Below are 53877 nucleotides of genomic sequence, written 5' to 3'. Positions count from 1 at the left end.
AGAGACTCGATGAGGTCGTGCTTGGCGAGGTTGACGAAGAATCTATCACGGCAGGTCGGTGGGACCACTTGGTAAAACACCAAATTGGATTACTCACGACAGGCACGGGCACGCACGGATACTTAGGCGTCGTCGGCGACGGTGAAACAGTTGAATTTGAAGCACCTGATAACTCGTGGGTGTGGGAAGCGTGCGAGTACGAACGAGTGCGTGTGGAGACTACTGACACAAGCGATATCGAAATCACAAGTGGAGACGACAGTATCCCTGTATTCAGGATGGATGCCGCCCACTTGTCTACGGCACACAGTCGATAAAGGACAGAAAGCACATGCTCGCTTCGGAGTGGTAGAGAAGCCTTCTACGCCGTGTTTTCAAGTAGTACGAAGTTAGTACTGTCTGTATTCGGGCGGTAGAGCGTCTAACAATCGAACGGGCACGGCGACATGTTCGCCAGAGTCTTAACCAACAGATGTTGCTCTAAGCGTTCGAGTGTTGGTTAATAATTGAACGAGAAAAGAATCAGTCTGCAGGCTGTGCTTGTTGTGTTTGCATCAGCGAGGTGAAGTCCATCAGGTCAGCGTGCGTTCCATAATCGCAGATAACTGTATCTCTGTAGTTCGCAGAACTGCGCCCCTGTACCCAAGGTGGGTTGAACGGCTCGCTCACCTTCTCCACTGTCGCCGCATCCCACAAGCCGATAAATTCTAACGCTTCAATCGTGCGCTCGTGTCGGTCGAGGTCTTCGTAGTCGTCTTCAGCGTATACGCATCGGAGTAACACATAGAAATCGTGGAAGCCGTCGGCGAGGTCAGCGGGAACAATCAAGTCTCGCTCCTCATCATCAATCACCGTTCTCGTTTTCACATCAACTGAGTGTCCTTCAATTAGAAAGTCGCACTCTGTCTTTCCACCAAGATGCTCATAGTCAAAATTCGTCTTCTCTTCTAGAATTCGTTTGAACGCCAGTTCGCCGAGGTCTCCGACATACTTGTCGAAGTCTCGTTCTTTCTTCGTTCGGTCGTAATCTTCTGAGGAAGAGATGCCGTCAGTCTGTGCTTGTTTCCGCAGGTCTTCTGTCACCGCAAGAGAAATCATACTACATATCAATATTCTTATATACTACCCTAAAGCCGCTGCCCGACGGCGAACAGTATTGCGTTCTCAGATATATAACTTACACAACATATTTGGGGATTGACTACAATATTTCAATTGATTGTCTTATGAATCAAAATACTCTTGACGAACTTTTTGATGGAGTTGAATCGAATACTGCGAAACTAATTCTGATGTACCTGCGAAAGGTCGGAAACGCTCCTGTCGATACGATTCGGGAGCGACTCGAACTCTCGCTATCAGAGACTCTCTCAGTACTTTCTGCACTGGAAGAGAAGGGCAAAGTAGTTCAATTAGAACATTCGGCGGGCGACCGATACCAACTCGCTCACATCACTATGTGATAGATTTAACATGCACAGTCAAGGACACAAAGGAATCGCCCTCTTGCTCTACTCGCCCGTCACCTACATCCTGTTAGAAGCAGGGCAACCAGTCTTAACCATCGGCGGACTCGTGATAGTGCTGTTTCTCTCGATGCTTCCAGACAAAGATATGGTCATCGCCCTGCTCCCGCATCGTGGCCCGACTCACACAATTTGGTTTGCAGTCTTAGTTGGTCTTGGACTCGCAGGTCTCGGTATCGGGATTCAGTTCGGACTTGATGAGATTGGAATCGTCGCCGTTGCCGTTCCTGTGGCGTTCCTGTTCTTCATCGGGTTTTGCTCCGTGATGTTCCATATCATCGGCGATGCGTTGAACCCGTCAGGCGTGCGCCCGTACAAACCAGTCTCATCTCACAAGCACGCACTCGGAGTCACGAAATCAGGGAGTTTCATCGGTAACTGGGCGTTCTATATTCTCGGTCTCGTGGCGAACGGAGTTGCAGTTTTCGTCGCTCTCCAACAGCACCTGATGGTGTAACCCCACACCCCACCCTGTCGGCACATAGGCTCAAATCTCTGCACACAGACGACAATATATTGTCGTGTGTGAACAGAGTCAGGAAGAAACTCAGGTAGGCGTGACGGCGATTATCTCGTTGCACTTGTAGCAGGAGTGATAGCAATATCCAGAGATTTCTTTTCGGTTGAACTTGACTGGCTTAACATCTTTACTGCAAGACGGGCAGGATGGGTACGCCATATCGCAGCTGCAAGCTACACAGGGTACATATAGCCTGGGTAGAGATTCAACACATCTTCTTAAGCGTCGAAAGCAACCTACGAGTATGAGTCAATACGATATCGGGTCTCTCGTTTTCGATGCTGGTGATGACGGAATCACAGCAGATGCGATAATCCGCAAAACTGGACTTGTCGAAAGCACTTGCCGAACGAGCCTCATCAAGCTCGAACAGAAAAACATCGTTGAGAGAGACGGCAGCAGGTACTACCCACACCCTGAAGCAACTGAAGAAGACCTCGAACGAATCCGCCCTCGAACTATCTCCGAACTCAAAGACGATTCGTGAGCGGATTAATTACCGTGCGAACTTGTAGACGACTTCGTTCCCGTCCTTGTTCTCAGCTACATCGATTCCTTTGAACCCGTGACCAGCGATTGAATCGGGTAGCGGACGCCTCGCACGATAGGCGTACACGATATCGGGCAGACAGCATACATCAACACCTGTCTCCTCCATCGCTCGTTCAAGGTCATCCCGAGTGAAGGTCAGTTCACGGTTGATACCGTTCGCTTCCGCTTCATCCTCGAACACCTGTTTGATGATGGTGTCGTACTTTCCCATCGTGATTCACTCCGATTCGAAGTCGTACTTCCAGACTCTATCCGTCTCCACCTTGTCCTCTCCTTCGCTGTCCTGGAACACCTCGAACTCGAACAGGTAGAAGTACCCGTCCTCGTCCAGCTTCACAGCGAGCGTCCGCACTGAATCAGGGTAGTTACTCTTCTCCTCGATGCCCCGAGTGTTGCGGATGAGTTGGTTCCGATTCAGCGTCTCACCTTCTCCCTTCGCTTCGACAGCGAGAGCGATGTGGTTGCCGTCGTCATCGACGCCGACATACAGGTCGTCCAGCTCGGCCTCACGCCCACGCACACGCATCCGCAGGTGCGACTGCAGGTGGTATGTGTCGAGTCCTGTGAAGTCGTCCAGCAGTCCAGCGTACCGAACTTGCGTCAGCGCACCCTGTTCGTCCTTCCCGATGTATTTGCGGACAGGCTCGGGCAGAGCGTTCGTACTCGTTTGGTGCGTCTCGTCCACGACTTCGGGAACAGGAATCAGCTGCTCCGTCTTCGTGAACATGTAAGTCGGGTCTTCACCCTCTCGCTTGTCATCGATGACGACCGCTGTGTACCCGTACTGAGAGATTTCGTCAGGGAGCGGGCGACGACTCCGATACGCATACGGAATATCAGGTACATTGCCGACACTGATATCCAGGTCTTCCATCGCCATCTCGATGTGGTCTCGGTGGAACGGAATCTCTTCTTCTGTTCCGTACTCCTCGGCTTGGTGGTCGAACACCCACTTGATGATTGGTTCGTATTTTGCCATCGGCAGGTTCGAATTGCAGTGGGTGGAAGCTAAAAGTATCGCAGAGTTGACATAACTTCGAATATAATCGCTTCTAGTCTTCGCAGATACTCGGTTCTCGTGCGAAAAAAGAGAGTTAGAACGGCGATGCTACATCCGACTCGCCGAGGTAGAAGTTGTAGTCATCAGGAACAACATCGAGCTGCACCATCACACCGTTTTCATCGTATGCGAGAACGAACTCGTCCCGAGGACGGTTTCCTGGTCCTCGCTCCCGTGATGACTTGACTAAACCCGCTTCCTCTAACTGATTTAGATTCTTCTTGATGCTCTCTTTCGTAACCTCGAAGTCATCGTCCAGTTCGGGCGCAGATACGGGTTGCCGCTCACTCACTTCTTTTAACAGTTTCAACCGCACTTCCGACTGTAACGCCTTGAACACCTTCGCTTGCTGTTTGAAATCCTCTGCTCCAATATCGTCGCTCATAGCCCAGACTCCAGACGCTGTATATAAAATATCTCGTGAGAACCCGAGCAAACAATTAGCTATAACACGACTGTCTTCGAAGATGCTCTTGTCTTGGCCCGACTAATTGCGAAGATACTACCAGCCAGCCAATCACATAACCTTAAAAGAGAACGATGACTACCACTCCAAACAACGAGGCACTCAGCTTGAAACACCAGTCAAATATCGGTCGCCTGGACGATGTGGATATCCACGATTGGTACAGGTTCGTCTACGCATACTCTGACCGCATCATCACAGGTTTAGTTGATGAGTTTGGCATCACGGAAGATGACCTGCTCATCGACCCGTTCAACGGGACAGGCACGACCACGCTCGCCGCCAAGAAACTCGGCATCGATAGCATCGGCACGGACACTTCGCCCGCATCCGTCCTCTCCGCTCGATGCAAGACGAACTGGGATGTAGACCTCGACGAGTTCCGTCGTCGCCGCTCCAAGCTCCTGAACACGATTCAACCTATCTTCAAAGAAATTTCCTCGCAGGGCAACACCACGCTTGACTCGTTCGGCGATTCGGACGGCGAAGATATCGACTTAAGCAAGTACGACTTCGAGGAACCGAAGAAGACGCCGAAAGGATGGCTCTCTGAGAAGCCGCTCAAGAAGATGAAGGTGCTGAAGTACCACATCGAGGAGTTGCCCGACGACGAAGTTACAGACCTCCTCAAACTGGCGATGATTGCGATTCTTCCTGAGGATGTTGGCAATGTACGCTTCGGTCCTGAAGCAACCCGTGACCGCAAGCAAGAGGGTGACAAGGATGTATTCCTCTTCTTCAAGAACAAACTCGCCGAAATCGAAGAAGACCTTGAGAGTGTCCAGGCGGCTGTTGAATCAGGTGAAGTTGAACCAGGTGACACCGAAGTAATTCGTGCGGACGCTCGCCAACTTGCAGACACACTTCGTGACGAGTCAGAACTCCTGAAGACGGACAAGCACGACGGCGAAGTGGACTACCTCATCACTTCACCACCATACCCCGCCGAACACGACTACACGAGAAACCAGCGGCTCGAACTCATCTGGCTCAACGCCGCTGACGATAACAAAGACCTGCAGAAAATCAAGAAGGCGAACATCCGCTCACACACCAAGAACATCTATGTCGCCGACGATGAGGGCGAGCAGGTCAACATCAGAGAGAACGACCGAGTGGACTCCATCGTGAGTGAGATGGAGCAAATCATCGTTGACGAAGATATCTCCCACGGCTTCGGGAAGTACTACCCACGAGTTATCGAGGAGTACTTTGCGGGGATGCAACACCACTTCGAGCAGGTCTACGATTTGCTTGCTCCTGGTGGAAAGGCGGCATATGTCGTCGGTGACTCAGGGAGTTACTGGCAGGTCGAAGTAGAGACGGCAGAGATTCTTGGCGAGCTTGCTGAGAACCGAGTTGGATTTGAAGAACCTGAGATACGACTCTGGCGGAATATGGCTGCGACGACGGCTGACTACGACGATGTTGAAGAAAACATCTTGATTCTGACGAAGCCTGAAGAGTGACCTGACCACTTCAGAGAGATTATTTTTATTTTTCCACTGACTCGTGAAGAGAGAGTTAAGACAAAACAACGGAGAATTGAAGAAGGTAGTTAGAGCGGCTGACGCCGCCAAATTGAAACTGACCCCGCTCCTGTGAGACAGTAAGAGAAGTTCGCTTCTACACTACTATTACTATACTATATCTTATGTACTATTTACTGTATTAGTTATAGTATACTATGGTTCTAACTTCACTCATCAAGTCCACTTAGACAGAAGGTTAATAGGGTAGTATTTCTTATATGTTTGTATGAAGGTAAGTTCTACTCTTTCCCGACAAGACGCAACGACAGAGAGAAAGCTCACACTCCCTAATTTCGTGTATTTCGGGCTTCGTGATACCGCCCGTTCGCAGAACAAGGAGTTTTCGCAAGGTAAGGTACTGTATGAGATTCTCCACTTTGACCGAGAGAAACCGTGTACGGACGATATCTCGGAGATTGAGGAGTTTGTAGACCGACGGCTCGCTCAAGTTCTTGGAGAGAGCGTTCCACAGCTCGTAGAAAAAATAAAAATAACCGATGTGGACGGTCGAGAGACGCTTTCAAACGAAGTTCCCGACGCCCTCGAACCGACCGAGAATTCTAATACACAAGTTCGTGTCCGATTACCTGATTCAACCTGGGAACAGATTCACTCAGAGAAGCAGCGGTATATCGGCGAGTGGATTATTCCATCAGTAGTTTCGTTTCAGGAGTCAGCGTTCAACTCACGCACTGAACGCATCAACTGCAAACGAGAACTCGTGGATTATCTTCAAGATGAAGTTGATGTTGAGGAGATAGATTCAGAGGTTGCGTATGCGTGCGTGACGGGCGATTCTGACCGCTTCGATGGTGTGGTTGAAGTACACGATATAATCCAACGAGAGACGGCGACAGAGTGGTCTCAGGATATTACAGTTGAGCAGTTGCGGGCGATGAGTCAGGAAGGTCTGAAAGGTATTGGTCTTGGCCAGAAATCTGGAGATGAGAACACATCCGCCCGTGAAGAAAGAGTGCGGGCGTTGGAAACAGCGATTGAGAACTCTGGTTTGGAGCCATCTGAAGAAGATATGCGAGAGCTGATTGAGGAAGTCTACGATATTCGGACAGATGCAACTGTGGACAAGTATATGGAGTTTGTAGATATGAGTTGGCGAGGTGACGCTGAGTTGACTGGCGTTGCTGATGCGATGAGTGAAGCGTTTGAGACGGTCTTAGACGACCTCGACTTATCTGAAGAGTGGGAGGAGAAAGCCCGAGAACACTCTCTTGAGGAAGTCTTCCGAGTTGACCTTAACGGAGTTGAAGGATTCCACGAAGACCCAGAGGCGGCATATGAGGCGCTTGTTGAGGAATTCAGCGAACCAGAAAGTGATGAGGTTGTCCTGAAGAAGAAAGAAAAGAAAGGCATCGATGTGAGGAAACTCGATAAAAACTTATCAAGTCGAGTCCGCTCCGAGTTCTCTGATTATGTGGATAGACTCAAGAGAGAGGTTAACTGGATGGAAGATTTGAACGAGGTTTCGACGCCTTCAGGATTGCGTATCATCCGACACAGTTCTTGAGCGTTGATGGCTTCTCAAGACTCTTTTTCCGTTTCTTCGCTCTCTACTTCGTCTTCAGAATCATCTTCCTCTCGGGGGTCAGGGTGGCGAATTGCCGAATCATCATCCTCGAATACTTTGAGGCCGTGTCCGCTCGGCGTGAAGAACTTGATTGGAATTGTATCTACTACTTCAGCCCCTTCGAGACGGGTGAGTAACATCTCGATGGTGACTGTATATCCTCGGAGCGTGTCGATGGCGATTGGGCTGTGTTTGTAGTCGTGCCGAACATCGTAGATATTGAATTGTTCCTCATCCGTTTCTTCGTCATATGAAACAAGTTCCACAGAGGCAGCTGTATCAGGTGAATTATTGAGCACGAGAAGATAGTGACTGCCGTTCGTGAACTTCTGCAAGCGGTCGTTTGAGAGTTGGTTCTGTAGTTGTTTGTGTATCTCGTATGGGAGTGGCTTCGAGCGGAGATTGTAGAGTGTTCGCCGTACTCTTTCGATGGCGTCTTTCACTCTCGTAGCGGTCGTGTTGAGAAGTCGTTGTGGGAGCGATTGTCGCTCTACCTCAAGTAGCTCCTTCAGTCGGTCAGCTTCTTCCTCGATATACAACGCCCGCATCGAGTAGTAATTCGTGAACGGAGCAGAGGCGATGAGGTCTCGACAGTCACGCCAATCAGAGATGATTTCACTCATAGCGTCTTTCATCTCTTCGGTGGCGTTCTGGTGGTTCCTGTACTTCTCTAACTCCTCAACACGCTCTTCCATCTTCTCGACGGTTCTCTTTCGGTCATCAGAATCTGGGTGATTGTCTGCGTACTCCCAAGCGTTCTGAACGCCGTTCGCAGTCCGCTCTACCTTATTCAGCCAGTCTTTCTTATCCTGTGATGGAAACCACTCCTCTCGAAGTGCAACTCTTGACACGAGGAGGAGGAGAACGACGACGCCTCCGATTCGCATCCACCCGAGTACTGAGTTGACGACGAGCTGCTCAGCAAATCCTGCCAAGAGAGGTGGATAAAAATCGGCGGCACTCGGGATACCGATAAGGAGTACCGTTGCGAGAACAGAGATTTTTGTCCACTTATCCGCCATCGTTAGTGGAAGCAGTTTGTGCTAACTTGCTCGTCGTCCACGACCTCGGCGTACTCTTCCCAAATTCGCTGAGGAGTTACTTTTTCGTCTTCCCCGATGCGGTCAAGGAGATTTTTAAGTGAGTAATCTTCACCAGTACTCTCCACTATCCGTCCGATATGCCGTTCGAACAAGTTCTCCGCTTCGTCGTGTTGTCCTGAATCTCGTGTGGCCGTGTGTCCACACTCATCGGTGGGACACTCCCACACTCTTCTTGTCGTTGTTGAACTGGCGTAACTGGGTTTTCGTCTCCGCCCTCCGCTTGGCATATCATACGACTCTTTTTTCATCGGAGTCTGGCACTTCGGGCATATCTGCTTATACTCAACATCAGTATTCACAACCTTGCCTCTGGAGAGTGCAGCTGTCCCTTTCCAAGCAATATCGTCTGTCTGGATGCAACCTTCGATGGCGTCAACTCGTTCAGCGTCTGTTGTTTCTGACTCTCCTCGGAGATACCATCCGAGCGTGAATCCGAGGAATAGTATTCCAGCTCGCCCCATCCAAGTGAAGATGAGTGTGAGTGGGAGCCAACCAAGAAAATCTGTGAATAGTGGGAGATAGAAGTTTCCAATCGCAGGAATTCCGACGAATAGAATCGTGAGTATAATCGAGATTTTCGTGCCTCTATTCATCAAGTGGAGACAATCAGTCTGGTTTAAAGTAACTACTGGACGGGCTGACCGCCACGCCTCTAACCCTTCCACTCGTATCTTGATGTACAGATGAATTCTCAAGACTACTTGACGAAAGCACAGATGATGCTCGAACAGCCACGCAACTACAGCCTCGATGAATTTGTTGATGTAATCACCGAGGTTGGTATTCAGGGCGAAGACCAGCTCGCCGACGACCTCGAAGAAGTGTATGTTGAACAGATGCAGAAGCGAGACCAAGACCCAGATGAAGCGTTTGAGGTTGATGACGAGTTCAAGCAATTCGCCTGAGAGCACAGGCTCGCTACTGACTCTTTCTTAGCCGCTCTACTGCTTGTTTTCGGAGAGTACTAACTCCGTTCTGTTTGAATTCGGGCGTTAGAAGCGTTCTCTGTTGCCCCGTCGCCAGCCTGTGCTCTCAGAAGCCCGAGCTATGAATTTTGATTCGGAGTCCGACCGCCGCAAGTGCGAGACCGCCGTAAATCAGAATATCAAGTGTACTCAGTAGACCCGCTTCGAGGAAGATTGGGATGGCGAGATAGATGCCGATGACAACGCCTGCAAGATATCCCCACGACCAGTATCGAGACGCATCCACCGTCATCACCGCAGAGACGATAGAGACGGGAATAACCCACCAGAAGATACCTGCAGGAAAGATTCCTTGTTCGACCAGCAGCGGGACGAGTTCGCTAATCAGGAGAGCAACGATGACGGTCTCGACAATCATCCCAAACCCACGCTCAAGACCGTGGTCCATCCCAGGCATATATCAACTACTCATCAATCTAATTACGAGAGTGTTTCGCCGAGGCGAGCTTGTCTTCTCTAAGAAATCAGAAGCGGTTGAACAGACAAAAAAGAGTTGCGCCGACGGCCACTCCCACGAAGAACACAACGCCCACAAGAAGCCCACCAGCGTAGGCTTCCGCATCCCGAGTCGCCGAGGAAGAATATTCGTTAGTCATCGAAACCACTCGCACCCTGGCGAGATACTTTCTGAGCGAGACTCTGAATCGGCATCTGCTTAGTCGCATACATCTCACCACCACAGTCTGGACACTCGAAATCGAATTTAGGGCCAGCGTCTATCATCCACCGACCACCACAGTCGGTGCAGACAAAGACTGTGAGTGGAGCGACGAGAAGAAGACTAATCAACAGCACGACGAGAAATCCAATTCCGCTCATGAGGCATCACCCGCTTCCGTGCGAGTAAAGTCTAAATATTGAGTTCGAGATTCTAAGTCGAACTCGTGGTATTCATCAGGTGCTTCACCACCTCGAATTACTGGTAGTGGGAACGCTCCTATCCAGTACTCTTTCACACCACCATCGATGAGGATTTTGAGCGTTGTATTCCAGTTCTCGTCTATCTCGATGAAACAGTCTGCAGACCACTTTTTAAACTCGTATGGTTCCCATGCAAAGTTTCCGAGACTGATTCGCTTCTCGCTACCCAAATCACGGTATCCAATTTGTTCGTAGTCTTTGAGGAGGAGTGCGGCTTGTCGCTCCTGTTCTTCTGTTGCGGCATCAATTTTAACGAATACCTCGTCTCCATCGGTTGCTCTATTTAGCGAGTCGATGATACTGACAGGTTTGGAGCGAGCGTGATGTTTTATGCCAGCGATAGGAATCATCAGAGTTCCGAGACCCATCCATCGAGTCCTGTTGATATAGTAGCGGAATTTCTCTAACATGAGGTATCCCCCGCAGATGCGAGGCTCATCTGAACGATAGTCTCAGTTGACCCACGGTCGAGGTCGTTGTCTACTGCAATCTTGGCGAGGTCGCACTTCGCCGACCAGTCTAACTCAGAGAACCCATCCACTTCAACGAAGTTGAAGTCGAGTTCACTCTCAAGATTATCGAGGTAGAATTGTGGTGGGAGCCGCTCGTCTGGTTGGAAGAGGTCGTCATCATCAGCGAAGTCGATGATTCGACTAACTGTTTTAGATTCGGTCGGCGTGTAGCTTTCTTCGTAGGTGGAGAGGTCTCGGTCGGGATTTAAAACGAAAGTATATTCGTTCCCTTTTTCGAGATTACTAATCCAAGTCTTCTCACTTCCCTGGAGTTTAACCGTCTCCACGGTTTCACCATCGTCTTCGATTTCGAGGATTCCGTGTGTGACTGGCTTCCCGTCGAGTTTGTGTGTGAGTTCTAAATCGACCTTCTCTTCTTCAACCTCACCAGCGGCAAACTGTTCGGCGGCGTTTCGGGCGGCATCCGCTTCTTCCTGAGTCAATCCAAAGAATTCAGCAAAAGATGGCTCGTCATCTTCAAACTCAGCCCGTGGGTATTCCTCAGGGGAATCTTCTACATCATCTTCTTCAGCGTATTCATCGAGAACAAGAACTACTTCTTCGTCTTCTTCAATTTGCGTTAGGATTTCGTTCGCTTCAGCTGGTGAGTCTACTCTGTCAATATCTGATGATTCTACTCGCTCGAAGAAATTCAGAATCCGTTGGAATCCTGATGGTGAGTCATCTTCATCTTCAAACTCAGCTTGTGGATACGCTTCAGGAGGTTTGCTGAAATCAAAGCAGGTGATGAACTCTTGTGCATCGAACGAGCGGCTTGCTGGTCTGAAATATGAGTTGAAGAAACCAGTAGTCGTGTTTAAGACCGTTTTTCCTCCAGATAAGCGATATTCGTCGTCAGCAATTTCCTTCATCCATGTGTGGAAATCCCATCCTGTAGTTTTAACCAAGATAGTGTGATGACCTCGCTTTCGCATCTCGGTCACAAACTGATATGCGTCATCTACACACCCTGCGTACTCGTCAATCAGAATCGTGAATTCTTGTTCTGGGTGTTCTTCGAGAATTGCTTCTACTCCTCTCCAAGATACTGCGTGGAACGCATCTTCTAGTGATTCAAGATTAGAGATGAGTGGATTATCATCTTCCTCAGCTAGTTTGACTCCGTAAGTAGTCTTACCTGCTCCTTTCTCTCCTGTAATCAGAGATAGCCACTTATTGACTGTCTCTTCTTCTCGTTCTTCCTGTAGTTCTCTAATCCTACTCTCTAATCTCCCTATCTGCTGTTCGTGGAACTCTATCGCTATTCGTAACTGTTCTACTTCTCGTTCTGTGTTGAAATCAAAATCAGAACTCATACTATATATTACATATTCTATACCTATTAAATTTGTGTCACTTAGTGGCGTTGAGAGCCTTAACTACATCTTGAGTGTGGTGCTGTTATTGTTGGTTAACGCAGGGTGTGTCTTGTCTAATTATGTCGCTATCGTCGGTTTTGCTTCTGAGAGTGTCTGAAGAGCGCCTGAATATCTTGAGCCGTTACCAAGGTTCTCTGGGGTTGGAGAACAGTATCTTAGATTGATATGAATATCAGAATCGAAGAGAAACTCATCCTCGAATCGCTCTATGAGAACAACCGTCCACTCTCCACGACCGAACTCAAGTCCTCGACTGGAATCGGAACAGATGCAATCGGATACTCTGTCAGGGAGAAGCTCGAACCTGAGGGAATCATCGAGTTTTGGTATGAGGAGCGGCAGGGAACAGAAACGAGAGTCCACGAGTTAACGGACTATGGGGTTGCAGAGATTGAGCGTGGGTTAATTGGAGATATCTTCACAGACGATAGCGCAGACCCTGAGCGAGTTGCACTTGAAGCGAGAATCGATGAACTCGAAGAGCAACTCGAACAGGTGCAAAACAAGGCCGAGGCGAACAAGCAGTTGTTAGATGAAGTACGAAGTCGAGTTGAGCAGGTTGCTGATGTAGTGAAGGAGAATCGTGTACGAGTGAACGGAATCAGGTGGGCGCTTGAAGAGACAGGAATTAAAGTCGTCCAATATGTGAAGCGAGTGAAGAACAGCGAGAATTAGAAATCGTCAAGCGTCGGTTGCTTGGCTTCATGGAGCCGTTCTTCTGCTAGTTCAATATACTCTTCTAACATCTCGATGCCGATACAATCTCGGTCGTTATTGACACAAGAGACAGCAGTTGTGCCGCTTCCACTGAACGGGTCAAGAACAGTATCTCCTTCTTCCGAGTACTCGTCAAGCACTCGGTCAGCGAGCTCAACGGGGAACGGCGCAGGATGTTCGGATTCCTGTGGCGACAGACAGCGAATCGACCAGAGATTGTCCTCGACCCAATCGTCAGAGTCTCCTTCTCCTTTCTTGAAGACGAGAACGAATTCAGTCACATCGTCAGGATAGTAGTAGCCTGGATACGGGTTTTGAATCAATACTCCTGACCGATGGCCTGTCGCTATCACCTTGTCCCAGACGATATCCATCACAAACTCCCAGCCAATCTTCTCCATCAAGTGGGTCAAATCCCCTGGCAAGTTCAAGCGGCGACCGTCTTCTCTGATGAACGAGATATTGATAGCACAGTACCCGCCGTCACAGGTCTGCTCGTAGACAGCCTCGAAGCAATCTTCCATCAGAGCCATCCAGTCCTCGTAGTCTTCGTCGGTTGTCGTCCAGTAGTCTACACTCTCATCTACATCGCCCTCATAGTCGATAGCGTTGTAGTACGGAGGGGAGGTGAAGGTGAGGTCTATCTCTTCATCCAGCTCGGGGATGACTTCTGTACAGTCGCCTTGGATGATGGTGGCCGTCATAACTCATCAGGAGCGGCCACTCCGTTAACAGAGAGTATATCTACGACAATCCAGCCTTGATGGTTTTTGCCGAGTTCGTACTCGATTTCGTCGCCCACCTGCAGGTCGAGGTCTCGGCCAATAATCGTCTCGTTAAGAATTGGTTCGATATCGTTTGGGATATGTTCAGGATTAGAGACGAGTCCGAAACCGTCCTGTTCGTCCCAGAGCGTGATTGTGCCGCTGGCAATCATGCGGCATCTGGAGCATCACCTCCGTTGAGTCGTGGGCGGTCGTAGTTGTAGAACGGGAAGTCGAACTTGAATTGAACTCGAATCGTGTCGCCGTCGGAATCTACTCGATGCCACCGCACATCTACATCGACTACTTCATCAGCGTCGATTTCAGGAAGCAACTGTTGTGCCTCCTCGCTTGGGAGTGTGTCGAACTCTAATTCACCATCAATTTCAGATGGGTCGTAGTAAGCCTCGAATTCGCCTGTGTCCGTGTCTGCTTCAATTGAGTCTCGGATGAGGGCACTGTTGTAGCAGACGGTCATCATCTGAGCGTAACGGTCACAGGAGCGACGGCCCTGCTCGTCTCGGTCGTACTCTCGTTCAGTTGGTTTGCTTGCTGTACTTCCGTCGGATGTTGTTGTGTTTCCGTTCATAGTTTGATTCTCCTTCTTTGTAGAGCGGCAGAGTTTCTCGGTGGTGTGTAAGGGGCGATAGCGGAATCGAACCGCTTGGATAGCACCAGCACGCTTAGATTGTGTATGCGGAGTTTCCGTGACGGAGCCGTTCAACTCCTTTCTGGAAAAATTCGAGTGCAGATTCAAAGTCTTCGTTGAATATTTTCTTTCGAGTTTCGTCGCCATCTTGGAGTTTAACTATCCAGCCTCGGGTGAAGTCTTCACCTCGGGTCATATCGTAGAACAACCTCACTTCCTGCGTGTGTCCGTAATCACCGACACCTTCGACGCTTACATCTAAATCTGTTAATCGGTCTGTAGATTCGATTCCGAATTTGTCCGTAAGTTCTCTGTATAATTCTCGGAGTTTATCTCGCCGTGCGTTATACTCTTCTGAATCATATTGTAATTCTGTCATAACTACATATATACATATGTATCCATATCCTCTTAAAGCTTTCGGAGCGAATAACTGTGAAATTAAGTTGGGATGAGAAAGAGAATCAGAAGGTGCGGACGAAGTGTTTGCCGTCCTCAGAGTGCTTGACGAGACCTTCTTTTCGGAGTGTCGTGAGGACGCCCCGCACCGTTTGCTTCGAGACAGATTCATCAAATCGAGCTTCAACGAGTTCCTGAATATGCTTCACCTGAAACTCTTCATCTGGTTCCATCTCCACAATCTGAAGCCAGACTTTATCTCGGGTTGTGTAGGTTCTCATCTGAAATCACCCGCACGCTGGCGAGAATCGGTGTTGATGACGAATTGAATCTGGTGTCGTTCGAGGCCGTCGTGGAGGACTATCGAGAATCCTTCTGGCGTCCACCAGAATTCGAGGATTTGTCCTGCGCCCTCGAACACTTGCGAGAACACATCCATCTGTCCTTCGTACACATACACGAGGTCGTCCAGGTGGAACTCTGCAGTTTGGACTGGACTCTCGATGGCGAGTTGGTCGCCGTCTCGGTAAACGAACACTCGGTCGCCCCTGTTGGCGTTAACAAGATTATCTGAGCGTACTATACTACTGTTCTGAGTTGTGTGTTGTTTCGTACTCATAGTTCTATTCTCCTTCTTCAGAGCGGCAGAGTTTCTCGGTGGTTTGGAGAAGCGTTAGCAGAATCGAACTGCTTGGATAGCACCAGCACGCTTAGAGGTTGTACGATTTCCACTCACCAGTGAGTGTGATAGCGGCGAAGGTACGACCGCCACCTTTCGAACACACCTGAACTTCGATATCGTCGTCTTCGTCTGTCAACTCTTCGAGACCGAACGAATCGAATTCTCGAACAGCCATCTCAACATCTACTTTGATTTGACAGTCAGTATGATTCATCGAGCCGACCTCATATTCGAGAACTTCGAATTCAGTTGCTTCTTCGGCTACTTCGAGAACTCGGTTGAGAACTGTTGCTTCTGTTACTGTGCTATCGTTATGTTGACTTTCTGTCATCATCACATATATACATATGTACCCACGCTCCCTTAAAGCTTTCGGAGCGAATAACTGTGAAATAAAGTCTGTGAGCGTCGATTTACGCAAGTAGAGCAAGATTCGTTCACTCAAATTGCGAAAATCAAGAGGTCTCGCTCAGATTGGATTGAGAAGGTCTGTACATATGTATACAGGCAGACTTGGAGCGTTCAACTTCCCTGAGCTACCTTGACGCCGCCGCCCGCCGCACTAAGCACCGCTCAGAGGCTTCTACCACAACAATTCAGATGTAATCGAGTGGGAAGAATTGAAAGTCCATCAGCGTGAGCGTCAACTAAGATGGCTCAATCTCCTTCGTGGCTTCAAATCATCACCTCTTCTCTCATCCTTCCTGCCGTTGTTGCCTTCCTCGTCTCAATATATGAATCACGCCGCCAGGATAACCGAGACCGTGGTAACTGGTTCGACAACATCATCTCTGCCGCCAGTGGGATTGACAGAGCGTGGTACAAACCTTCTGAGTTGACTACTGAGAAGCAGCAGAACACAATCGAGACTGTGACGGAGTATGTAGACCGACTGAAGGAGCGGAAGAATAGTGTTCTCTCCTCTTCTGAACTAACAGAGGCGATTGAACTTCTTGACCGAAAGTGGATAGATGCTAAAGGTTCGCTTCCTGCGAGTAAGAGTAGCCTCTACGAGAATCACGGGAGTTCTGTTCAACGGAAGGCTCGACAGGTGAAATACATCGCCGAACAGAATCAACCCAAATCTCTTCGAGAACGCCTCGCTCAATACCGTCCGCATCCAATAGACCGCCTCCAACACTTCCGAGAACTGGGTTTCGAGCGAGGTCGTGTGTGCCGCTTCTCCTCCGACAACATCGCTGTACTCAAAGACTTCTTCTCAGTTGAGGAAATCAACCAGATTGAGAAAGGTGAGAAGACGATTCGAGTTACAAGTCCGTTTGACTCTCGTTTCTGTGTCCGTCATACGGATTCAGGAAAAACTCGATTCATGTCGGTCGATGGGTTCAGCAGGCGTTCATCGGGACGGATGCGCTTCTCGTTTCGAACTTTCTCGATTGAGGAAGACCAACTCATACAGGAGCTAAAATACGCTCACGATTGGGAGTTGGAGGATATGGAGAAGACACGGGAAATTGTATTTGAGTACGGAGAAGTCTCCTGAATCAGTCTCCCAAGAGCAGGTATTCAGTTGAAGGAATCGTAGATTGCTCTGAGAAAGACGAGTCCCCAGATACCGATGGCAACCATCATCAGCGGAGAAATATTTTGAAGCGTACTGTTGACTGCAGGTGTGAGTCTCGGGACGAGATAAGCAGATATCGCAGCTACGGCTAACCCGCTAATCACCCACCGCCAGAAATCGTTGTCTTCGGTGATGAACTTCTTCGTGTTCGGATGTTGTGGTTGACCTGCGCCGTGGTCTTGCCCACGAACTTGATTAGCAACATAGAGGCCGAGGAGAAGTGCGATGATTCCAGAGAGAGTCCAGCTCGGAAGTTGCATAGAACGGTCTATTTTCTAACTCAATATAAATCGTCATACTGTCCTCGGGTAGTTACTTCATCATCCGTTTCAAGTCCTGCAGCTCTCTATCGTTGAGAATCTCCTTGACCATATCCCACGAGTCGATGTGGTCTCTGTGGAGTCCGCTCTTATCGAATATCTTCGCCCATCCATCTGGTGGGATGTTCCCGACAGTGTATGCAGTTTGTCTGTCTTGTTCGTTCTCAGCGTCCCCGTTTTGGGTAGGGTTTTCTTCATCATCATCCGAAGAACGGACTTCTTCAGCGCCTTCATCGGGGCGGTCGCCAGCCTGTGTTGCTTGTGAGTTAGATTCGTCCACCGTTTCCGATTCGCCTTGGGGAGCGCCAGAGGTCTCAGCAGGCTCAGAACTACTCTCACCAGGTGAAGTACGAGATGGAATATAATCCTCATATGGAGTGTCTCGGAGTTCAGGTGGCGCAACTTCTTCGTGCGGCTCAGTCTGTTGCTTGTGAGAGTCGCAGAAGTACTCAGGTTCGTCTCCGTATGGAATCCGAATTACAGCACCACAGCGGTCGCCGTCGGCGGTTGTCCCGATGCACTGGCGCACACGGTCGTCACTCCAATCCCAATCAGATTCTTCGCCGTCATCGTATTCAAGCGAGGTTTCAGGAATTCCTCGGAAGGTGTGCTTGAGTCCTTCAGGCTCACCGTCTTTAACACCGTTGTAGACACGGGCAACTTTGTGAGATTCCTTGTGGACGAAATCACACAGCTCACGAATCCAGCGGTGGATATCGTTGGCAACATGCCCGATGATGATGTAGTGGCCACCACGCTTTCGGATGAGTGTGACGAGTGGGAAGAGCTGTCCCTCAACCTGTGAGGAGTCACCGACACCGCTTGCGTGTTTGTTGGCTTCATCGAATATGAAAAGGAACGGAGTGCCTTCGTTTGCTTCGAGCCACTCGTCAAGTGTGTCCATCCCGTCGATATAGGTCGCCCGCTTCAGGCTCTCGATATTGCTGAGTAGTTTCCCATCAGGGTTCGCAAGCAACCAAATCTGAGCGAGCAAGATAGCGAAATTAGACTTACCCGCCCCCTGCTCACCCGTCATGTAAATCTGCGTCACATCCGAATCTCGCTGCGGGAGAATCCAGTTGAGAAGCCGTCGAGTGAGTTTCAGGTGCTTAAGTTCAGGACTCTCTGCACGAGAAGTGAAGTACTTGAGGAGAGTAAATCGCTCACTCTTAGCCGCCTGTGTAGCGTTCAGCGTCGTTGCCTTGGAGACGATACGGCGGTATTCCTTCGTCTCCTCGTAGAGCTTGTCCGTGGTTGCGACTACATCTTTCCACTCTTCCCACGATTCTTTCTTGTCGGCGAGAATCCGTGAGAGTTCATCATCAAGGACTTTGACTGCCCACGAGTAGAGGTGGTTTGCGTCATCTTTCCCTTCGACTTCATCACGGAGGTCGTTCGCAGTACGCCCTGTGTTGAACGAGTCAGACTTGGCGACCATCCCGAGCATCGGCGCAAGGAATATCCACCAGAGTTCAGGGAGAGAGAATTCGATACCCATCATGACGCATCACCAGCCGTTTGACTGGATTGGTCTGAGTTAGCGTTTGAAACGGAGTCGGTGAGTCCTGGGACTTCGCCTTTCTGTTCTTTCAGTTCTTGTTCGAGAGATTTCTCACCTGTGGCGACTTCTTCGTACTCTGACTCAGAGAGTTCTTCGTGCATCCACTCGTCTCGCTGTTCTGCACCCTCCATCAGTTCGCCTTCGAGCCGTGCTGTGGATTCTGCTTGGAGTTTCCGAGCCTGTCGTTTGACTAATCCCCACACATCATCTTGAATCGCCTTAGCGATGGAGCGGAAGAATTCTGCTTGTTCGAATTTCTTTTCGGCTCGTGCAAGCTCAGATGGGTCAACATCCTCCATCACGACAAAGCAGATGTTCTGCTTCGGATGGTAGTCAGAAACTGCATACGATTTTCTGATGCTGTTATGATTGACTTCGAGCAGTCGCTTCTTCTTGATTTCAACAATATGCTCGTTATCGTTGTCGTCTCGCATCCGTTTGAACACTCGGAGGTCAGCCCACCGTTTTGGACTGAGAAGCCATGAGGCGAAGTCAAGGTCTCCGACTACAGGGTCTATATCTTCGAGTTCGATTCCTTTTCTCTTCAAGAACCACTTGCCAATATAGTAGGTGATGATGCCGAGGATGAGTGTGTTGTATGCCCAGTATACCATCAGGTTCGAGTAAATTTCAGCGAGTTTGACGAGTGTGCTTGGGTCGTATAAGAAACCGAATCCCGAGATGAGTTTTGCGAACCAAGCGAGCGGGTACAAATCCCAGAACGCAAGCGAACCAATCACCCAATTGAAGGCGACGATTGTGATGATACCTACGCCGTCGATAATATCTTTCGCTTGCTTGCTGTATGGGTCGTTTCGCTCAACAAGGTCGTCTTGGTAGACTCGCTGTGTAGATTGTCCTGTGAGTGGAATTGCCATCTTACCGACTCGGTGATTGAATTTGTACGAGCCGACAAACATCAGCAAGACAACGACACCACCAACAATCCCAATTACAGGACCAAGGTCGCCTGCAGGATTCCAATTGATAACGAGAGCTGAGTGTTGAATATTGTACTGTGCTCCCGTCTCAATTGTCTTGATTGAGTCCGTCGAGGTGACTGAGACTGACCAACTTAGGATGTTACCCGTTGTTGGTGTTTCGAGTGTCTTGGATTCGTTCGGTTCCAACTCATATGATTTGATGCGTGGCTCCTGTCCAGCGTTGTTGTTCGTGACAACCCAGTGTGTTTCGTTGGTTGGATTGTAAATCGTAAAGACAGCGTGCGTGCGATTGTTACTAACTTCGTTGAGTAGAATTCCGTTGTTGAATTCGTGTTCGGCGTTCCGAGGTTCAAAAGGAGGTTCCTGAGCTGCTGAAGTATTCGACTCGTTCGAAGATGAGTTAGAATCACCACTATCCCCGACTTGGACTTGCACTTGAATATCAGAGTCACCTGAATCACTTGATGAATCAGAAGATGCAAAGTCGTCACTTGGAGTGGCCGTTGAGGTCGTGTTGTTCGAAGAGTTATTCGCCTGTGGTGTCGGTGTCGTCGTTGGCGTCTCCTGTTGGAAGTGTACATCTGCTTGTTGTGGTGAAGATGCGGCTACCGTCCCGACCGCACCCGTGAGAGCGGACGAGAAGATGAGGAGAACAGCCAGAATCGAGAATAAGTTTGTAGAAGTCATAATCTTGAATCATCGAAAGCCAGTCTCCTTGAGCATCTTATTGAAATTCCATACCACCAGAATCGTCGCCATCAATCCAATCACAAACCCACCAAGTCCGAGAATAACCATCCCGAGTTGAGTGAGTACATCAGGTAAGACGATTGCCAGAGCGACGACTAACGAGACGCCACTCACCGCAAACATGGCGATGATGAATAGCATCTTGCCGCTCGTCCACGATGCGTTTCCAGGTGATTCCGTTTGATTGAGTGGTTCTTGTAACATAGTTTATATTTTGCTTGTATAGAGACGCCCTGAGAATCGAACTCAGGTTAAAGCACCAGCACGCCTGAAATCAGTTAGCGAACGATTCAGAATCCGAAGTTGCGTCGGATTCCGCTTCCAGTCCACACGAGAATCATAAGCGCACCGATTGGCGCACCGATGATGAGGAGGACAAGAGCGAACAGTGTCACGAATTCAATCGCAACATCCTGAGCGTCACCACCGACGAACCCACCATCGTCAGATGAAGTTGAAACATCGACAGTCTGGGAGACCGTGCCGTTCTCAGCCTGTGAGCTGTCTACGGTGAAGGTCTCCGTGTAAGTCGTCTCGTTTCCGTCAGAGTCGTTGTAGACGATTTCGACCGTGTAGTCGGAACCGTCGTCAAGGTTACTTACGGAGATGGTGTTCCCGCCAACAGCATCAGACTCAGCAGACGAGAGAGCAGATTCGTTCTCTCCGATACTGTCACCCTCATAGATGTTGAAAGTGAAGTTGGAGAGAGCGTCACCGTCTTGCTCGACTGTAAAGTCGTAGTCTACTTGGAGAGCACCGAACGATGGGTCGAGAGCAGTTGTTGTGTTCTCGCTCACGGTGAAGGAACCATCAGCGTCAGCGTACCCATCAGCAACGAGTGTGTAGGTGTAGTCGCCTGTTTCGAGTTCCGTCGAGTAGTTAGAGAAGTCTGTGATGTTACCGTCGTTAACCACTCGGTCGCCCGAGGAGTTGTAAATCATCACATCTACCGAATCAACTGAACCGTTGTCGTAGGTCGAGATGTTGCCAAGCTCGACAGTACCTGTTGCTGGTTCAGATGTTCCTGTGTTGAGTGTGTACTCGAACGAGTCAGTCAGCGTTGTCCCATCACTCTGTGTGTATGAGAACTGGCCGTCTGTCCCGCTCGACTCGACAACAACACCGCTCACCTCGAAGTAAATAGTATCTCCAAGAGTGTCGGTATTAGACTCGTATGTGATTTCGAGTTCTGAGTCCGAAACCAAGTTAACCGAATTCACGGTTACATTGCCCGAGAGAACTGAAACATCAGATGCTGTTACACCCGAATAATTCAGCCCGCTACCGTTGGTTGTCACCGTAGCGGTCTCACTGGCGTTCATGCTCGGCTGTTGGACATAGAGTGGTTGAGCCGCCCCAGAACCATCGCCTGAGAAGTTATCAGCCTGAACCCCACTCGCAGAGTGAGCCAACGCTGCACCTGCGAAAAACTGCATAACCAGTCCGAAGATGGCGAAAATTGCTAGTGCTTGTACGATACGACTTGAACCGTCGTCGCCACTACCAGAGGCAGTAAGCGATTTTGGAATAAGTTTGTTTAGGTTGTAAACCATAGGTAATATAATATGTTTCAAGCACTAAAAGTATTATTGTAATCTGATACTTCAACGCATGCGTGCGCCCATACTATTTCACATACCAGTACGGCGAGCCAGACCGATGAGCAAGCACATCAACTTCAACTAAGCCGTTCAAAGCGTGTCGAACCGTATATCGAGATAATTCAACTCTCGCTTGTTGCTGTACTTCGGTGACGGTGAGTCGGATGGAATCAGTTGTGTGTACTACTCGATAGATTTCGTCTCGTGGAGCCTTAGACATATATAAAAGAACTATGTCAGGGACTAAATATTTAGTGTTGTAATATAGTTTATATAAGTATGAGTTCTTCTCAAAACAAATCGAGTATCGGCACGAAACTAACACTCGTAGTAATCGGTATCCTGATGATTGGATTGGTCGCATCGATGGCTATCATCGGGGCGGCGGCGGTCGATTCAATCGGCGACACCGAACCAGCAGGCAACGCTTCAACATCAACAGCAACAACAGATATCGGCTGGATTGAGTCAACTTCCGACGGAAACTACACCGTCACAAAACTCTATGACTCTGATGGAGACCTCATCTGGTCGGAACGGACAACACAATCAGGAGTTAGCGATACTTCTGGAAACTTTGCGTACAGCACAGCCGACAACGAGTATGTCTACACGGTCACAAACTACTACGACAGCGGAACACTCGAAGAGACGGTTCTCTACAAATACAACCGCTCTACAGGAGAGTTAGTCTCAGTAAACGAATCAGTTCCAAGTGATGTTGAAGGAATCCGAATCGACTCCTCTGGGAACATCTCTTACGAGTCTTCTGAAGAATACTCGATTACGGGGCAGACTCGGTACACGCTTGACGAGAACGCTACTATCAGCGTCTACGACACATCGACAGGTAACATCACGAAGAACATCTCGGCGAGTTCTTACGAAACTGAGTCAGCGAATATCGTCCAATCAGGCGGGACCACTCACCAAGTCCTCACAAGCACAGATGACTACACAGTCGTCTCAGTTGCAGTCGGCGACACATCCACACGAGACCTTCACATCATAGACCGTTCCTCAGGCGATTCGGTATATGAGATTGAAGATGTGGATAGTCCGCTTAGCTACGACGACTGGGAGCAGGCCGTAGCTTCACCTGACGGAGAAATCAAGATTTACGCTCGCACGGACGATACTGACGGATACACAACTCACTTCGTTCGCTTCAACTACACAACTGGAAATCTACTCGAAGAATCGACGGTGAAGAACGGGAGTGTCGAGACCGATTTTTTTCGGAACGAGTTCGCTGAGGATGTAGAATTTACTCCCGTCGGCGAACTCAACCTATCGGCAGTCAACGCTTCAGACGGCAACGCCCTCGACAGCAACGCTACAGTCAAAATCTACAACGAGAGTGGACACCTCATCTGGGAGCGGACAGATATCCCGCCATCGGATGTGTGGGAGAATTACTCAGTCGTTGAAGAAGGTATCAAGTCGGACTATCGAATCGACGCTTACGGTGGAAACTACACAGTTCGAGTGGAAGCACAGGGGTACGAAGCAGAAGTCAAAGACGCATCTGTATATCACAACGAAACGACTTCGCTCTCTTACTCACTCGCAACAGCCACTTCAGATTCAACACCGACAGGAACACTCGAAATTAGTTCAGTAACTAACGACAGCGGCACAACCATCTCAAACTGGTCGGTGGAAATCTACGATAGTAACGACTCTCTCGTCCTCAGCGATTCGAATCTATCCGCACCGTACACCACAAATCTGACTGCAAACCAAACTTACACGGTTCAGATTCTCGCCGACAACTACAACACGACCTCGCAGAGCGTCACTATCAGCGAGAACCAAACAACGAGTACCTCGTTCACACTCACTTCATCTTCAACCAGCGACGGTGACTCCACAGACAATACAACGACGACTACGACCGAAACAACAACTGAGACAAACACCACAACCACAGACGATTCAGATAGTGGTTTCGTCGGTGGAAGCGGCTCGGGAAGTCTAATCGATATCTACGCAATCATCTTGGGCGTCGGTGGGGTTGGCTTCCTCATCTTCTTGCTCCTCGCAATTCTTGGATTCCGAGAGCTGCGGAAGCACTCGTTTGTACTCATCCTCATCGTGATGGTGCTGACCACGACGGTCGGCCCGATGCTCTTCATCGACCCTGTTACAGCACAAACGGACTCGCCTGACTACGACACCGCAGACCTGCTCGTCTTCACGGCGAACGAAAACAAATCACAGGTCGCTCAGGAGATTCAAGACAAGGTAGTGGCGCTCAACCCGAACACTAGCGAAGTCGCTTGGGAGACACGACTCAACGGCTCTACTAACGCCAACATCGTCTACTCAGTCGCTTGGGACAGGTCGGTGAATCGTATCTACGCCACTTCGATGGAAGAGGATGGTAGTATTCATCTCTACGAACTTGAAGACGCCACAGGGGATGTTGAGGGTGTTCACAAGCTCAACATCACACCTGACCTAATCGGGAAAGATACAATCGCCAGAGATGGGACGCTGTACTTCACCACCGATGCGGCTAGCTACAAGTTCGATTTTGAGAGTGAGACGCTGACTGAGACAAATTCGTACCTGCCGCCTGCTGAGACATACGATATCGGATTTACAGGCGGACAGGCGGCTATCAGCACCTACGGCAACGATTACATCACAACCTATCTTGGCGAGACTGAACAGTACCAAGATAACACAAATCTCAACATCCAATCGATTCAGCACACCAAACTTGGCTTCCTGTACCAAGACGATTCGAACATCAGCTTGCGGAACACTTCTGATGGGAGTGTCTTATGGGAAGATTCAGTCGCTCAATCCACTATCTTGTATGGGGCGAGTTCGGATGGACAGGAAACAATCTACGCACGAGTCGGCGACGACCTCTACTCCTACGAGCGTTCGACAGGCAACCAGAGCGTACTGTATGACGGTTCTATTCCTTCAAACACAACTGCAGGGTTTGCTGAGGTTGATTACCGAAACGGACGCATCCACACCTACCAAACACTCGGCGGCTATAACTTGAACAACGACACGCCCACACACCTGTACCACATCCACGACAGCGAGACGGGCGACCTCCTCTACTCTGAGGAAATCGTCTACGACAGTAACCAGCACCAATCAGTCGCCATCGTATACGACAAAGCCGAAACAGTCGAAGTGATAGTCGGTTCAGGCGGCTCAGATTACTCTCTTGGAGATGTTGTCGGCCAGCAGTTGATGCTGACAATCGGTGTTCTTGGTGGAACGATTCTCGGTGTTCTTGTGGTCGTTCTTGTGTTGAGGATGGTTTGGAAGACCGTGACCACGCCGTTCAGGATTCTCTTGTTCCCGTTCAAATTCATCTGGCGAATCATCACAGCGATTCTCTAATATGACACATCTGTATTCCACCGCTTGTTGAGAGAGTGATTTGAAGCGTGATTTGGTGCTTCAATCCGCTCGAATCGATTATTTTTATTTTATCTACTAACGCCAGAATAGAGAGTACCCATATCTCTGAGAGTGACGATGGTGATACTGAAACGGCGAAAATCAACGGTTTGAGGTTAAGATGGTTTGCTCGTATGTATCAGCGATAGTGGGTGAAGATGGACTCAGAAACACCCACTCTCTAACATACCACGATAGGGCAAGTTAGAATCTAATATATATATATATATATATATATATATATATATATAACATACACAGTAAATAGTATATTAGATATAAAATAATATTACTTACTTGAAAAACCAGTTATCTACTATCCTCACAGGAGCGGCGTCGGTTCCAATTTGGCGGTGTCAGCCGCTCTAACTGCCTTCTTCAATTCTCCGTTGTTTTACCCACACTCTCTCTTCACGAGTTGGTGGAAAAAATAAAAATAATCTCTATCTCAGTAGGTCGGTTCGTAATCCTCATCCATCCTACTCAGGATTTCTTGGAACAGCACTCCTTCCCAGTTCTTCTCGGTCGTGTCGATTTGACCTTCGGCTTCGCAGATGCCTAGGTGCATCACCGTGTTGTAGTATTCTCGCAGGAGTTCTTCGTCGTCAGCGTTCTCTATCTTGTCCTCTGGTGAGAGTGTACTCTCTGCATCGTCTGGTATATCGTCGGTGATTCCGTCGCCTGTAGAATCTTCTTCACCCATACTGTATTAGAATACTATCTTCAGCTTGTTAGGCGCTCCTCATCCGTTCGAGAGTACGCCTTTAGGGTTAGATACTGTACTTACGAGCGTAGTCGGACTTGTTTACCAATCGCAAGATAGGACGGTCAGTCCTGTGCCGACATATGCTTCTGTCACAACCGTTCCGACTACACTTCCTGTTCCTTTGTTCCCTAACGCCACTAACCTTAGAGCGTCTACTATAGAGTATGTCTTCTCGGAATTCTCGAAGTCGTGAACAGAGCGAACAGGAAGAGGTCGAAGTACCGTGTCCAAATTGTGGTGAAGAAATATCTCAGTCAGAGTATCGTGAACTCGTGAAGGAAGCGCAGGAAGAGGATGACGGTGGAGTGCCGATATGGTTGTATCTTATTGGAGCGGGCGTGCTGTGGATTGTTGTGGAGATAGTGCAGTCGGGTGCGTTCTAACTCAGAATTTCGGTCGGTGGTTCTCGTTCGCTTCCTTGATTTCTTCTTGCTTGAAGTGGAGATAGTTATCAGCAGTTACCTCAACCGATTGGTGTCCCATCAGCATAGAAAGGAACTTGAGGTTCATACCGTTCTTAACCCGATAAACGGCATATGAGTGTCTGTAAGAGTGAGCGGTCGGATGGTGTAGTGGACGGCCCGCAGCATCTTCTGCATAGCTGTCGAGGATGCCTGCTCGGTCAGCAACCCGCTTCACCACTTCGTTTGGATACTTGTTCTGAACCTGTGTTGAGTAGGAAGTGCAAATCAGATAATTCGAATCAGGCGCTTTATCGTACTGTGCCCGCCCGCCTCGGTCGAGCCACTTTCTCAAAGTAGTAGAGAAATTAGAAGAGTAGTAGACGATGCGATTATCGTCGTTCTTGGCGTTGTCAATCCAGATAGACTGCTCGTCACGGTCGATATGGTCGATTTGGATAGATGCGGCTTCAGAACGGCGAACGCCTGTTTCCCAGAGGAGTTCACAAATTAGTTCCTCACGAAGACTTTCGTAGTGCTCTCGCATCAACAGGTGTTCCTCTTTCGTCACATAGTGGATGCCATCCTTGAGATTCTGTTGAGCGAGCGTCTGGTCGCCAAGTTCGGTAAGGTCTACATCGTCGGCGGCGTCAATTCCCTGCGTTTGTAAGAAGACACGGGCCGTTGAGAACAACCCTTTCACCGTCAGGTCAGAACCACCGTCACGGAGAAGAAAGTCGAGGAAGTCCTCCATATCTTCCTCATCCACTTCCTTGTACGAGTCGAAGCCAAACTCATCGAGGAACCGTTGAAACTTCCGCAACCCTTCCTGCGTGCGTGACCAAGTGGATTTATCGCCTGCTCGCAGTTTCCGACGCTCTACATACTTCTGCATATCGTCGTCCGTGATTTCGTAGGATTGCTCCATCAGTTCTCACCCTCATCTTCACCGTCGGCGTTCGTGTGCGATTCAGGGATGTTCTCAGGAGGACCTTCGTACTCGTCTACATCGGCTTCAACATCTCTTGGGTCAGCATCGAGCTGTTGCAGGAGTTGCGGGAAGTACCAGTCCCAGAGTTCCTCGTTTGCTTCTACGGATGCTTCACGCACATCTGCTTCTGTGAGTTGGTCATAGTGTACGGACTTGACTGAATCGGCAACGGCTTCGATATCACTTCGGAGCGATTCAATCTCAGAGAGAAACACTTCTTCTTGAAGCCCTTCCTCGCTTGATTCAGCGTAGTGGGCTGTGATGAAGTCCTCGACGCTCCGTCGGATGAGTTCAGTTAGTGACCCAACTTCCTGCTCGTTCTCTACAAACTCGTCCCACTCTTCCTTTGTCTCCGATTTGACCTTGATGTTGATTTGGCTCCGTGACACACCTGTAGCTACTCAGAGTGCGCTTATAGAAATTTGGTATAATTGCGACCCTACTTGCCCCAGAAGGGGTCGCGTCGGCGGTGCTTTTCGAGGTAGCCGGACAGCGCCTCCAGTTCGTCGGTGGGGATGTCGTCGCGGAGTTCCTGTTCGAGAATCTTCGCGTGCTTCTCGGGGAGTTCAATCCAGAGTTCGTCGCCCTCCGCTATCTGGCGGCCGACCGTCGGGCCGTCGATGGCGACGCTGACGCGCGAGCCGGCGCGGGCGCTCGACACGTCCTCGCCGTTCTCCTGGATGCCCGAGAGCTGGCCGACGCGGTTGGGCTCGCCGTCTTCCCACTTCACGACGTTCATGTTGTTCTTGATGGTCCCGGACATGACTTCGACGCCGACGACGGCGGGGTTGTTCTGCCGGAAGACGTGGTCTTCGAGGATGCGGAAGCGACACGGGCGGACGATTTTGTCGAGAATCGTCTCCTGTTGGGCGCGCTTCATCTCCTCGACGTGGTCTTCGTACTCCTCGACGAGCTGATAGATGACGTCGTCTTCGAACAGTTTCACGTCGTTCTTTTCGAGTTCGGCCTCGGCGTTCGAGAGCACGTCCACGTTGAAGCCGAGGATGACCTTGTGCTCGGGTTCGCGGGCGGTCGAGGCGACGGCCACGTCGCGGGGGGCCACGTCTCCGACCTCGGCGCGGAGGATGGGGACTTCGGCCTCCTGTAAGGCGTTCGCCATCGCTTCGAGACTGCCGAGCGTGTCGGCCTTGACGACGACGCCCTCCTCTTCCGTGGTGACCTCGATGTCCGCGAGTTCGGCTTCGACCTCGCGGACGACCTCGTCGAGGTCGCGGTCGCCGACGACGCGGACCGGCGCGCCGGCCATCGCGTCTTCGAGGTCGGGCGCGGCGATTTTTACGCCGGCCGCGGCGCGGACCTCCTCGACCTTGTCGAACCGCTTTTCGGTGCGAATCTCGGCGTTCGGGCGGGGCTGGAGGAGCGCGCGGACCTCGGTGACGATGGGGTCGTTCGCGCCGCCGACGACGACGGTGTCGCCCGCGCGAATCGTCCCGTCGTAGAGGACCACGTCGAGGGTCGCGCCGAAGCCGCGTTCCTCCTTGACTTCGAGGACCGTCCCGGAGCCGGGACCGGCCACGTCGATGGCCATCTCGTCTTTCATGTAGCGCTGCGAGAGGCCCATCAGGACGCCCAGCAGGTCCGGAATCCCTTCGCCGGTGAGCGCGGAGACGGGAACGACGCCGATGTTGGACTGGAAGTTCTGGACGCGCCAGTAGAAGTCCGAGGAAAAGCCGCGGTCGGAGAGTTCGCCGATAATCTCGTACAGCTTCTCGTCGAGTTTCGAGCGGGCGCGCTGTGACTGCTCCTCGTAGGTCTTCTGGATGGGGGCCCCCTCTTGGGGGTTCCAGCCCGGCGTGGTGTCTATCTTGTTCGCGGCCACGATGAACGGCGTCCCCGTCCGCTTGAGGATGTCGATTGCCTCCTCGGTCTGCGGCTGGAAGCTGTCGTTCACGTCGACCACGAGGATGGCGATGTCGGCCAGCGCCCCGCCGCGCGAGCGGAGGGTGCTGAAGGAGTGGTGCCCCGGCGTGTCGATGAACAACAGCCCCGGGAGGTCGAAATCCTCGGGTTTGACCAGGCTGCCGGCCATCTGCGAGACGGTGTCTAAGGGGACCGCGGTCGCGCCGATGTGCTGGGTGATAGCACCGGCCTCACCCTCGCTGACGGCGGAGCCGCGAATCTTGTCGAGAAGACTCGTCTTCCCGTGGTCCACGTGGCCGAGGACGGCCACGATGGGTGTGCGAAGCGTATCGGATTGTGACGTCGAATCAGTGTCGGACATGAAGAATCGCCCCGGAGAAAGCTCTTACCGGAATCGAGTCGGTGACTCAAGTTAAGTCCATCGTCACGGCCGTGCGCACGAGTCCCACGATTTGCCGTGTCGAGTGTTCTCGCGGCCCATCGGCGGACGCGGGGTGTCCGTCGGCCGCTCGTCAGACGTGCCCGTACCGTTTATGTGAACCGACGAGGAAGGGGTGTGTATGGCCGACATACTCGCCGAGAACCTCTCCGGAAAGGCCGTTATGGGCTCGGACGGGACGGAGCTCGGGATGCTGTACAACATCACGATGGATATGAAATCGGGCGAGCTGCACGACCTGCTCGTCCAGCCGAACGAGCAAATCTCCCCCGGACGCGTCTCGTTCGACCAGGACGACCACGGACGGTTCCGAGTCCCGGTGAATCGCGTGCAGGCGGTCAAGGATTACATCGTCGTCCAACGGTAGATTCAGGATAGATTCTCAATGCGGATTCTCGACGCGTCTGCGTTCATCCACGAGTACCACACCGACGACGAGACGGCCTCGATTCCCCTCGTCAAAGAAGAACTCACCGGTGAGCACGCCTTCCGCTTCGACGCCCTCGAAGGCGCGGGCATGTACGTCCACATCCCCGGACAGGGAACCGTGGACAAGGTGCTCCGCGCCGCGGGCGAGACCGGCGACCGCGACGTGCTCTCGGAGACCGACACGCGCCTCATCGCCGCCGCGTTCGAACTCGACGCGACGCTCGTCACCGACGACTACGCGATGCAGAACGTCGCCGAACGGCTCAACGTCGGCGTCGAAGTCATCGCCCAAGACGGCATCGCGGAACAGCGAACTTGGAAGTTCCAGTGTCAGGGCTGCGGCCGCGAGTTCGACGAGGACAAAGAGCGCTGTCCCATCTGCGGGATGGAGCTGTCGCGGAAGAACCCGGCGTAAGCCGGTCGCCGCCCGCGGTTCGATTTCGCTTTTTCAGACCATACCGGTCGCCTGCGCGTAGCTCACGAGGAACTGGACCGCGTTGTACAGTCCGTGGACCAGCGCGACGACGAGCAGGTTCCCGCTTTTCTCGTAGACGACCGCGAGGATGCTCCCGAGGACGAGCACCATCCCCAACGAGACGTACAGCCCCTCGCCGGAGAACGACCAGAGGTGAATCGACGCGAACACCAGACTCGACAGGACGACCGCCGAGGCGGGCCCCCACAGCCGCCGGAGTTCGCCGAAGGCGATGCCGCGGAAGATGAGCTCCTCCGCCGGGCCGACGAGGACGATGGTGACGACCGTGAGATACAGGAAGTACACCGGGTTCTCGCGGCCCTGCTGGGCGATGACGCTGTCGCCGCTCTGGATGCCGAGGGCGGACATCAGCGCCGACGCGCCGAGGTAGACGCCCATCACGGCGACGAACCCGCCCGCAATCCACAGGGCGTCGCGCGCGGTCGGTCGCTCGAACCGAATCAACTCCCAGTCGTCGCGCATAGAGAGGTAGCCCGCGCCGACGACGCCGAAGCCGACGAACTGCCCGGCGCTCTGAATCGCCCCGATGAGCGCGGTGTCGCCCGGCACCACGCCGCGAGCGAGGCCGCCGGCGAGCGAGCCGAACGTCGCGCCGACGAGGAGCGAGAGGGCGACGACGATGATGATGCCACCGTACGCCTGGAGGTGGTCTGCGAGGCTCGCAGACGTGCGGGCGGTGTCGTGTGCCATTGTCCCCCCTTCGGAATGGGGTCGGATAATCGATTCGGGTCGGATATCGGTTTTCTGCGGTGGTGATTCGTCTGCCGTCGGAACGGGGTGCAGTACCGACGGCACCTCGAAAGCCCCCGCGGTCGACGACTCCCGCGGACCGGCGCGGACCTCGGCCTCCGGCCTGCGGTCCTCACCGGTCCGGGGTTCGCCCTCGACCGCGGCCCCTTTCAGTCCCGCCCCGTGGACTGTTCGGTCGTCGTCGCTGGGTGGCTGTTCGGTCGTCGTCGCAAAAGCCGATTCTCGACCGTAGTCGCCGCGAATCGCTCGCTCCGACTACTCGACGACCAGCCGGGACTTCTCTTCGACCGCGTCGGCCTCCTCGAAGTCGCCGCCGCCGAGCAGGCCGCGGGCGGCGCGTTTGCCCCACTCGACCGCCGGCTGGACGAACGTGTCCACGCTGGCGAGTTCGCCGTAGAGGACGCAGGCGGCCTCCATCGCGTAGAGCAGTTCACCGAGGCCGTACTCGTCGACGCGGTCGAGTTCGATGCGGACGCTCGGGCGGCCGGCGGCGGCAAGACTCGCCTCGGTCGCCTCGAACTCGGCGTCGAGCAGGTCACCGAGCGACGAGCCGCCGAGATACGCGAGGCCGTCGAGGTCGGTCTCGGGGATGGCGACGTCCTCGCACTCCGTGGCGCGGACGAGGGTCACGAGCTTGTCCCGCGGGCCGGCGCGGTACAGCTGGAGCTGGGAATGCTGGTCGGTCGCGCCGAGCGCCCGCAGGGGCGTCTGGCCGAGACCGTCCTTCCCGAGCGACTCGGCCCACAGCTGGGCGAACCACTCGGAGAACGTTTCGAGCGATTCCGCGTAGGGCATCATCGCGTTCTGCTGCATGCCGCGCTCGGCGAGCGCGTAGGACACCGCGCCGTAGGCGTACGCCGGCGAGTCGAAAAGCGAGTCAGACAGGCGCGCTTCCTGTGCGGCCGCGCCCTCCAAGACCGCCTCGATGTCGTGGCCGCAGAGGGCCGCGGCGGCGAGGCCGACCGTCGAGAGCACCGAAAACCGGCCGGGGACGCCGTCGGGCACGGGAAGCGACGGGAGGTCGTGTTTGTCGGCGAGGTCGCGGAGGTTGCCCTCCTCGCCGGTCGTGACGAACGTCCGGTCGGTCCAGTCGACGCCCGCGTCGGCCATGGCCTCCCGCACGACGAGGAAGTTCGCCAGCGTCTCGGCGGTCGTGCCGGACCGCGAGACGACGTTGACGACGGTCGACGCGAGGTCCAGCGAGTCGAGGAGGCGCTCGACGGCTTCGGGGTCGACGTTGTCGAGGTAGTGGGCGTCCACGTCGCTTTCGAGCGCGTCGGTGAGGGTGGCCGCGCCGAGGGCGCTCCCGCCGATGCCGACCGTGACGACCGCCGAGGGGTCGTCGAACCGGCTCACCGCGTCGCGAATCGCCGCGGGGTCGGTGCTGTTCGGGAGGTTCAGCGATTCGTAGCCGTGTTCTCCGGCCTCGCGGCCCCGTTCGATGCGGTCGTGGGCGGCCGCGACGCGGCCGTCGAGTCGGTCGAGCGCCTCGCGGGAGACGCCGTGGGCCGGCGCCGTGTCGAGGACGTTCCCGAGGTCTACCTGCATACTGGATGCCGCGTCGCCCGGCGTCAAAACGACACCGGTCGCTTTAATCGCGACCGCTCCCAAAGGCGACCGATGGCAGACGACTACGGCGGCGTCGTCGGCGCGTTCCCGTACGCCTTCCGGCACAGCGAGTCGTGGCTGTTCAAGTTTTACGTGCTCGTCGGTGCGCTGGCGACGGGTATCGTCTCGTTGTTCGTCGTCTTCGGACTCGTGGTCCTCATCGCCGCGACCGCCGGCGTCCCCGGCGGCTCGCTCACCCTCTCGCGGTCGTTCTACGTCCTCGTGGGGCTGTTCGTCGTCGCGCCGCTCGTCGCCCCGATACTGTTCGTCGCCCGCCGACACCGCCGCACCGGGTCGAAGCCGCGGTACGACCTGAGCCTCGCGCTCGCGGGCTTCGTGTTCATGCTGTCGGTGTACGTGGGGCTTCTCGCATCGGTTCCCGCGGAGCTTCAGACGCCGGCCGAGCCGTTCACCGTGGGCCCCGTGACCGTCTCGGCGCTCGTCCCCGTCGTTCGACTGCTCTACGACCTGCCCGCGCTCTACGGCCTCGTCCCGCCGGTCGCGTGCGCGGTGGGTATCTACGGGATTCACCGACTGCTTCGCTAACCGCGACCCGCGCGTTCTCTCAGCCGACCCTCGCCGCCAACTCGTCGCGGTAGCGGTAGACGACCGCCGAGGCGACGACGCCGATTCCGACGAGGAGCACCACCGCCTCGTAGTTCGCCGCGCCCGCGTTCTGCCCGGCGGCCGCGGCGAGCGCGAACGTTGGCAAGCGACCGACGGCGACGAGGACGACGAGCGTCCGCAGTCGAAGCGGCGAGAGCCCGGCGAGGGCACAGAGCGCGTCGTCCGGGAACGCGGGCAGGAGAAACAGGACGAACAGCCCGGCGACGCCCCGGCGGTCGGCGAAGCCGTCGAACCGCGCGAGGGCGTCGTCGGAGACGAAACGTTCGACTGCGGGCCGGCCGAATCGCCGGGCGAGCAGGAAGACGACGGCGCTTCCGGCGACGACGCCGACCATGCTGTACGCCGTGCCGGCGACCGTCCCGAACAGATAGCCGCCGACGGCGGCGAGCGCTTGGCCGGGAATCGGCGCGAGAATCACCTGGAGCGTCTGGATACCGACGAACACCAGCGGGGCGAACGCCCCGGTCGATTCGACGGCCGAGCGGACCCACGCCGGGTCAGCGAGGCGCGGGGCGAACGCGGCCACGCCGACCGCGAAGGCGACCGCGACGCCCCCGACTCTGACGAGCGCCGCGTTCCGCGCGTCGGTCGAGTCGAACAGCCGCCCGCTCACAGGAACGAGGCGGTCTTGAGTCGAGCGTTCAGCGCGTACTTCCGCAGGTACTGGAGGGCGGTCGTCCGCGTCCCGCGAGCGACGGTTCGCCCGGCGCGAATCCCGTCCAAGATGGCGTCCGTCGTGACGCCGCCGTCCGCCTCGACCGAGACGGCCGTGTACGCCTGTCCGACCAGCGCGGGCCGGTGCGCATCGCTCCCGCCCGTGCCCGGGAGTCCCTGCCGGCGGGCGTAGCGCCGCGCCTGTCCGTTTCTGAATCCGGTGAGCGTGTGGGCGTTGTACGCCTCGATGGCGTCAACGTCCCGAATCGCCCGCCGAGACGCGCCGTGTCGGAACGTCTGAAACGGGTGCGGCACGACCGCGAGTCCGCCCGCCTCGCGGACTCCTCGTGCCGTCTCCGAGAGCGGTCGCCTCGTCGCCGGCGGGTCGTCGACGCCGAGCGCGAGGAGGTGGCCGTCGGCCGTCGAGACCTCGACGCCGGGGACGACCCGGACGCCGTACTCGTGGGCGATGTCGAACGCCCGCGGGAGCGACCCGACCGAGTCGTGGTCGGTGATGGCGACCGCGTCGAGGCCGACCGCCGCCGCGCGGGCCAACACCGCTTCGACCGACATCTCGCAGTCGTAGGAGGCGTCGGTGTGGACGTGGAGGTCCACCGCGAGCGTTCGCGCTCCCCGCGCGTCCTGCGTCCGACCGCTCATACCACGCCGAACTCGAGCGCGAGGCAGCCGACGACCGTCAGGACGCCGGCGACGCCGACGAGGACGTGCCCCGCGTCGGTTTTGTACGCCTTGTAGTCGGAGGTCATGAGCGGGCAGACCGCCACGATGGTCGCGCCCGCGACCCAGCCGTTCCACAGCGGGACGAACTGGAGGAGGAAGTAGTTCGCCAGCACCACGAGGTGCGTGTGGACGACCGTCGTCCCGTGGTAGTACGACGTTCCCGAGTCGTCGCCGAACCCCTCGCTGTTGTGGCGGATGAGTCGCAGACCGCCGAAGGTGAGGACGACGAAGCCGACGACGGCGCTCACGACCGGGTTGGGCGCGAGCGCGACGTGGTACAGGAGCGCCGCCGACACGAGGTACGCGAAGATGTCGATAAACGAGTCTATCTGTCGGCCGAACGCCGAGGCGGTCCCGGTCTTGCGGGCGTAGTAGCCGTCGGCCTTGTCGAAGGCGAAGCCGGCGAGGACGGCCACGATGGCCCAGTTCGGCTCGCCCGACACGAACAGTATCGCGCCGACCCACGCCCAGAAGAGCGCGCCCAGACTCAACCAGTCCGCGGTCCCGAGCCGCGAAATCATGTTCTCCCCCGTCGATGAGCGCACGACCTCGCTCGCCCGCGCGTCGACCGCGTCCAGCCTCCCGCGAACTGCTGACCTGAGTTCGTCCGTCATGCCTGTCTGTCAGACACACTCGCTCGACCGAGTATAAATTTAACCGATATAGTATATATAAATCAAATATCTATATATTAACGTTCCCGAACGGAGCGCTCGGGACGGCACTGACTGTTCTGTACCGCTATGAACGCGGTTTGACGCGCCGGCGTCGCCACGGGCCGACCCGGTAGTACGCCCGGGTGCGGGCGACTCGGAAACCGACGCTCTCGAAGGTCCACTGCGAGGGTCGGTTGTCGCGGGCGACGAGCGCGTGGACCGTCTCGGCTCCCCGTTCGCCGGCGACGGCGACGGCCCGCGAGACGAGCGCGGTGGCGATGCCGCGGTTCCGCGCCTCGGGCGCGACGAACACCCGGCGGACGTAGCCGCCGGGGAACGTCACGTCGGTCTCCAGCGGGTGGACGTGGTACGTCAGGCCGGGGTCACCGAGAAAGAGGTAGCCGACGAGGTCGGAGTCCGCGGCTTCACCGTTCTCACCGCCCTCGCCGTCTCTCTCTCCGCCCTCGGCGTCGAACGCGCACACCGCCGTCTCGTCGTCTCGGAGCTCGGAAAACGCGTCGTAGCGCCCCTCGAATCGACGCGTCTCCGCGGGGTCGAGCGCGCGAATCTCGACTCCCGACGGGGGCTCGTGGTCGGCGTCCGCCGCGGCGGCGTCCGCGACGTACTCGTCCATCTGCGTCGCCGTGAGGCCGCGGGCCTTGAGCGCGTCGTAGACGCGGCGGGCCGTCTCGGTCCGGGTCAACCGCCAGAGCGCGGGCATCGTCAGTCGCCTCGAAGCGCCGCGAGAAAAGCCCACCGTCGCCGTGGGTATCGGTGGCATACGCGGCCGCGAGCGCCCGAAACGGGGAAAAGGCCCGGTGGCGTACAGCGGGTGATGACCGAGTCCGAGACCGACACCGAGGCCGAGTCCGAGCGAACGGGAACGTTTCTCGTCACCGCCGCCGACGAGGAGTCGGCCGTCCTGAAGGACGTTCACTCCGGGCAGGTCCACGCGCTCTCGTCGAACCCCGGCGTCTCCGAGGACGAAGCCGTCCGGGGGACCGTCGCACCCGACCCGCCGATGAACGTCTCGTGGCAGCTCGTGGAGGTCGAGTCGCGCTGGACCGTCTCCGTCGAGCGCTCCACCGAGTCGCCGACGACGAACTCCCGCGACATCGCCGCCGACAACCCCGACGGCGAACTCGTCCGCGAGGAACGCGCCGGGACCGGCGAGATTCACGTCCTGTCGGTCCCCGACGACATGACCGAACAGGCCGTCGACGACATCCTCGACGACAGAGAGGGCCTGCTGTCGCGGGCCGCCAGACTCGACGTGAACCGCGTCGAAATCCGCTCGCAACCGGGGGTCGTCGCGGTCCGCTACATGCCCTGACAGGTCGGTTTTTCCCCCGGAGTTCGTCTCGCGTTCTACCGCTGTTCCGCCGTCGAGGAGACCGGCCCGTCCGCGCTCTGGACGCACCACCCGCCGTGGACGCTCCCCTCGCGCTCGACGAACTCGACTGTCGTCTCGTCGCCAATGCGGGTCGCCCCTTCGGGGTCGAGTTCCTCCACGCGGAGCGTCAGCGTCAGCGAGTCGCCGCAACAGCCAACGTCGAGGAACTCCTCCCACTCGTCGCCCGGCGCGGCGTCCTCGTGGACCCGTCGCAGGTAGGTCACGAAGCGGTCGGCGGTCAGTTGGTCGTGGCCCCACGCGCTGAGTTCGTCGGGGAAGGAGACGACCACGCGGGTCGCCGTCGGTTCGGTCGTCATAGTTCACGATTGTCGGCCAACGATTATGGGCCTGTCGCGGGTTCGCCGTGCGCTCGCCAGACCGCGCCGCGGCCGAAATCGTCCGCGGATAAGAAACCTTATTCCGCACCGCTCAGGACCGCAACCCATGGTTGAGTTTACGGTACCGGAGGTAGACTACACCCGGTACACGAATCGCCAACTCGCGGCCGTCCCCCTCGCGGTCCTCGCGGTGGCCCTACTGGTCATCGGAGGGTGGTACGTCGCGACTGGTGCGCCGGTGAATCCGGGCGTCGACTTCACCGGCGGTACCGAACTCCGCATCGCAACGGATGCCCCGCAAAGCGAGGTCGCCGCGGCCTTCGATAGCCAGCCCGAATCGATTCGCTCCGTCGCGGCCGACGGAACCTACGTCGTGACGTTCCAGTCGGGGAGCGCGACATCGACCGAACTCCAGACGCAGGCCGAGGACGCCGGCTTCGAAGTCAGGTCTATCGACGCCGTGTCGGCCAACTTCGGCGGCGAGACGCAGCTGCTCGCCCTCGGCGGCCTCGCGGTCGCCTTCGCGGGCATGAGCGTCCTCGTGTTCGCCATGTTCCGCTCCTTTGTCCCCTCCATCGCGGTCGTCCTCTCGGCGTTCTCCGACATCGTCATCCCGGTGGCGCTGATGAACCTCTTCGGCATCGAACTGTCGCTGGGGACCGTCGCGGCGCTCCTGATGCTCATCGGGTACTCGGTGGACTCGGACATCCTCCTGAACAACCACGTCCTCCGGCGCTCCGGTGACTTCTACGAGTCGACCGCGCGCGCCATGCGAACCGGCGTGACCATGACGCTCACGTCCATCGCGGCGATGATCGTCATGACCATCACGGCGACGCTGTTCGGGATTCAACTGCTCGCCGCTATCGGGACGGTCCTCGTGTTCGGCCTCACCGCCGACCTGATGAACACCTACATGCTGAACGTGACCCTCCTTCGCTGGTACAAGTTCGAGGGGGTGGCTCGATGAGCACGCTCCGCGACAACTGGCGGGTCATCTTCCTCGTCGTGGCCATCCTGCTATCGACGTTCGCCCTCTTCTCGCCGACGATGGGCAATCAGTCCCCAATCGGCGAGGACGACAGCGCGACGAACCTCCAGTTCGGTCTCCAACTCGACGGCGGGACGCGCATCCGCGCGCCGCTCGTCGGCGTCACCGCCGAAGGCGTCGAGTTCGAAGGCGACTCCGAGCGCGTCGTCGAACGGCAGGTCGCCGCCCAGATAGCCGGTGCCGACGCCGCGGACATCATCGCCCGCACGGGCGCTGAGTCCAGCACGGTCGAAGCGACCATCGAGAACGTCACGGCCGACGACCTGAGCGCCGCGCTCGACGCCGCGGGCTACGCCCACGGCGAGGTCAGAGACGGCGTCACCGGGACGACCCGGGCCGAGACGGTTCGCGTCCTCCAGTCGAAGATTAACGAGGCCGGCCTCTCCGGCGGGACGGTCCAGCAGGTGACCACGGCGACGGGCGAGCACTTCATCCTCGTCGAGGTCCCCAACCGCGACCAGTCCGACGTCGTCGACCTCGTCGGCGAGCGCGGGACGGTCCAAATCGACATCTACTATCCGACCGGAACGGACAACGGCTCGCGGACGTACGAGACGCGCGAGGCCGTCCTGACGCAGGCCGACTTCACCTCCATCGGGACCGCACAGGAGTCCCAGGCCGGAAGCGGGGCGTTCGTCCCCGTCTCCGTCCGCGACGACCCCGCGGCGGAGTTCCAGACGGCAGTTCAGGACACCGGCCTCGACCAACCCGGCGGGACGCGGTGTACCTACATGGACGACGGCGGCGAGAACACGACCGAGGGGTGTCTCCTCCTCGTCGTCAACGGCGAGGTCGTCAACGCCTTCGGGATGAGCCCCGGACTCGCGGACACCATGCGGGCCGGCGAGTGGGCCGGCGCGCCGAGCTTCCAGCTCCAGACGCGCAACACGTCCGAGGCGCAGGAAATCGCCATCAACCTTCGCGCCGGCGCGCTGCCGGCCCGCCTCGACCTCTCGGGCGAGGACAGCGGCACCTCGTCGTACATCTCCCCGAGCCAGGGTGAGAGCTTCAAGTTCGACTCGCTCATCACCGGCATCGTCGCGGTGCTCGCGGTCGCGGGCGTCGTCTTCATCCGCTACGGCAAACCGCAGGTCGCCCTGCCGATGATCGTCACTGGCCTCTCCGAGGTGTATATCCTCCTCGGATTCGCCGCGGCCATCGGCTACCCGCTCGACCTCTCGGTCATCGCCGGCTTCATCGCCGTCATCGGGACCGGGGTGGACGACCTCATCATCATCGCCGACGAGGTGATGGGCGAAGGCTCCGTGAAGTCCCGCAAGGTCTTCCAGTCGCGGTTCCGCCGCGCCTTCTGGGTCATCGGTGCCGCCGCCGCGACGACCATCATCGCTATGAGCCCGCTCGCCGTGCTCTCGCTCGGTGACCTCCAGGGCTTCGCCATCTTCACCATCCTCGGCGTCATCGTCGGCGTGCTCGTCACCCGCCCGGCGTACGGTGACATCCTCCGACTCCTCCTGACCGAGGACCGCTGAGGCCGACCTCGATTCGGCCGACGCGTTTTTCCCGACTTGCCCCTCGGACACCGCGAAGTCGCGATTCCGTCCGTTCGGGCAGCCTCGACGATTCTCGAAGCTGATATCTCCGTGCCGGGACGTGCGTTCTCTATTTCAGAATCGACAGACTGCGGCGGTTTCGGTCGTCCTCACCGGGGCGGATTTGCCGACAGAATCATATAGACTGTCTATAAAATACTGAGTGAAGCGGCAACCAAGCAACCGCCGCCCGTCGGTAATCACGGTGCACGCACTCCACTCATGGACGACACGACCCTTCGACACGACGACCCGGACGCGACGACGACCCGCCCGGACGCCTTGCGGCGCTCCGACGCTGCGGACGACGAGCTCGTCGCTATCGTCGCCCCGTACGACGACGCGCCCGACGAGTGCACCATCTTCCCCGCAGGACTCACAGAAGACGAGCTGCTGACGACGTGGCTCTCCGCACAGGAAGGCGCGTACGTCGCGCTCGCCGAGATGCGGTAATCGTCTCCGCGACTCGCCTCCGAACTACCGGCCCTCCACGTTTTCCACCGCCGGTTCCCCGACGCCTCAGAAATCCCCTAGTGACGACTGTTCGTGCGCGGCCATGAGGTCGGCGCAGGTGGACCACGACTTCCGCGCGCAGTCCGGCAGAATGCCGTGCTCGCGGACGTACTCCCGCAGGAACTCGCGGGTCGTCCCGTCGCTCGGATAGCCGCTTCCGACCTCGCCGTACTCGTCAGCGATGGCCGCGACCCGCCGGTCGCGTTCGACTTTCGCCACGATGCTCGCCGCGCCGACGATGGCGTGTTCGTCGTCCGCGCAGTGCTGGGCGCGGACCTCGACCGAGACGCCCGCCTCGGCCAGTCCCTCGCGGACGCGCCGGCCGAACCGCGACTCGCTCACGTCGCCCGCGTCGCAGACGAGTTCGTCGGCGTCGGCGGCGACCGCGGCGGCGGCGTCGACCTGTGCCCGGACGGTCAGCAGGTTCATGTCCGTCTCGGGGTCGTCGATGGTCTCGGGTTCGACGAACGCGACGCCGACTTCGATGTCGTCGCGCTCTCGGAGTTTCGCGGCGAGTTCCTCGCGCCGCTCGGGGCTGAGTCGCTTCGAGTCGGCGATACCGTCCGGGAGGGTGTCGGGGTCCGCCCGGACCGCCGCGGCGACCATCGGACCCAACACGGGTCCCTTTCCGGCCTCGTCGACGCCGATGTGCATACCTCGTCGGGTCTTGGGGTGGAAAATTAGAGGTTGCGGTCCGCGACGACGCCGACCCAGCCAGCGAATGTCGGCACTCCCACCGTGAGAACTGCGACGCCCAGCACGGACGCGAGAATGCCGGTTTTCACGTGGACGCCGAACACGACGACTGCGGCGAGGGACGCGGCCGTGAGGGAGAGCGCCTGCTTCGGTTCGCCAACCGCTCGGGTGAGAACCGGCGCGGCTGACGCGGCCGCGAGCGAGAACAGTCCGCCGAGAGCGACGTAATCCAGAATCTGTGAACCACCGCCACCGGTCCAGACCCGATACGTTGTCTCCTCGTATTCGACGTAGTACTCGCCCCGTCCGAGTGCGATAGTGTCGCTGTAGAAGAACTCGGGTGCGCCCGTTCCACGAAGGACAACGGTCGTGGAGTCGGCGGACTCTCCGAGTCGTTCGTGCGCGGTCGTTACCACCTTCTTGGCGGGCGAGGAGAGCGACTCACCGCCGCGAAACACCGCACCGTCAACGCTCTCGGCCTTCTCGGGAATCGAGTCTTCGACAGTCACGCGGTGGTCGTACTCCGGGCTTCCGGGCGCGGGGACGACGACGAACCCGACAGCGACGAGGATGACCGCGAGTACGAGGCGAGTCACATCGAGGGCGGAGGGCATCCCCTCAGAAAAGTCAGCTATCAGATAAGTGCTTTCCCTTCAGTCCTTGAAGAACTCGTCGTCCTCGAACGGTTCGTCCTCGCCTTCGACCGCGATGACGTCGAGCGCGGTGACGACCGCGCCCGTGTCGAGGATGCCGGCGAGACTCGGGTTGGTTCGACCCTCGTCGCCCGAGATGAGTTCCTTGATGTAGAGTCCGCCCTCGCCGTGGATTTCGACGGTCGCGTGGCGCGGGTCTTCGAGGTCGCCGGTGGCGTCGTAGACGTGGCGGGTGCGGGTGATGCTCGCGCGGCGGTGGTCCACGCGGTTGGGGGTGTACTGCTCGATGGTCGCGCCGGTGAGTTCGTCCAGCGCGGCCGCCAGTTCCGCGTCGGTCACGTCGTCGTCGAACTCGACGGCGGCGCGGTACTCCTTGCTCGCGTCGAGTTTCTTCACGCGCTCGACCATGTCGTAGGTGGCGAGCCGAAGCCCCTCGACCTCGATTTCGCCGTCAGCCATCGCGTTGATGTCGCCTTCGAGCTGTTCGACGTCGACGGTGCGGCGACGCGGCTCCATGATTTCGACTACGAACGGCCGGCCGGTGCCGAGCATGAGCGCGTCGACGTCCTCGCGGCCCGCGCCGTGGAACTTCGCGTCGACGCCGTCCATCACGTCCGTCACGACGGGGGCGACGAAGCCCTCGACGCTGTCCTCGTAGAGGTAGCCCGAGCCGCCGCAGTAGTCGCACGGCTCTTTGCCCTTGTAGCCCGAGCCGTCGCACTCGCGGCAGGGCCACTCGGTCTGCGGGATGTCGCGGGCCAGCTTCCGATAGCGCCCGTAGACGAACGCGGAGTTGAGTTGCGCCTCGACGGTGTCGGCTTCGATGTCGAGGAGGAACTGCACGTCGGGGCGGGTGAAGTCCACCTCGGTGCCGGTGAGCCGGCCCACGCGCTTTCCGACCTCGCGGTTGAACTCGGATTTGAACAGTTCGCCGGCGTCCTCGGGCAGGCCCGCGCCCTCGCGGAGGAGCAGTTCGTTCTCCTCGACCAGCGGCGGCGCGCGGGTGCCGACCTGGTACGTTTCGACTTCCACGTCCTCGATGGCCTCTGCACAGCGCTCGGCCCAGTCGTCGAACTCGGCGCAGGCCCCCTCGCAGACCCAGCAGTCCTCGGTCTCGACGGCCTCGTACGGTTCGTCGTCGTCGAGGGCGGCGGCGACCCGGAGCGACTTGCCCCGCTCGGCGTTCGTCAGCCCGAAACTGCGCTCGGCGAAGGCCCGGCCCAGACAGGCGTCGCAGACCGGCCCGCTCTCGGCGAGCGCTCGCGCGTCCTCAAGGATGCTCATGTTCCGTCTGTATCGGGGCGCGCGTAACTAGCTTACTTTGTTCGGCGCGTCGCGGCGATGCCGCCGCAGTCGTCGCGCCGGTCGGGGTGACCGTCACCGAGGCGGTCTCTCCGACGGTCTCGCTGACGCCCGCGCCGACCTTCACTCGAACTGAGACGTTTGTCAACACGACCCGAGTGGGGTGCTACCTCGGCTCCGAGAAATTTGATGTACGGCGGCGTGGTAGCCGTTTCAACACCTGGGTCTACGGTCGATATCTCGTGTCTATCAATACGCAAACGAATCGGACGCTCGCACTGTTCGCGACCATCGCGGTCCTCTGGGGGACCTCCTTTATGGCTATCGAGGTCGGTCTCGACGCCCTCCCGCCCGTACTGTTCGCCGCCCTCCGGTACGACGTGGCCGGCGTCGTGCTGTTCGGATACGGCCTGCTCGCGGCGGAGGACTGGCGACCCCGCGGCCGCGACGAGTGGCTCGTCGTCTTCGTCGGCGGCGCGCTCCTCATCGGCGCGCACTTCTCGCTTCTGTTCTCCGGCCAGCGGTACGTGACGAGCGGCGTCTCGGCCATCGTCATCAGCCTCGCACCCGTTCTCACGCCGCTTTTCGCGTGGCCGATGCTACCCGAAGAGCGCCTCGACGCGTTCGGCTTCTTCGGCGTCTTACTGGGGCTGGCCGGAACGGTGATCATCGCCCTCGCGTCCGGGTCGGTCGGCGGCCAACTCCTCGGCGTCCTCTTGCTGTTTCTCGCCGCCGCGGCGTGGGCGTTCGGCTCGGTACTCGTCAAGCGACTGCCCGGCAACCCACCGGTCGTCCCGATGCAGTCGTGGATGATGCTCATCGGCGCGGCCATGCTCCACGTCACGAGCCCCGTCCTCGGCGAACCCGGCCTCGCGAGCGTGGTGTGGTCGCCGGTCGTCGTCGCCGCGCTGCTCTTTTTGGCCGTGCTGTGCAGCGCCGTCGGCTTCATCGCCTACTTCGTCCTGCTCGACCGCATCGGTGCGGTCGAAATCAGCCTCGTCAACTACGTCACGCCGGTCGTCGCCGCCGTTTCCGGCTGGGCGTTCCTCGGGGAGCACATCGGTCCCGTCACCGTTTCGGGCTTCGCGCTCATCCTCCTCGGCTTCGCGTTTATGAAGCGCGACGCGCTCGGCCCGCTGGGGCGGCGCTTCGGCGTCCGCGTCGGCCTCGTCGCGCCCGCACCGGCGGCCGACCCGGACGGGCTGCCGGCCGACGACTGAGTCGCTCCCCGTCGCTACCCTCGCGCCGCGTTACGCTCCCGTCGCTCCGCGTGCAACAGCGCGAGTCGTCACCCGCTTCGGTCGAAAAAAGCTCCGTCGCGTCCGACGCCGGCGTCGGTGCCGGTCGTCGGTCGTCGTCCTCAGTTGCTGGTCTCGTTGCCGGACGACGTGGTCGTCTCGGTCGCCGTCATCGTGACCGTCTCGTTGGCGGTCGTCGTCTCGGTGACCGTCTCGTTCGTCGCGGTTTCGTTCGTGGCCGTTTCGTTCGTGGCCGTCGTCGTCGCGGTCTCCTCAGAACCGACCTCGTGAGTCGCGAGGACCTCTTCGGCACCCTCGCTGCCGACCCAGACGACCTCGACCGTCGAACCGCTTTCTGCGGACTCGATTTCGAGGAAGTTACCGACCGAGACGGGGAACTCCCCGCCCTTGTCGCCGTCAGCGACCCACGTCGCGGTGCGCTCGTCGTCGACGGTGACGTAGACCTCGTCCGTTCCCTCGTCGGTGATTTTCTCGCCGCCCATGTGGACGACGCGGAGGACGCCGCTGTTCGTGCGGAAGGTGAGTTCCGGCGACGGGACCTCGGCCGGTTCGGCCTCGGTCGTCGTCTCGCCAGTCGTACTGTTGCCGGTCTCGTTGCCCGTCTCGGTATCCGCGGTCGACTGCGACTCGGAGCCACCGCCCATACAACCGGCGGTGGTGAGGAGGGCTCCCGTCGTGGCGACGCTCTTCAGGAAGGTTCGTCGTTCCATACGCCACGGTTTGCAAGCTCGTATATATGTCTTGTAGTTTATATTTTGGGGGGAGATAACCAGCCACACACCCGGTTTAGTTAGTTTGTTTTTCAGATAGTTACGATAGACCAACCTGTCCGAGCAGCCACAGGGCGACGAGCGCGGTCGCCGCGCCGAGCGCGACGAGCAGGAGGGTGACGGCGGCCACCGCGGCCACGAGGAAGCGCCGGTCGGCCGCTGCGGCCGCGGGGGAGGTGTCGCCGTATCGGGCTTCCAACAGCCGGACGTTCCGGGCGTTGGCCTTCCACACCGCGTCGAACACGTCGCCGACGAGCGGTATCGACCCGACGGTCGCGTCGAGGACGACGTTGCCGAGCATCCGCGCGAGCGTCGCCCGCGACACACCGAGCATGGCGGCCTCGACGAGGATGTACGCCGAGAGCGCCGAGGCCGTCGCGTCACCGATTCCCGGCACGAGCCCCAGTATCGGGTCGAGGCCGACGCGGTAGTTCGTCCCCGGAATCTCGACCGTCTCGTCGAGGTAGAAGCTCACCGTACGGAGTCGCGCGAGGGTCTCCTCGTCGGCGACGCCAGTCGCCTCGAACTCGACGACTGCATCGGGTTCCAGCGGTTCGTCGCCGTCGCCGCTGCCGTCGTTGGCGTCGTCGCTCTCCGACGCGGGCGTCGCCGGGGTGTTCGAGGAATCGTTCACACGCGTCGAGTCGCGCGCGCGGACCTTGAGGCTAGCGTCGATAGGCGGCCTGTCGGGTCGAAGCGGACCGCGCGAGACTGCCGAAAAAAGCGCGACGCGCCGCCCCCACGGTTCGGGCGAGCGCGTCGCAGAGCTACGAAGCCGGACGCCGTCGTGTGACCAAGCCGGACGCGGGGCCGACGGCGGACCCCTGTGGCGGACCGCCTTCCGCGCTTACAGCCCCACCTCCATCGCGCGCTCGACGACGCCCGCGCCGTAGCGCTCTTCCAACTCCTCGTGCTGGTCCGGACGGTGTTCGTACACGTCTTGGAACAGGCTGATGGGCGTCATCGCGGCCTGATACGTCGCCTCGTCCCACATGCGGTCCTTGGCGATGTCGATTTCGGTGCCGCCGATACGGAGCGTCGCGGACTGCGTCATGGCGATAGCGCCGCGGCCGGCCTCCTTGGCCGCCTCGAACTCCTCCATGGAGTCGACGATGTCGTCCATGCTCGGGACGTACGAGGTCAGCCCGAGCAGTTCCTCGCGGAGTTCGTCCGCGGCGAGCTCCCGCGCGTCGCCGCCGACGCGGAGTTCGTAGCCGTCGTCGGTGGCTTCGAGCGAAAGACGGTCGCCGTCGTACACCTCGACGCCGTCCTCCGACGCGAGTTCGATTTCCTCGCCGTCCGCGTCGAGGAGCCAACTGCCGGTTTTCGGCGGGAGCGGCGAGGTGTTTGCCTCGACGACCTGTCCGGGCGTGAGCGACCAGATGCCGAGCATCCCCTTCGCCTGATTGTCGGTCATGCGCTCGCGGTAGCCCTCCACGTCGCGGATGTCGTCGTAGGGGCCGTCCACGGCGATACAGCCGGCGGCGCTCGCCCCGCGGGAGGTGTTGTGTCGAAGCTCCGGCCACGCCGGGAGTTCGCCCGTCGGCGTCATGGCGCGCATGTCCTTCGTGTAGTCGACCTCGCCGTCGACGAGGAGGAACAGCCGTTCGAGGTTGTTCGTCGGCTTGCCCATCTCGTCGCGGAGGTCGCCCATGGCGAGTTCGGCCTCGCCGCTCTCGATGATGACCGACATGGCGAGGCTCCCCTCCTCGAGGCCGTGCTCGTTCTCGACGATGGTGAAGCACTCGTCGGCCTTCTTCCAGTCGTCGATGCCGCCGACCTCGGGGATGACGAAGCCGTCGATGTGCTCGACCGCCCCCCGCTCGGGGTCGGTGATGTCGAGCATGTGCCGGAAGCCCTGATACCGGGTCTCGGGGCTGTCGCGGTGCCAGACCATCCGCGGGTGAATCTCGCCGGGGAAGTCGGCCCCGTGTTCGGAGATGACTTCGACGATGTTCTCGGCACCCTCGTCGCGCATCGACGGCGCGGTGGCGTCCTCGTTGTCGGGGACCCACACGTCGGGCGCTTGCATCCCGCGGAGGCCGGCCGCCCGGCGGAGCATCTTCGCGGAGTCGTCCTCGCCCTCGACGGCCGTCGGCGAGGTGAAGAACGTCCGCACGAACTCGCGGTCGTGTCTGCGCTCAGTCATCGTCGTTGCTCGTGATGGGGTCGGCCTGCTCCTCGCTGAACCCTTCGGACTCCTCGATGCGGCGGCGCGCCTCGGGGTCGAACTGCGTCTCGATGTCCTGATACCGCGAGACGAACGACAGTTCGTGGTGGCTCTCGGTCGGGTGGTCGAGGTAGCGCTGTTCGAGGTCGAACTGGCCTTCCTCGTCCTGTTCGGCCAGCTTCTTGAAGTCCTCGTAGACGGCGTGCGCGCCCGAGTGGAGCCCGAACAGCGTGATGAAGATGTACTTGTAGCCGAGGTCGCCCAACTCCTGGAACGTCAGCGGGTCCTCCTCTTCGGACCACGCGAACGACGACGAGTAGTTGAACGCGAGCTTCAGGTCCGGATGCGTCTCGTGAATCTCCTCGGCGTAGGCGACGGCGTCCTCGCGCGAGGGGTTCGGCATCTCGGGCCAGACGATGTCGACGCCGGCGTCGGCGTAGATGCGGCCGCGCTCGACGTGCTCGTCCCAGTCGCCGTTCGAAGAGCCGTAGGCGTCGGTGCGGGCGATGACGACCGTGTCCTCCGACTGCTTGGCGTCGACGGCGGCCTCGAAGCGAGCCTTGGCCTTCTCGCGGGAGACGATTTGCTTGCCCGCGATGTGGCCGCAGCGCTTGGGCGTCGTCTGGTCTTCGATGTGGACGGCGGCGACGCCGGCCTTCTCGTACTCGCGGACGGCGCGGCGGACGTTGTGGATGCCGCCGTAGCCCGTGTCGCAGTCAGCGATGACCGGCAGGTTCGTCGCCTCGACCATGCGCTTTGCGTTCTCGACCATCTCGGTCATCGTGACCATCTCCAGGTCGGGGAAGCCGAACTGCCCGAGGACCGTCGAGTAGCCGGACATGTAGGCGGCGTCGTGGCCCGTCATCTCGGCGAGGCGGGCGTCGAGCGCGTGGTACATGCCGGGGGCGAACACGAAGTCCTGCGTGTTCAGCATCTCCCGCAGTTCGCGGGCCTTCTGGTTGTCAACATCCTGTGCGAAGACGTCGCTGTCGAGTTCGGTCGGGTTCATTGGGTGTCGGTGGGCTGCATCGTTCGCTCGATGCGGTTCAGTTGGGCGCGGAGCGCGGCGAGTTCGCGCCGAATCGTCGTCATCTCGTCGTCCTCACCCGGCTGTTGGATGAAGGGGACGAGCGGCGCGTCCATGTTCTCCTCGTTGTTGGGGTAGCGCCGCGCGGCGCGAGGACGAGTCGTCGTCGAGCGAGCGGTGGTCGGCGTGCGGGTCGTCGTGTCGGTTCGAGTCGTGTTATCGCGGTTTGTCATCGGTTACGTCGGTGGGGTCGGCGGTCGGTAGCGGTCGGTTCGAGTCGCGGTCGTCGAGCGGTCGGACGCGTGGTGTGCTGCGGATACTACCATCGGATGTCTCCTCACCCGGTTCGACTGCCGAGTAGTACTAATAGTTAATGATTGATAATGATAATATTAGTTAATGACTTAGTTCTGTACGGATGGATATTAGGCCCTAATTTGTCACATGGTAACACACCATCGCCCTCGCAGAGGATTCGAGCGTCGTCGGCTTCCCACGGCGACCGTCGTGCCACGGCGTGACGGGGCGTTCCGCGGACACTACGCTTAATCGCGTCCACGCCCGACGACGCACCAGCGAATGGCATCCGCGATTGAGATACGCGACTTGACGAAGTCCTACGGCGACGTCCGCGCCCTCGACGGCGTCGACCTCGACGTTCCGGAGGGGTCGTTCTTCGGGCTGTTGGGGCCGAACGGGGCGGGGAAGACGACGTTCATCAACATCCTCGTCGGCCTCGTCCGCAAGACCGGCGGCGAGGCGAGCGTCTTCGGCTACGACGTGGAAGACGACTACCGCGAGGCCCGCGACCGCATCGGCCTCGCGCCACAGGAGTTCAACGTGGACCGCTTTTTCCCCATCCGCGAGGTGCTCGAACACAAGGCGGGCTACCACGGGATTCCGCACGACGAGGCCGCGGCGCGCGCCGACGAGGTGCTCAAGCGCGTCGGCATCTACGACAAGCGCGACACCCGCTTCGACTGGCTCTCCGGCGGGATGAAACGGCGGTTCATGCTCGCGCGGGCGCTCATCACCGACCCCGACCTGCTCATCCTCGACGAGCCGACCGCCGGGGTCGACGTGCAACTGCGCCACGAACTCTGGGAGACCATCGTCGACCTCAACGACAGCGGGACGACCATCCTCCTTACGACCCACTACATCGAGGAGGCAGAACGCCTCTGCGACGAGGTCGCCATCCTCGATTCCGGCTCCGTCATCGAGGTCGCCAGCCCCGAGGAACTGATGGACCGCGGCACCGACGACATCGTCGTCCAACTCCGCGACCCGCCGACCGCGGTGCCCGACTTCACGGCCGACGACGACCGCGTCGAGGCCGTCGAACTGGACGGGACTCGCCTCGTCGTGACGGCCCAGCAGGGCGGCCTCGTCGCCCCCGACGTGGTGCAGGCGCTCGACCGCGCCGGCCACGAAATCGTCGACCTCGAAATCTCGCGCACGTCGCTCGAAGAGGTGTTCGTCGAGATGACGAGACAGGGCGAGGGCCGCGCCACTGCGGAGGTCGAGCAGTGAGCCTCACGAGCCTCGACGTGACCGGCTTTTACGCCCTGCTCCGCCGCGAGGTCCTCCGGTTCGTCCGCCGCCCGCGCAACACGTTCGTCCCGCCGTTTATCACGAACGTGCTGTACTTCTCCGTGTTCGGCGTCATCCTCGGCGAGCGCATCAACGAAATCGCGGGCGTCCCGTACATCCTGTTTATCCTGCCCGGCCTCATCGTCCTCGGAGCCGTCTCCAACGCCTTCGAGAACGCCTCTTTCTCCATCTTCCACGGCCGCTGGAACCGCTACATCGAGGAGGCGCTGACCTCGCCGCTTTCGTACTCCTCGATGGTCGGCGCGTACGTCCTCTCCAGCGCGACCCGCGGCGCGCTCGTCGGCGCGCTCGTCGCGGTCATCGGCGCGTTCTTCACGTCCGTCGGCGTCGCCAAGCCGTTCTATCTGGTCGCCTTTATGCTCATCATCACTCTGCTGTTCGCGGGTCTCGGCGTGGTCGGCGGCCTCTGGGCCGACGACTTCGACGACTTGACGATGATGAACCAGTTCATCCTCCGCCCGCTGGTGTTCTTCGGCGGCGTCTTCTACTCGCTCAACGAGATTCCGGCGACCTTCCAGCAGGCGTCGCTGCTCAATCCGATGATATACATGGTCAACGGCGTCCGATACGGCTTCCTCGGCGTCACCGAGGTGGACCCGAACCTGTCTCTCGGCGTGCTGACGGCGCTCACGCTCGCCGTCGTCGGCCTCAACGTCGTGCTGTTCCGGCGCGGCTACGGGCTGACCGACTGAGACTAACCGGTCGACGCTTGGGCGACGGCGAGCCCTCGGGCGATGCAGTTCCCCGCCGCCGTTATTGTCTGGTTGACTGTATTTTCTAATGACAAGTATTTTGAAACCGGCTCGAAAACTCACGGTCGACGTATGGTATCAAAACCCTCCTCCGCGGCGTCGACGCGGACCGTCTCGGTCCTCGCCATCGTCGCGGCCGTCCTGGTTGGAGCATTCCTCGCCCCCGTCGTCTACGACGCGGCCGCGCCCACCCCTGACAGGGTCGCGGTCATCTCGGTCGACGGGACCATCACCTCCCACACAGCTGACCAGCTGGAAGAGGACCTACAAGAAGCGCGAGAGAACGAATCGATAAAGGCGGTCGTCCTGCAGGTCGACAGCCCCGGCGGCTCCGCGGCCGCGTCCGAGCAGATGTATCTGGCGGTCAACCGGACCGCCCAAGAGATGCCCGTCGTTTCGAGCGTCGAAGGAACGGGCGCGTCGGGCGCGTACTACACGATGCTCCCCTCCGAGAGCATCTACGTGACGCCCTCCTCGGTCATCGGGAGCGTCGGCGTCCGCGGGTCGGCCCCCATCGGCGGCACGTCCAACGAAATCCGCACCGGACCGGACAAGGCGTCGATGACCGTCGACCAGCGCGAAGCCCAGATTGAGACGCTGAAACACGCCTTCGTCGGTAGCGTCATGGAGCACCGCGGCGACGAGCTCTCGCTGTCGCGCGAAGAGGTCGCCTACGCGAAGGTCTACACCGGCGCTCGCGCCACGCAGAACGGCTACGCCGACGACATCGGCACGCTCCAGACGGCCATCGACCGCGCCGCCTCCGAGGCCGGCCTCGAAAACTACGAGGTCGTCGAGAAGGAGCCGCCGACCCAGTCCGGCATCATCCTTCTCAGCTCGCAGGACGGCAACTCGACGGTCGTCGTCGAAGAGAGTCCCATGGGCTACGACGGCGTTCGCGCGCCGCAGTTCCTGATGGTGTACGGACAAGTGCAGTACGAAGACGAGGTGATCGGCAATGTCTCAGCGTAACCTACTCCGCGCGACGGCCGTCTTCGCGGTCGCGCTCGGCCTCATCTTGGTCGGGGCCGCGGTGGCACCCTACGCCGTCCAACTCGGCGGCAACGACTCGACAGACACCCAAAACGCCGCGAAACAGGCGTTCAACGCGGACGAACTCGTCGCCACGCCCGGCCCCGAATCGGGCGAGGTGACGATGGACTCCAACGCCGCGTCGAAGACCGTCCTCATCGACGTCGGCCACGGCAACGACGTGAGCGAGTCCGACGTGCAACCGCTCGTCGACGCCCTCGTCGCCAACGGCCACGAAGTTGAGTACCTCACCCGCGAGGACGCCCAGCGGAACTTCAACGCCTCGCTCCGCCGGGCCGACGCCTTCGTCGTCGTCAACCCCGAACAGCCGTACACCGGCGGCCAACTCGACGGCCTCCGGTCGTTCGAAGACGCCGGCGGCCGCGTCGCTCTCGTCGGGGACCCGCAGTCCGCGGGCACGACGAGCATCCTCGGCCTCGTCAGCGTCTCGGTGTCGTCCGGCCCCACCGGCGGCGACGCCGGACTGACCTCCGACTACGGGGTCTCGTTCGGCTCCACGTCGCTGTACAACATGCACGACTACTACCTCAACTACGAGAACGTCTACGCCACGCCGGAGGGCGACACCGCCCTGACCGAGGGCGTCGACGAAGTCGTGTTCCGCGACGCCGCGCCGCTTTCGATTTCGGCCGACAGCGTCTCGCCGGCGCTCGTCTCCGGCGGCGAGACCCGCGTCGAGTCGATTCGTAAGTCCGGTCCGTACACGGTCGCCGCCCAGAGCGAGACGGTCGTCGCCATCGGCGACGCCGACTTCCTCACGCCCGAGTCGGCCTACGAGGCCGACAACGAGGTGCTCGTCGGCAACCTCGCGGACTTCCTCGTCTCCGGCGACAAGGAGTCCGGTGCGCCCGCTCCGGCCACGCCCGAATCCGGCGGCCCGGGTCCGGGCGGTTCAGCGCCCGGCCCGGCACCGGGTTCAGCACCCACCCAGGGAACCACGCCGACGCCGGCGTAACCGAGTCGCACCGACGCGACTGACACCACCCATCGACGACGCGACCGAAGCCGGACCCCCGGTTTCGACGCGTCCCGTTCGTTTCTTTCGAGGCTCAGTCCCCGCGCCCCCGAGCGGCGGCTCCCGGTCTCGTCAGGCGTCTTCGTCGCCGTCGCCCTTGTCGCTCGCCCGCGAGTGGACACCGATAAGACCCCCACGCGCCGAGTCGGAGTCATGCGCCAATTCATCGTCATCGGCCACGACGCGCCGACGACGCCCGAATTCTCACTCGACGACATCGCGGGCGGGGCCGGCCGCCTCGACGTGCTCTGTCGCTGTGTCAACTCCGCGTTCTTCCTCTCGCACGACATCCGCGAGGACGTTCGGGTCCACCTCGTCCTCGGAAACGAGTACACCATCCGCTTCGAGGGCTCCGAACTCCGCCGGCTCAACCCCGACGAGCGCTCCACCGCCGCCCTGATTCGCAAGGCGCTCGAAAAGCGCGAGGAGGCCATCGGCCACATGCCCGCCGAGTCGTCGCCGGGCGTCTCCATCCGCCGGATGGGTTTCGAGACGACGCTGGAAGAGGCCGCCAGCGACGCGACCGTGGTCGAACTCCACGAGGACGGCGACCCCGTGGTTCAGGTCGAACCGCCCGCAAACCCGCTTTTCGTCCTCTCGGACCACCACGACTTCACCGACGAGGAAGCCGAGTTGCTGGCGGCCGCCGCCGACGAGCGGGTCCGACTCGGCCCCGAAATCCTCCACGCCGACCACTCGATTACGGTCGCGCACAACTACCTCGATACGGCGG

The 53877-nt window shown here is 58.0% G+C and carries 62 protein-coding genes (2 of these 62 cut by a window edge); 22 read left to right on the top strand and 40 right to left on the bottom strand.

Going from position 1 to position 53877, the window contains the following annotated elements; genetic code table 11:
- On the top strand, nt 1–317 hold the end of the coding sequence (locus tag ACSR87_RS06250; RefSeq protein WP_498529865.1) for a hypothetical protein. Its footprint begins 325 nt before the window's first position; the window shows 317 of its 642 coding nt (coding positions 326–642); its start codon lies off the left edge, out of view; its stop codon occupies nt 315–317.
- A 205-nt stretch (nt 318–522) separates the two neighbouring features.
- Here the strand turns inward: ACSR87_RS06250 and ACSR87_RS06245 are convergent, their stop codons facing one another.
- Nucleotides 523–1083: a hypothetical protein gene (locus tag ACSR87_RS06245; RefSeq protein ID WP_498529864.1), complete on the bottom strand. Its 561-nt coding sequence runs from the start codon at nt 1081–1083 to the stop codon at nt 523–525.
- A gap of 390 nt (nt 1084–1473) precedes the next feature.
- Here ACSR87_RS06245 and ACSR87_RS06240 point away from each other — a divergent pair, with 390 nt between their 5' ends.
- Together ACSR87_RS06240 and ACSR87_RS06235 are read left to right on the top strand one after the other, a co-directional pair.
- On the top strand, nt 1474–1983 hold the full coding sequence (locus tag ACSR87_RS06240; RefSeq protein WP_498529863.1) for a metal-dependent hydrolase: 510 nt from the start codon (nt 1474–1476) through the stop codon (nt 1981–1983).
- Nucleotides 1984–2290: 307 nt separating this feature from the next.
- Nucleotides 2291–2533 carry a hypothetical protein gene (locus ACSR87_RS06235; RefSeq protein ID WP_498529862.1) on the top strand — a complete coding sequence of 81 codons (243 nt, stop codon included), beginning with the start codon at nt 2291–2293 and terminating at the stop codon, nt 2531–2533.
- A 9-nt stretch (nt 2534–2542) separates the two neighbouring features.
- Here ACSR87_RS06235 and ACSR87_RS06230 read toward each other — a convergent pair whose 3' ends face one another.
- The 3 genes from ACSR87_RS06230 to ACSR87_RS06220 form a co-directional block, all read right to left on the bottom strand.
- The gene (locus ACSR87_RS06230) at nt 2543–2809 is read right to left on the bottom strand and encodes a hypothetical protein (protein WP_498529861.1); all 267 of its coding nucleotides are present in this window, start codon (nt 2807–2809) and stop codon (nt 2543–2545) included.
- Nucleotides 2810–2815: 6 nt separating this feature from the next.
- Complete coding sequence (locus ACSR87_RS06225; protein WP_498529860.1) at nt 2816–3577, bottom strand: hypothetical protein; 762 nt, start codon at nt 3575–3577, stop codon at nt 2816–2818.
- Nucleotides 3578–3692: 115 nt separating this feature from the next.
- Nucleotides 3693–4043, bottom strand: a complete 351-nt coding sequence (locus ACSR87_RS06220; RefSeq protein WP_498529859.1) for a winged helix-turn-helix domain-containing protein — start codon at nt 4041–4043, stop codon at nt 3693–3695.
- 155 nt (nt 4044–4198) lie between these two features.
- On the opposite strand from ACSR87_RS06220, the gene ACSR87_RS06215 reads away from it, so the two are divergent.
- Both ACSR87_RS06215 and ACSR87_RS06210 read left to right on the top strand, forming a co-directional pair.
- Entirely contained in the window at nt 4199–5593 is a 1395-nt protein-coding gene (locus ACSR87_RS06215; RefSeq protein ID WP_498529858.1) for a DNA methyltransferase, read from the top strand.
- A gap of 289 nt (nt 5594–5882) precedes the next feature.
- Nucleotides 5883–7181, top strand: a complete 1299-nt coding sequence (locus ACSR87_RS06210) for a hypothetical protein (protein WP_498529857.1) — start codon at nt 5883–5885, stop codon at nt 7179–7181.
- A 14-nt stretch (nt 7182–7195) separates the two neighbouring features.
- On the opposite strand, the gene ACSR87_RS06205 is transcribed toward ACSR87_RS06210, so the two are convergent.
- Together ACSR87_RS06205 and ACSR87_RS06200 are read right to left on the bottom strand one after the other, a co-directional pair.
- Entirely contained in the window at nt 7196–8263 is a 1068-nt protein-coding gene (locus tag ACSR87_RS06205; protein ID WP_498529856.1) for a hypothetical protein, read from the bottom strand.
- Nucleotides 8264–8265: 2 nt separating this feature from the next.
- On the bottom strand, nt 8266–8937 hold the full coding sequence (locus ACSR87_RS06200) for a hypothetical protein (RefSeq protein ID WP_498529855.1): 672 nt from the start codon (nt 8935–8937) through the stop codon (nt 8266–8268).
- Between the two features lie 123 nt (nt 8938–9060).
- Here ACSR87_RS06200 and ACSR87_RS06195 point away from each other — a divergent pair, with 123 nt between their 5' ends.
- Nucleotides 9061–9249 carry a hypothetical protein gene (locus tag ACSR87_RS06195; protein ID WP_498529854.1) on the top strand — a complete coding sequence of 63 codons (189 nt, stop codon included), beginning with the start codon at nt 9061–9063 and terminating at the stop codon, nt 9247–9249.
- Nucleotides 9250–9376: 127 nt separating this feature from the next.
- Here ACSR87_RS06195 and ACSR87_RS06190 read toward each other — a convergent pair whose 3' ends face one another.
- From ACSR87_RS06190 to ACSR87_RS06180, 3 genes are all read right to left on the bottom strand, one after another.
- A complete protein-coding gene (locus tag ACSR87_RS06190) occupies nt 9377–9727 on the bottom strand; it encodes a hypothetical protein (protein WP_498529853.1) in 351 nt (116 codons plus the stop codon).
- Between the two features lie 418 nt (nt 9728–10145).
- Nucleotides 10146–10661, bottom strand: a complete 516-nt coding sequence (locus tag ACSR87_RS06185) for a hypothetical protein (RefSeq protein ID WP_498529852.1) — start codon at nt 10659–10661, stop codon at nt 10146–10148.
- Nucleotides 10655–12079, bottom strand: coding sequence for a hypothetical protein (locus tag ACSR87_RS06180; protein ID WP_498529851.1), 1425 nt, complete (start codon nt 12077–12079; stop codon nt 10655–10657). Before ACSR87_RS06180 ends, ACSR87_RS06185 begins: the two co-directional genes overlap by 7 nt.
- Nucleotides 12080–12307: 228 nt before the next feature.
- On the opposite strand from ACSR87_RS06180, the gene ACSR87_RS06175 reads away from it, so the two are divergent.
- Entirely contained in the window at nt 12308–12817 is a 510-nt protein-coding gene (locus ACSR87_RS06175) for a hypothetical protein (protein WP_498529850.1), read from the top strand.
- On the opposite strand, the gene ACSR87_RS06170 is transcribed toward ACSR87_RS06175, so the two are convergent.
- From ACSR87_RS06170 to ACSR87_RS06140, 7 genes are all read right to left on the bottom strand, one after another.
- On the bottom strand, nt 12814–13563 hold the full coding sequence (locus ACSR87_RS06170; protein WP_498529849.1) for a DNA-methyltransferase: 750 nt from the start codon (nt 13561–13563) through the stop codon (nt 12814–12816). The genes ACSR87_RS06175 and ACSR87_RS06170 overlap by 4 nt on opposite strands.
- Nucleotides 13560–13796, bottom strand: coding sequence for a hypothetical protein (locus tag ACSR87_RS06165; RefSeq protein WP_498529848.1), 237 nt, complete (start codon nt 13794–13796; stop codon nt 13560–13562). Before ACSR87_RS06165 ends, ACSR87_RS06170 begins: the two co-directional genes overlap by 4 nt.
- On the bottom strand, nt 13793–14212 hold the full coding sequence (locus tag ACSR87_RS06160; RefSeq protein WP_498529847.1) for a hypothetical protein: 420 nt from the start codon (nt 14210–14212) through the stop codon (nt 13793–13795). The genes ACSR87_RS06165 and ACSR87_RS06160 overlap by 4 nt, the downstream gene beginning before the upstream one ends.
- A 94-nt stretch (nt 14213–14306) precedes the next feature.
- On the bottom strand, nt 14307–14651 hold the full coding sequence (locus ACSR87_RS06155) for a hypothetical protein (RefSeq protein ID WP_498529846.1): 345 nt from the start codon (nt 14649–14651) through the stop codon (nt 14307–14309).
- Nucleotides 14652–14736: 85 nt separating this feature from the next.
- On the bottom strand, nt 14737–14952 hold the full coding sequence (locus ACSR87_RS06150; RefSeq protein WP_498529845.1) for a hypothetical protein: 216 nt from the start codon (nt 14950–14952) through the stop codon (nt 14737–14739).
- Nucleotides 14949–15290 carry a hypothetical protein gene (locus tag ACSR87_RS06145; RefSeq protein WP_498529844.1) on the bottom strand — a complete coding sequence of 114 codons (342 nt, stop codon included), beginning with the start codon at nt 15288–15290 and terminating at the stop codon, nt 14949–14951. The genes ACSR87_RS06150 and ACSR87_RS06145 overlap by 4 nt, the downstream gene beginning before the upstream one ends.
- Nucleotides 15291–15381: 91 nt before the next feature.
- Nucleotides 15382–15690, bottom strand: a complete 309-nt coding sequence (locus ACSR87_RS06140) for a hypothetical protein (RefSeq protein ID WP_498529843.1) — start codon at nt 15688–15690, stop codon at nt 15382–15384.
- A 315-nt stretch (nt 15691–16005) separates the two neighbouring features.
- Here ACSR87_RS06140 and ACSR87_RS06135 point away from each other — a divergent pair, with 315 nt between their 5' ends.
- Entirely contained in the window at nt 16006–16857 is an 852-nt protein-coding gene (locus ACSR87_RS06135) for a hypothetical protein (RefSeq protein ID WP_498529842.1), read from the top strand.
- Nucleotides 16858–16880: 23 nt separating this feature from the next.
- Here the strand turns inward: ACSR87_RS06135 and ACSR87_RS06130 are convergent, their stop codons facing one another.
- The 5 genes from ACSR87_RS06130 to ACSR87_RS06110 all read right to left on the bottom strand — a co-directional run bounded on the left by ACSR87_RS06130 (nt 16881) and on the right by ACSR87_RS06110 (nt 22066).
- Nucleotides 16881–17198, bottom strand: coding sequence for a hypothetical protein (locus ACSR87_RS06130; protein ID WP_498529841.1), 318 nt, complete (start codon nt 17196–17198; stop codon nt 16881–16883).
- Between the two features lie 52 nt (nt 17199–17250).
- Nucleotides 17251–18759 carry a hypothetical protein gene (locus ACSR87_RS06125; protein ID WP_498529840.1) on the bottom strand — a complete coding sequence of 503 codons (1509 nt, stop codon included), beginning with the start codon at nt 18757–18759 and terminating at the stop codon, nt 17251–17253.
- The gene (locus tag ACSR87_RS06120; RefSeq protein ID WP_498529839.1) at nt 18756–20450 is read right to left on the bottom strand and encodes a hypothetical protein; all 1695 of its coding nucleotides are present in this window, start codon (nt 20448–20450) and stop codon (nt 18756–18758) included. The genes ACSR87_RS06125 and ACSR87_RS06120 overlap by 4 nt, the downstream gene beginning before the upstream one ends.
- A gap of 9 nt (nt 20451–20459) precedes the next feature.
- Nucleotides 20460–20654, bottom strand: a complete 195-nt coding sequence (locus tag ACSR87_RS06115) for a hypothetical protein (protein WP_498529838.1) — start codon at nt 20652–20654, stop codon at nt 20460–20462.
- Nucleotides 20655–20803: 149 nt separating this feature from the next.
- Nucleotides 20804–22066: a hypothetical protein gene (locus tag ACSR87_RS06110; RefSeq protein ID WP_498529837.1), complete on the bottom strand. Its 1263-nt coding sequence runs from the start codon at nt 22064–22066 to the stop codon at nt 20804–20806.
- A gap of 327 nt (nt 22067–22393) precedes the next feature.
- Here ACSR87_RS06110 and ACSR87_RS06105 point away from each other — a divergent pair, with 327 nt between their 5' ends.
- Nucleotides 22394–25489: a hypothetical protein gene (locus ACSR87_RS06105; protein ID WP_498529836.1), complete on the top strand. Its 3096-nt coding sequence runs from the start codon at nt 22394–22396 to the stop codon at nt 25487–25489.
- A 508-nt stretch (nt 25490–25997) separates the two neighbouring features.
- On the opposite strand, the gene ACSR87_RS06100 is transcribed toward ACSR87_RS06105, so the two are convergent.
- The 4 genes from ACSR87_RS06100 to infB form a co-directional block, all read right to left on the bottom strand.
- The gene (locus ACSR87_RS06100) at nt 25998–26252 is read right to left on the bottom strand and encodes a hypothetical protein (protein WP_498529835.1); all 255 of its coding nucleotides are present in this window, start codon (nt 26250–26252) and stop codon (nt 25998–26000) included.
- A 447-nt stretch (nt 26253–26699) separates the two neighbouring features.
- A complete protein-coding gene (locus ACSR87_RS06095; RefSeq protein WP_498529834.1) occupies nt 26700–27644 on the bottom strand; it encodes a tyrosine-type recombinase/integrase in 945 nt (314 codons plus the stop codon).
- Nucleotides 27644–28096 (bottom strand): hypothetical protein, encoded by a 453-nt coding sequence (locus tag ACSR87_RS06090; RefSeq protein WP_498529833.1) that lies wholly within the window; start codon nt 28094–28096, stop codon nt 27644–27646. The genes ACSR87_RS06095 and ACSR87_RS06090 overlap by 1 nt, the downstream gene beginning before the upstream one ends.
- A gap of 50 nt (nt 28097–28146) precedes the next feature.
- Nucleotides 28147–29949 carry a translation initiation factor IF-2 gene (infB, locus tag ACSR87_RS06085; RefSeq protein WP_498529832.1) on the bottom strand — a complete coding sequence of 601 codons (1803 nt, stop codon included), beginning with the start codon at nt 29947–29949 and terminating at the stop codon, nt 28147–28149.
- 199 nt (nt 29950–30148) lie between these two features.
- On the opposite strand from infB, the gene ACSR87_RS06080 reads away from it, so the two are divergent.
- Together ACSR87_RS06080 and ACSR87_RS06075 are read left to right on the top strand one after the other, a co-directional pair.
- Nucleotides 30149–30394: a PRC-barrel domain-containing protein gene (locus tag ACSR87_RS06080; protein WP_004041843.1), complete on the top strand. Its 246-nt coding sequence runs from the start codon at nt 30149–30151 to the stop codon at nt 30392–30394.
- An 18-nt stretch (nt 30395–30412) separates the two neighbouring features.
- Nucleotides 30413–30871 carry an NOB1 family endonuclease gene (locus ACSR87_RS06075; RefSeq protein ID WP_004062937.1) on the top strand — a complete coding sequence of 153 codons (459 nt, stop codon included), beginning with the start codon at nt 30413–30415 and terminating at the stop codon, nt 30869–30871.
- 33 nt (nt 30872–30904) lie between these two features.
- On the opposite strand, the gene ACSR87_RS06070 is transcribed toward ACSR87_RS06075, so the two are convergent.
- Nucleotides 30905–31642, bottom strand: coding sequence for a CPBP family intramembrane glutamic endopeptidase (locus tag ACSR87_RS06070; RefSeq protein WP_498529831.1), 738 nt, complete (start codon nt 31640–31642; stop codon nt 30905–30907).
- Between the two features lie 315 nt (nt 31643–31957).
- Nucleotides 31958–33250 (bottom strand): phosphoglucose isomerase-related protein, encoded by a 1293-nt coding sequence (locus tag ACSR87_RS06065; protein ID WP_498529830.1) that lies wholly within the window; start codon nt 33248–33250, stop codon nt 31958–31960.
- A 72-nt stretch (nt 33251–33322) separates the two neighbouring features.
- On the opposite strand from ACSR87_RS06065, the gene ACSR87_RS06060 reads away from it, so the two are divergent.
- Entirely contained in the window at nt 33323–33856 is a 534-nt protein-coding gene (locus ACSR87_RS06060) for a DUF8056 family protein (RefSeq protein WP_498529829.1), read from the top strand.
- A gap of 19 nt (nt 33857–33875) precedes the next feature.
- Here ACSR87_RS06060 and ACSR87_RS06055 read toward each other — a convergent pair whose 3' ends face one another.
- The 4 genes from ACSR87_RS06055 to ACSR87_RS06040 form a co-directional block, all read right to left on the bottom strand.
- Entirely contained in the window at nt 33876–34550 is a 675-nt protein-coding gene (locus tag ACSR87_RS06055; protein WP_498529828.1) for a TVP38/TMEM64 family protein, read from the bottom strand.
- On the bottom strand, nt 34547–35251 hold the full coding sequence (locus ACSR87_RS06050) for a CehA/McbA family metallohydrolase (RefSeq protein WP_498529827.1): 705 nt from the start codon (nt 35249–35251) through the stop codon (nt 34547–34549). Before ACSR87_RS06050 ends, ACSR87_RS06055 begins: the two co-directional genes overlap by 4 nt.
- A complete protein-coding gene (locus ACSR87_RS06045) occupies nt 35248–35946 on the bottom strand; it encodes a CDP-alcohol phosphatidyltransferase family protein (protein WP_008575002.1) in 699 nt (232 codons plus the stop codon). The genes ACSR87_RS06050 and ACSR87_RS06045 overlap by 4 nt, the downstream gene beginning before the upstream one ends.
- A gap of 127 nt (nt 35947–36073) precedes the next feature.
- The gene (locus ACSR87_RS06040) at nt 36074–36709 is read right to left on the bottom strand and encodes a GNAT family N-acetyltransferase (RefSeq protein ID WP_498531043.1); all 636 of its coding nucleotides are present in this window, start codon (nt 36707–36709) and stop codon (nt 36074–36076) included.
- 114 nt (nt 36710–36823) lie between these two features.
- Here ACSR87_RS06040 and ACSR87_RS06035 point away from each other — a divergent pair, with 114 nt between their 5' ends.
- Nucleotides 36824–37321, top strand: coding sequence for a DUF5812 family protein (locus ACSR87_RS06035; protein WP_115861159.1), 498 nt, complete (start codon nt 36824–36826; stop codon nt 37319–37321).
- 35 nt (nt 37322–37356) lie between these two features.
- Here ACSR87_RS06035 and ACSR87_RS06030 read toward each other — a convergent pair whose 3' ends face one another.
- Nucleotides 37357–37698, bottom strand: a complete 342-nt coding sequence (locus ACSR87_RS06030) for a DUF7968 family protein (protein ID WP_498529826.1) — start codon at nt 37696–37698, stop codon at nt 37357–37359.
- Between the two features lie 127 nt (nt 37699–37825).
- Here ACSR87_RS06030 and secF point away from each other — a divergent pair, with 127 nt between their 5' ends.
- The 3 genes from secF (at nt 37826) to ACSR87_RS06015 (ending at nt 40773) form a co-directional block, all read left to right on the top strand.
- On the top strand, nt 37826–38689 hold the full coding sequence (gene secF, locus ACSR87_RS06025) for a protein translocase subunit SecF (RefSeq protein ID WP_004062927.1): 864 nt from the start codon (nt 37826–37828) through the stop codon (nt 38687–38689).
- Nucleotides 38686–40260, top strand: a complete 1575-nt coding sequence (gene secD / locus ACSR87_RS06020) for a preprotein translocase subunit SecD (RefSeq protein WP_498529825.1) — start codon at nt 38686–38688, stop codon at nt 40258–40260. Before secF ends, secD begins: the two co-directional genes overlap by 4 nt.
- Before the next feature lie 282 nt (nt 40261–40542).
- A complete protein-coding gene (locus ACSR87_RS06015) occupies nt 40543–40773 on the top strand; it encodes a DUF7511 domain-containing protein (protein WP_004041856.1) in 231 nt (76 codons plus the stop codon).
- A gap of 66 nt (nt 40774–40839) precedes the next feature.
- Here ACSR87_RS06015 and rnhB read toward each other — a convergent pair whose 3' ends face one another.
- The 3 genes from rnhB to ACSR87_RS06000 are packed head-to-tail and all read right to left on the bottom strand — an operon-like array spanning nt 40840 to nt 43466.
- Nucleotides 40840–41487: a ribonuclease HII gene (rnhB, locus tag ACSR87_RS06010; RefSeq protein WP_498529824.1), complete on the bottom strand. Its 648-nt coding sequence runs from the start codon at nt 41485–41487 to the stop codon at nt 40840–40842.
- 26 nt (nt 41488–41513) lie between these two features.
- Nucleotides 41514–42143 carry a hypothetical protein gene (locus tag ACSR87_RS06005; RefSeq protein WP_498529823.1) on the bottom strand — a complete coding sequence of 210 codons (630 nt, stop codon included), beginning with the start codon at nt 42141–42143 and terminating at the stop codon, nt 41514–41516.
- A 39-nt stretch (nt 42144–42182) separates the two neighbouring features.
- Complete coding sequence (locus ACSR87_RS06000; RefSeq protein WP_498529822.1) at nt 42183–43466, bottom strand: tRNA pseudouridine(54/55) synthase Pus10; 1284 nt, start codon at nt 43464–43466, stop codon at nt 42183–42185.
- A 260-nt stretch (nt 43467–43726) separates the two neighbouring features.
- Between ACSR87_RS06000 and ACSR87_RS05995 the strand changes: the two genes are divergently transcribed.
- Nucleotides 43727–44704, top strand: a complete 978-nt coding sequence (locus ACSR87_RS05995; protein ID WP_498529821.1) for a DMT family transporter — start codon at nt 43727–43729, stop codon at nt 44702–44704.
- Between the two features lie 140 nt (nt 44705–44844).
- Here the strand turns inward: ACSR87_RS05995 and ACSR87_RS05990 are convergent, their stop codons facing one another.
- The 5 genes from ACSR87_RS05990 to ACSR87_RS05970 all read right to left on the bottom strand — a co-directional run bounded on the left by ACSR87_RS05990 (nt 44845) and on the right by ACSR87_RS05970 (nt 48943).
- Nucleotides 44845–45453, bottom strand: a complete 609-nt coding sequence (locus ACSR87_RS05990; protein ID WP_498529820.1) for a twin-arginine translocation signal domain-containing protein — start codon at nt 45451–45453, stop codon at nt 44845–44847.
- A gap of 100 nt (nt 45454–45553) precedes the next feature.
- The gene (locus ACSR87_RS05985) at nt 45554–46147 is read right to left on the bottom strand and encodes a DUF4112 domain-containing protein (protein WP_498529819.1); all 594 of its coding nucleotides are present in this window, start codon (nt 46145–46147) and stop codon (nt 45554–45556) included.
- A gap of 213 nt (nt 46148–46360) precedes the next feature.
- Entirely contained in the window at nt 46361–47662 is a 1302-nt protein-coding gene (gene aceB, locus ACSR87_RS05980; RefSeq protein WP_498529818.1) for a malate synthase AceB, read from the bottom strand.
- Nucleotides 47655–48692, bottom strand: coding sequence for an isocitrate lyase (gene aceA, locus ACSR87_RS05975; RefSeq protein ID WP_058566409.1), 1038 nt, complete (start codon nt 48690–48692; stop codon nt 47655–47657). The genes aceB and aceA overlap by 8 nt, the downstream gene beginning before the upstream one ends.
- On the bottom strand, nt 48689–48943 hold the full coding sequence (locus ACSR87_RS05970; protein ID WP_498529817.1) for a hypothetical protein: 255 nt from the start codon (nt 48941–48943) through the stop codon (nt 48689–48691). Before ACSR87_RS05970 ends, aceA begins: the two co-directional genes overlap by 4 nt.
- Before the next feature lie 346 nt (nt 48944–49289).
- Between ACSR87_RS05970 and ACSR87_RS05965 the strand changes: the two genes are divergently transcribed.
- From ACSR87_RS05965 to trmY, 5 genes are all read left to right on the top strand, one after another.
- Entirely contained in the window at nt 49290–50243 is a 954-nt protein-coding gene (locus ACSR87_RS05965) for an ABC transporter ATP-binding protein (RefSeq protein ID WP_498529816.1), read from the top strand.
- Nucleotides 50240–51016, top strand: coding sequence for an ABC transporter permease (locus tag ACSR87_RS05960; RefSeq protein WP_498529815.1), 777 nt, complete (start codon nt 50240–50242; stop codon nt 51014–51016). The genes ACSR87_RS05965 and ACSR87_RS05960 overlap by 4 nt, the downstream gene beginning before the upstream one ends.
- Nucleotides 51017–51148: 132 nt before the next feature.
- A complete protein-coding gene (locus tag ACSR87_RS05955) occupies nt 51149–52048 on the top strand; it encodes a S49 family peptidase (RefSeq protein WP_004062915.1) in 900 nt (299 codons plus the stop codon).
- Complete coding sequence (locus tag ACSR87_RS05950; RefSeq protein WP_498529814.1) at nt 52035–53084, top strand: DUF4350 domain-containing protein; 1050 nt, start codon at nt 52035–52037, stop codon at nt 53082–53084. The genes ACSR87_RS05955 and ACSR87_RS05950 overlap by 14 nt, the downstream gene beginning before the upstream one ends.
- A gap of 213 nt (nt 53085–53297) precedes the next feature.
- Nucleotides 53298–53877, top strand: the 5' portion of a protein-coding gene (trmY, locus tag ACSR87_RS05945; RefSeq protein ID WP_498529813.1) for a tRNA (pseudouridine(54)-N(1))-methyltransferase TrmY. 17 nt of this gene lie beyond the right edge of the window; the window shows 580 of its 597 coding nt (coding positions 1–580); it begins with the start codon at nt 53298–53300; its stop codon lies off the right edge, out of view.

It is taken from the genome of Haloferax sp. SDI50, assembly GCF_059802635.1.
Note: the sequence above shows the minus strand (reverse complement) of the source record. Positions and strands in the feature narration are given on the sequence as shown.

What these genes read in the sequence shown, in the direction of transcription:
- ACSR87_RS06240 (WP_498529863.1), top strand. Translation starts at nt 1,474, where the DNA reads ATGCACAGTCAAGGACACAAAGGAATCGCCCTCTTGCTCTACTCGCCC.
- ACSR87_RS06235 (WP_498529862.1), top strand. Translation starts at nt 2,291, where the DNA reads ATGAGTCAATACGATATCGGGTCTCTCGTTTTCGATGCTGGTGATGAC.
- ACSR87_RS06230 (WP_498529861.1), bottom strand. Translation starts at nt 2,809, where the DNA reads ATGGGAAAGTACGACACCATCATCAAACAGGTGTTCGAGGATGAAGCG.
- ACSR87_RS06225 (WP_498529860.1), bottom strand. Translation starts at nt 3,577, where the DNA reads ATGGCAAAATACGAACCAATCATCAAGTGGGTGTTCGACCACCAAGCC.
- ACSR87_RS06220 (WP_498529859.1), bottom strand. Translation starts at nt 4,043, where the DNA reads ATGAGCGACGATATTGGAGCAGAGGATTTCAAACAGCAAGCGAAGGTG.
- ACSR87_RS06215 (WP_498529858.1), top strand. Translation starts at nt 4,199, where the DNA reads ATGACTACCACTCCAAACAACGAGGCACTCAGCTTGAAACACCAGTCA.
- ACSR87_RS06210 (WP_498529857.1), top strand. Translation starts at nt 5,883, where the DNA reads ATGAAGGTAAGTTCTACTCTTTCCCGACAAGACGCAACGACAGAGAGA.
- ACSR87_RS06205 (WP_498529856.1), bottom strand. Translation starts at nt 8,263, where the DNA reads ATGGCGGATAAGTGGACAAAAATCTCTGTTCTCGCAACGGTACTCCTT.
- ACSR87_RS06200 (WP_498529855.1), bottom strand. Translation starts at nt 8,937, where the DNA reads ATGAATAGAGGCACGAAAATCTCGATTATACTCACGATTCTATTCGTC.
- ACSR87_RS06195 (WP_498529854.1), top strand. Translation starts at nt 9,061, where the DNA reads ATGATGCTCGAACAGCCACGCAACTACAGCCTCGATGAATTTGTTGAT.
- ACSR87_RS06190 (WP_498529853.1), bottom strand. Translation starts at nt 9,727, where the DNA reads ATGCCTGGGATGGACCACGGTCTTGAGCGTGGGTTTGGGATGATTGTC.
- ACSR87_RS06185 (WP_498529852.1), bottom strand. Translation starts at nt 10,661, where the DNA reads ATGTTAGAGAAATTCCGCTACTATATCAACAGGACTCGATGGATGGGT.
- ACSR87_RS06180 (WP_498529851.1), bottom strand. Translation starts at nt 12,079, where the DNA reads ATGAGTTCTGATTTTGATTTCAACACAGAACGAGAAGTAGAACAGTTA.
- ACSR87_RS06175 (WP_498529850.1), top strand. Translation starts at nt 12,308, where the DNA reads ATGAATATCAGAATCGAAGAGAAACTCATCCTCGAATCGCTCTATGAG.
- ACSR87_RS06170 (WP_498529849.1), bottom strand. Translation starts at nt 13,563, where the DNA reads ATGACGGCCACCATCATCCAAGGCGACTGTACAGAAGTCATCCCCGAG.
- ACSR87_RS06165 (WP_498529848.1), bottom strand. Translation starts at nt 13,796, where the DNA reads ATGATTGCCAGCGGCACAATCACGCTCTGGGACGAACAGGACGGTTTC.
- ACSR87_RS06160 (WP_498529847.1), bottom strand. Translation starts at nt 14,212, where the DNA reads ATGAACGGAAACACAACAACATCCGACGGAAGTACAGCAAGCAAACCA.
- ACSR87_RS06155 (WP_498529846.1), bottom strand. Translation starts at nt 14,651, where the DNA reads ATGACAGAATTACAATATGATTCAGAAGAGTATAACGCACGGCGAGAT.
- ACSR87_RS06150 (WP_498529845.1), bottom strand. Translation starts at nt 14,952, where the DNA reads ATGAGAACCTACACAACCCGAGATAAAGTCTGGCTTCAGATTGTGGAG.
- ACSR87_RS06145 (WP_498529844.1), bottom strand. Translation starts at nt 15,290, where the DNA reads ATGAGTACGAAACAACACACAACTCAGAACAGTAGTATAGTACGCTCA.
- ACSR87_RS06135 (WP_498529842.1), top strand. Translation starts at nt 16,006, where the DNA reads ATGGCTCAATCTCCTTCGTGGCTTCAAATCATCACCTCTTCTCTCATC.
- ACSR87_RS06130 (WP_498529841.1), bottom strand. Translation starts at nt 17,198, where the DNA reads ATGCAACTTCCGAGCTGGACTCTCTCTGGAATCATCGCACTTCTCCTC.
- ACSR87_RS06125 (WP_498529840.1), bottom strand. Translation starts at nt 18,759, where the DNA reads ATGATGGGTATCGAATTCTCTCTCCCTGAACTCTGGTGGATATTCCTT.
- ACSR87_RS06120 (WP_498529839.1), bottom strand. Translation starts at nt 20,450, where the DNA reads ATGACTTCTACAAACTTATTCTCGATTCTGGCTGTTCTCCTCATCTTC.
- ACSR87_RS06115 (WP_498529838.1), bottom strand. Translation starts at nt 20,654, where the DNA reads ATGCTATTCATCATCGCCATGTTTGCGGTGAGTGGCGTCTCGTTAGTC.
- ACSR87_RS06110 (WP_498529837.1), bottom strand. Translation starts at nt 22,066, where the DNA reads ATGGTTTACAACCTAAACAAACTTATTCCAAAATCGCTTACTGCCTCT.
- ACSR87_RS06105 (WP_498529836.1), top strand. Translation starts at nt 22,394, where the DNA reads ATGAGTTCTTCTCAAAACAAATCGAGTATCGGCACGAAACTAACACTC.
- ACSR87_RS06100 (WP_498529835.1), bottom strand. Translation starts at nt 26,252, where the DNA reads ATGGGTGAAGAAGATTCTACAGGCGACGGAATCACCGACGATATACCA.
- ACSR87_RS06095 (WP_498529834.1), bottom strand. Translation starts at nt 27,644, where the DNA reads ATGGAGCAATCCTACGAAATCACGGACGACGATATGCAGAAGTATGTA.
- infB (WP_498529832.1), bottom strand. Translation starts at nt 29,949, where the DNA reads ATGTCCGACACTGATTCGACGTCACAATCCGATACGCTTCGCACACCC.
- ACSR87_RS06080 (WP_004041843.1), top strand. Translation starts at nt 30,149, where the DNA reads ATGGCCGACATACTCGCCGAGAACCTCTCCGGAAAGGCCGTTATGGGC.
- ACSR87_RS06075 (WP_004062937.1), top strand. Translation starts at nt 30,413, where the DNA reads ATGCGGATTCTCGACGCGTCTGCGTTCATCCACGAGTACCACACCGAC.
- ACSR87_RS06070 (WP_498529831.1), bottom strand. Translation starts at nt 31,642, where the DNA reads ATGGCACACGACACCGCCCGCACGTCTGCGAGCCTCGCAGACCACCTC.
- ACSR87_RS06065 (WP_498529830.1), bottom strand. Translation starts at nt 33,250, where the DNA reads ATGCAGGTAGACCTCGGGAACGTCCTCGACACGGCGCCGGCCCACGGC.
- ACSR87_RS06060 (WP_498529829.1), top strand. Translation starts at nt 33,323, where the DNA reads ATGGCAGACGACTACGGCGGCGTCGTCGGCGCGTTCCCGTACGCCTTC.
- ACSR87_RS06050 (WP_498529827.1), bottom strand. Translation starts at nt 35,251, where the DNA reads ATGAGCGGTCGGACGCAGGACGCGCGGGGAGCGCGAACGCTCGCGGTG.
- ACSR87_RS06045 (WP_008575002.1), bottom strand. Translation starts at nt 35,946, where the DNA reads ATGACGGACGAACTCAGGTCAGCAGTTCGCGGGAGGCTGGACGCGGTC.
- ACSR87_RS06040 (WP_498531043.1), bottom strand. Translation starts at nt 36,709, where the DNA reads ATGCCCGCGCTCTGGCGGTTGACCCGGACCGAGACGGCCCGCCGCGTC.
- ACSR87_RS06035 (WP_115861159.1), top strand. Translation starts at nt 36,824, where the DNA reads ATGACCGAGTCCGAGACCGACACCGAGGCCGAGTCCGAGCGAACGGGA.
- ACSR87_RS06030 (WP_498529826.1), bottom strand. Translation starts at nt 37,698, where the DNA reads ATGACGACCGAACCGACGGCGACCCGCGTGGTCGTCTCCTTCCCCGAC.
- secF (WP_004062927.1), top strand. Translation starts at nt 37,826, where the DNA reads ATGGTTGAGTTTACGGTACCGGAGGTAGACTACACCCGGTACACGAAT.
- secD (WP_498529825.1), top strand. Translation starts at nt 38,686, where the DNA reads ATGAGCACGCTCCGCGACAACTGGCGGGTCATCTTCCTCGTCGTGGCC.
- ACSR87_RS06015 (WP_004041856.1), top strand. Translation starts at nt 40,543, where the DNA reads ATGGACGACACGACCCTTCGACACGACGACCCGGACGCGACGACGACC.
- rnhB (WP_498529824.1), bottom strand. Translation starts at nt 41,487, where the DNA reads ATGCACATCGGCGTCGACGAGGCCGGAAAGGGACCCGTGTTGGGTCCG.
- ACSR87_RS06005 (WP_498529823.1), bottom strand. Translation starts at nt 42,143, where the DNA reads ATGCCCTCCGCCCTCGATGTGACTCGCCTCGTACTCGCGGTCATCCTC.
- ACSR87_RS06000 (WP_498529822.1), bottom strand. Translation starts at nt 43,466, where the DNA reads ATGAGCATCCTTGAGGACGCGCGAGCGCTCGCCGAGAGCGGGCCGGTC.
- ACSR87_RS05990 (WP_498529820.1), bottom strand. Translation starts at nt 45,453, where the DNA reads ATGGAACGACGAACCTTCCTGAAGAGCGTCGCCACGACGGGAGCCCTC.
- aceB (WP_498529818.1), bottom strand. Translation starts at nt 47,662, where the DNA reads ATGACTGAGCGCAGACACGACCGCGAGTTCGTGCGGACGTTCTTCACC.
- aceA (WP_058566409.1), bottom strand. Translation starts at nt 48,692, where the DNA reads ATGAACCCGACCGAACTCGACAGCGACGTCTTCGCACAGGATGTTGAC.
- ACSR87_RS05970 (WP_498529817.1), bottom strand. Translation starts at nt 48,943, where the DNA reads ATGACAAACCGCGATAACACGACTCGAACCGACACGACGACCCGCACG.
- ACSR87_RS05965 (WP_498529816.1), top strand. Translation starts at nt 49,290, where the DNA reads ATGGCATCCGCGATTGAGATACGCGACTTGACGAAGTCCTACGGCGAC.
- ACSR87_RS05955 (WP_004062915.1), top strand. Translation starts at nt 51,149, where the DNA reads ATGGTATCAAAACCCTCCTCCGCGGCGTCGACGCGGACCGTCTCGGTC.
- ACSR87_RS05950 (WP_498529814.1), top strand. Translation starts at nt 52,035, where the DNA reads ATGTCTCAGCGTAACCTACTCCGCGCGACGGCCGTCTTCGCGGTCGCG.